This is a genomic window from Kitasatospora sp. NPDC001132 (genome assembly GCF_053598415.1).
On the sequence record NZ_JBSFKF010000028.1, the window covers coordinates 1 to 56,442 of the forward strand.

Consider the following 56,442-nt stretch of genomic DNA (forward strand, 5'->3'; position numbering starts at 1 on the left):
GCCCGCCGGGACGGCCGGCGCCGGGGCGGCCGGCGCCGGGGCGGCCGCCGCCCCGGCCCGCGGCCGCAGCGGCGCGCCCGTGCGGGCCAGCGTGGTGCCGGGGGCGGTGGCGGCGAGGTGCAGCAGCGCGGTGAACCGCTGCCCGACCGCGGCCACCCGGTCGGGCCGGAAGGCGGCGGGCAGGTAGTCCAGCCGCAGCCGCAGCCGGTCGCCGTCCGGCAGCACCGCCATGCTCAGCGGGTGGTGCCGGGCGTCGCGGGCCTCGGCGCGCAGCACCCGCACCCGGTCCGTTCCGGCGCCGCCCGAGGCCGCTCCGGAGCCGATCGGGAAGTTCTCGAACAGCAGCACGGTGTCGAAGGCCTCGCCGACGAGCCCGGCGGCCCGGTGGATCTCGGCCAGCCCGAGGTGCTCGTGCGGCAGGAGCTCGGCGCGCTCGTCCTGCAGGGTGCGCAGCAGGCCGCCGAGCGTGGCGTCGGGGTGCAGCCGGACCCGTACCGGGACGGTGGTGAGGAACATGCCCACCATCGACTCGATCCCGGGGACCTCCGCGGGCCGGCCGGCCGTGATCGCGCCGAACACCACGTCCTGGGAGCCGGTCAGTTCGCCGAGCAGCAGGGCCCAGCAGCCCTGCACCACGGTGTTGACGGTCAGGCCGGCGGTGCGGGAGGTGGCGAGGAGCCGGGCGGTGAGCTCCGGGTCGAGGTCGAGGTGCAGCGACTCCGGGAGGGAGAGCGCCGCCGCGTCCGCGGCCGGGGCGACCAGGGTCGGGCCGGGGAGCTCGGCGAGCGAGCGCCGCCAGGCCTCGCGCGCCGCCTCGCGGTCGCGGGCGGCGAGCCAGGCGTGGTACCGGCGGTGCGGGGCGGGCCCCGGCAGCTCGGCCTTCTCGGTGACGGTGGCGCCCTCGCCGCCCTCGCTGTACTCGCCGCCCTCGCTGTACTCGGCGAGCAGGGCGAGCAGCTCCTCGACCAGGATCGGCATCGACCAGCCGTCGACCAGCAGGTGGTGGCTGGTCCACAGGAACCGGTACCGCTGCGGCCCGGTCCTGAGCAGGGTGAAGCGCAGCAGCGGCGGGGCCGCCAGGTCGAACCGGCGGATGCGCTCCTCGTCGGTCAGGCGCTCCGTCTCGGCCGCCCGCTCCGACTCCGGGATGCGCGTCAGGTCGACTTCCTGCCAAGGGAGTTCGGCGTCCGATGGGATCAGCTGGACGGGGTCCCCGGAGGCGCGGTGGAGGAAGGCGGCCCGCAGCGCCGGGTGGCGCCGCAGCAGCGTCCGGCCCGCGGCCCGCAGCGCCGCGGGATCGAGCTCGCCCTCCAGGTCGGCGGCGATCTGCAGGGTGTAGACGTCCACCCCGTCCTGCTCGGCCTCGTGGTGGAACAGCAGCCCGCGCTGCAGCGGGGTGAGCGGCAGCACGTCCGAGAGCGCCTGCCCCGGGGCGAGCGCTGGGCTCGACCCGGCAAGCGCGGCCTCGTACCGTTCGATCTCCTCCTGGTCGAGGGAGACCAGCGGGAAGTCGGCCGGGGTGGCGCCGCCCGCGTCCGGCGACGCGGCGTACTCGGCCAGGGCGCGCAGCGCCCGGAACCAGGCGTCGGCCAGTTCCTCGACGGACTCCCGGTCGAGGATGCCGTCGGCGTAGGTCCAGTTGGCGACCAGGTGCGGTCCGTCGGCGCGGTCCTCGGTGGCCGGGGTGAGCGCGAGGACGTGCTCCAGCGGCATGGCCGGCTGGGTGCCGGTGCCGACGATGCCGTCCCCGGTGACCGGCGACCAGAGCACGTCCTCCCGGGCGTCGAAGCGGCCCATGTAGTTGAAGCCGATCTGCGGCCGGGGGTACCGGGAGAGCAGCCGCGCGGCCTGCGGGTTGAGGTGGCGCAGCAGGCCGTGGCCGATCCCGTGCTCGGGCACCTCCCGCAGCTGCTCCTTGACCAGCTTGACCGCCCGGCCGAGTGCCTCGTGGGGCCGGGGGCCCGGGTCGAGCCGGACCGGGTGGATGCTGGTGAACCAGCCGACGGTGCGGGACAGGTCCAGGCCGTCCGCGATCTCCTCGCGGCCGTGGCCCTCCAGTTCGATCAGCGTGGCGCTCGTGCCGTCGCCGCGGTGCCGGTGCCGCCACTCGGCGACGGCGACCGCCAGGGCGGTCAGCAGGACGTCGTTGACCTCGGCCCTCAGCGCCGCGGGGACGGTGCTCAGCAGCAGCCCGGTGACCTCGGGCGGGAGCTCGGTGCGCAGGGTGCCGGCGGTGGCCCTGACGTCCCGCGCCGGGTCCAGCCGGCGGGGGCCGAGCAGCGGGTCGGGGCCGGTCAGGATGCGCTGCCACACGGCCAGTTCGGCGCCGCGCAGCTCGGTGCGGGCCCGGTCGGTCAGCAGCCTGCTCCAGGCCCGGAAGGACGTGCCGACCGCCTGGGGCTCGGGCCGGCGTCCCTCGGCGAGGGCGGCGCAGGCGGCGGACAGGTCGGTCAGCAGGATGCGCCAGGACACTCCGTCGACGGCCAGGTGGTGCCCGACCAGGAGCAGGACCTGCTCGTCCGGCTCCGCCGCGGGGCCGGGGATCAGGACGGCGCGGACCATCCGGGCGGCCGCGGGGTCGAGCCGGCTGCGGGCGGCCGCGGCCTGCCGGTCGATCAGCCGGAGCAGCGCCGACCGGTCCGCGGGCGGCCGCTCGTCCGGCAGGGTGAGGACCAGGCCGTCGTCGGCGGGGACCGCGCCGCGCGGGAGCACCTCCGTCTGCCACAGGCCGGGGGCCGGTTCGGTGAGCCGCGTCCTGAGGGCGTCGTGGTGGTCGATCAGGGACCGCAGCGCGGCGGTCAACCGGTCGGCGTCCAGCCCGGCGGGCACCCGGACGGCGATGTGCTGGCTGAAGGCGGCGGCGGGGCCGGTCGTCGAGCCGGTGTCCTCCTGGAGGCGGGCGGCGATGGGGGTGAGGTCGAGGACGCCCACCGGCTCCACCTGCCCGCCGTCCCGCCCGGCGCCGGTGGCCGGTCGGGCGATCCGGGCGAGGACGCGGGCGGTGCGCCCGGTGAAGACGTCGCGGGTGCTGAGCACCAGGCCGGCGCGGCGGGCCGCGCCGACCACCTCGATGGCGCGGATGCTGTCGCCGCCGAGGGCGAAGAAGTCGTCGTCCGCACCGACCCCGGCCAGGCCGAGGACCTGGGCGAACACCGTGCCCAGGGTCTGCTCGGCACCGTTGTGCGGCCCGTGCGGCGGGTCGGCGGGGGTGGCGTTCACGGCGTTCACGGCGTTCATGGCGTTGCCCACGGCCGGGCCGCTCGGTGCCGAAACGTTTCCGCCTGGCGCGGGCAGCGCCTTGCGGTCGACCTTGCCGTTCGCGGTCAGCGGCAGCGCGTCCAGGACGACCCACCAGCCCGGCACCATCCAGGCCGGCAGGACCGCGCCGACCCGGTCCCGCAGCAGGGCCGCGTCGACGCCGCTCGGGGCGGCCACGTAGCCGGCCAGTCCGGAGCCGTGCGCGACCACGACGGCGTCCAGGACGCCCGGTACCGCGCGCACGGCTGCCTCGATCTCGCCCAGCTCGACGCGCCGGCCGCGGACCTTCACCTGGAAGTCGCGCCGTTCGACGAACTCCAGCTGTCCGTCCGGACGCAGCACCACGCGGTCGCCGGTGCGGTACATCCGGGCGCCGCCGCCGGCGAACGGGTCGGCCGGGAAGACGGAGGCCGTGCGGACCGGGTCGCCCACGTAGCCGCGGCCCACCCCGACACCGCCCACCCAGAGCTCCCCGGGCACGCCGACGGGCATCGGGCGCAGCCCGTCCCCGAGCACGTACAGCCGGGTGCCGCGCACCGGGCGCCCGATCGGCACCCGCCCGGCGGCCGCGTCCTGCGGGGTGACGAAGGCGTGCGTCACGTCGTCGGAGCACTCCGTCGGCCCGTAGGCGTTGACCATGCCGATCCCCGGGAAGCGGGCGTACCAGCGGGAGCACAGGTCGGCCGGCAGGGCCTCCCCGGTGACCATCAACCGGCGCAGGCCCGGAAGCCGGGGTGCCTCCCCACGGGCGTCCCACAGGTCGAGCGCGGCGCGCAGCAGGGAGGGAACCACCTCCAGCACGGCGACGTCCTCGTCGACGGCCAGGGCGAACAGGGCGTCGGGGTCGGCGGCCGTCTCCGGGTCGGCGACCACGGTGCACCCGCCGACCAGCAGCGGCGACAGCAGCTGCCAGACGTGCACGTCGAAGGTGAGCGGGGCGTTGGCGACGACCCCCTCGCCGGGGCGCAGCGCCAGGTCGTCGACCTTGGCCCGCAGGTGGTTCAGCATGCCGTCCCGGTGCACCATCGCGCCCTTGGGGCGGCCGGTGGAGCCCGAGGTGAACATCACGTAGGCGAGATCCTGGCCCGATCCGACCGGGGGCACGGCCGGGACCTGCGCCGCCCGGCCGTCCGAGGCCAGTTCCAGCGGCAGGACCGGGACGCCTCCGGCCAGTTCGGCGGCCTCCCTGCCCTGCTCGTCGAAGCCGTCGCCGGTGAGCAGCACCGTGACCCCGGCGTCGCCCAGCAGCGAGGCGGTGCGGGTGGCGGGCGCGGCGACCTCCAGCGGCAGCCAGGCCGCCCCCACCGTCTGAACGGCGAGGATCGCGGCGAGGTAGCCCGCGCCGGGCCGGGTCAGCAGGGCGACCACGGTGTCGAGGCCGCAGCCCGCGGCCCGCAGCCGGGCGGCCACGCCCTCGACGCGGCGCAGCAGTTCGGCGTGGGTCAGCCGGCGGGCGCCGTCGACCACGGCGACGGCGTCGGGCGTACGGGCGGCGGCGGCCCGCACCAGGGCGATCGTGTCCTCCCGGGTGGCCCCGGCGGCGGGGCCGGTGAGCAGCCCGCCCGGCTCCCCGGGCAGGACCACGTCCAGGCGGTCGACGACCGTGTCGGGCGGGCAGCTCGCGAAGGCGCGCAGGAAGGCCCCGAACCGGGCGGCGTGCGCGGCCAGTTCGTCGCCGTCGTACAGCTCGCTGTTGCCGTCCAGGTGCAGTTCCAGGGAGCCGTCGCCGGTGTTGAGGACGGTCAGGATCAGGTCGTTGACGATGCCGGTGGACAGGTTCACCACCTGGCCGCGGCACGCGCCGAACTCCAGCACCGGTTCCTGGTCCAGGACGTTGACGAAGGGCCCGAACGGGCGCCGGTCGTCCGTGCGCAGGCCGAGGTCGCGGCGGATCCGCTCGCCCCGGTAGCGCTGGTGCCGCAGCGCGTTGGCGATCTCGACCCAGGCGGCGCGCAGCAGTTCGTCGCGGGTCGCGCCGTGGCGGACCGGTACGGCCAGCGGGAGGTAGTTGGCGACCATCCCGGGGACGCCGCGGGCGGCCGCACCGACCCGGGCGGTGACCGGCAGGGTGAGCAGCGGCTCCTCCAGGCCGGTCATCCGCTGCACGTAGGCGGCCATCGCCGCGGCCACCAGGACGGCCGGGGTGGCCCCGGCCCCGCTGGCGGCGGTGCGCAGCCGGTCCGCGTCGGCGGCGTCCAGCACCTCGGTGCGGCGCAGGGCGACGAGGCCGGGGGCGGGTTCGCGGGTGGAGAGCGAGGACGGCTCGGGCGAGCCGGTGGTGAGCCGGGTGGTCCAGTAGGCGCGGTCCTTGGCGAGGCGCGGCGACTCCCGGTAGGCGGCCTCCGCGTCCAGCAGCAGCCGGAACGGCGGCGGCGCCGACGGGGCGAGACCCGCCTCGTCGCCGCCGGCCGCGAGGTGGCGGTAGATCGCCGCGAGGCGCGGGTGGACCAGGTTGCGGCTGTACCCGTCGGACAGGATGTGGTGCATGCACAGGTAGAGCCGGTGGTGCTCGGCACCGAGGCGCAGCAGCGCGCTGCGCAGCAGCGGCGGTTCGGCGGCCTTCATCGGCAGGTCGAGGTCGCGGAGCATCCACGCCTCGGAGGCCGCCACCGGATCCGGTTCGGCGCCGAGGTCGACCAGCGTGAGGGAGCCGTCCGCCGGCGGTGCGACGGACTGGCCGACCACCCCGTCGTGCTCGGTGAAGCGCACCCGCAGGCCCTCGGCCTCCACCGACAGCCGTCGCAGGGCGCGTTCCAGCAGCGCCGGGTCGAGGGGGCCGCGCAGGTCGATGTAGTCGCCCATGGCGTAGCCGAGCGGCCCGGTCGTGAACTGCTCGTCGTACCAGATCTCGGACTGCGCCGCGGTGAGCGGCAGGTTGCCGCCAGGGGACACGGTCAACGCGCTGCCCGCCCTTCGTTCCGCTCCTCGCCGCCGGCCAGCGCCGCGTCGCCGAAGGTGCCGCGGACCCAGTTGTCGTCGTAGAGGGTGTCGAGGTAGCGCTCGCCCAGGTCGGGGGCGATGGTGACGGCCGTGGTGCGGCGGTCGGCGCCGTTCTCCCGCAGCCAGGCGAGTGCGCCGCCGACCGCGGTCCCGGTCGATCCGCCGAAGTGGTAGCCGTGCGCGGCCAGTCGGCGGCAGATCCGAACCGTCTCCTCCTCGTCGACGTGGACGACGGAGTCGACGAAGGTCTCGTCCAGGAGCGCCGGCCGGATGCTGGTGCCGAGACCGGGGATGTGCCGCGGACCCGGGACCCCGCCGAAGGTGACGGAGCCGACCGCGTCGACGGCGACCACCCGCACGTCGGGCCGGTGCTCGTGGAAATAGCGGGCACAGCCCATCAGGGTGCCGGTGGTGCCGGCGCCGATCAGCAGGACGTCGAGCCCGGGGAAGCGGTCGGCGATGGCGGGCGCGGTGGTGCGGTAGTGGGCCATCCAGTTGCCCGGCGCCTCGTACTGGTTGAGCCACACCACCTTCTCGTCGGCGGCGCACATCTCCTGGACGTAGCGGATCCGGGCGCCGAGGTAGCCCTCGGTGGGGTGTGCCTCGGTGATGACGTGGACGTCGGCGCCGAACGCCTTCATGGTGCGGCGGGTGGCCGCGTTGCAGCGGGAGTCCGTCACGCACACGAAGCGGTAACCGCGGTCGGCGGCGAGCATGCTGAGGGCGACGCCCATGTTCCCCGAGGAGGACTCGACCAGGGTCGATCCTGGGCCGAGGACACCTGCCGCCTCGGCCTGGGCCACGATCTCGCGGGCGGCCTTCAGCTTGATCGAGCCGGCGAAGTTGAACCCCTCCACCTTGAGGTAGAGCTGTCGGGCGAAGATCGGATGCAGATCGACGAACAGATCGCTGACGTCGAATTCGTGCGGCGCAGATATGACAGGCATGGCAAGCTCCCGGCCGTCGGCGGTACGTCGTGACGTCGACAGCCTCGAGCTTCCATCCAGGCTCTGACCGGGCGCTGACACGGTGCTGACGCGGCGTCGCCTGGCCTCGGGGCGGCCCGGACGTCCGCCGTCCGCGCGCCCGGAGGCGGTGCCCCCACCGGGTGCGTGGCGTGTTCCTCGGAGGATCACACCGGCACGGGTGACGGGAACCGCCTCCGCTCAGGGGGGCGTTCGGTCATCGACGCTCGGACCGCGCCGAGGGGCCGGGGCCGGGGGCTCCGTCCGCCCCGGCATCCGGCTGTCCCAGCGACTCCGCCGCGGCCGAGTCGAGTTGGCGGGCCACCCATTCCCCCAGCGTCACCTGGGAGCGCTCGGCCGCCCGCTGCCACTGGCCCAGGCGGTCGCGGTCCACCACCATCCGGGGCAGCGAAGCCGTCTCGCGCGGTTCGGGAGCGGCCTGGCGACCGCCCTTGATCTCCGAACGCAGCCGGTTCCTCGACCACTGGTGGTACTCGGCGAGGGCCATCCAGAGGTCCTGCTCGTAGTCCGGGAGGGCGGCCACCTCGGCGTGGTGCCCGAAGCTGAGGCCTTCCCGGCGCCGTGGCGGCTCGAACCGCCGGGCCACCCAGACGTAGTTGCGGATGGTCTGGTAGTCCAGCCCCGCCGCCTCCATGGCCCGCCGGTAGCGATCGGGAAAACGGTTACGGCCGAAGAGCACCCAGTCGCCGAGGCACCAGGCGGAGGAGTCGGCCATTCGCGCGAGGCCGACGCCGGCCCGCTCCCAGTCCTCGAACGACACCGCCCCGGGAACCCGCAGTCCCACCTTCGTCATCAGGATCCGGGAGCTCGCGTTCCATTTCTCGATTGCAGTCAATTTCGCTTCCCCGCCCGTCGTAAGCCCGGCTCTCCACCAGGCAGTTTCCGCTATCGCATGTTCCCGTTCACCGATTGGCGGGGCGAATGCCGGCATTCCAAGATCCACGATCTTGGAATGGCCGTGGCTTTTCCCCCGGACCGGCCAATCGCCCTCGATCGGCGCCGGTGAAGTCGACCGCCGCCGTGAATACTCACCAGTAGGCGTGCCTAAAAGCGGCCATACGGCCCCATACGCCCTTTGCTGTCGTGGTGGCGGCCGCCCCGCCCTGTCCCGCCGGCGGGACAGGGCACCCCCGCGCTGCTCCGCGCGCCATGGAAATCGCACAGGTGCCTTGGCGTCCCATCTGATTTCGGCTGTAATGTTCGGGCGTCAGGCCGCCCATTGATTCGGCCCCTCCAGAGGTGCCACTGGGACACGGGGGAATTTCATGTACATCACAATGCTGGGACCGCTGCGCGCCGCAAGCGGAATCGGATCTGCCGCTTTGGATGCCAAGAAGGTCCGCACTGCGCTGGCCGTGCTGGCCCTGCGCGCGGGCCAGGTGGTCAGTTTCGACGAACTCATTGACGAACTGTGGGGGGAGGCCCCGCTCAAGAACACGAGAAACTCACTCCAGGGCATTGTGGCCCGGATGAGAAGATCGCTCGGGCGCATCGAACTGGACCCGACCGACCAGGGCGTCGTCCGCACCGTCGGCAACGGCTACGTGCTGGACATGCCCGCGGACCAGCTCGACGCCGACCGCTTCCTGCGGCAGGCCGCGGAGGGCCGCGGCCTGATCGGACGGTCGCCGCAGAAGGCCGCCGAGCTGCTCCGCGGCGCGCTCGCCATGTGGTACGGACCGGCGCTGGTCGACGTCGGCGACGGGCAGCGCTGCCGTGCCGCCGCACTGCGCCTCGACGAACAGCGCAGGCTCGTCCAGGAGGATCTGATCTCCGCCCAGCTGGAGGCCGGCGAGGCCGGGGCGGTCGTACCGGAGCTGAAGCAGTTGCACGCCGAACACCCCGAGCGGGAGCGGTTCAGCGAGCAGCTGATGCTCGCGCTGTACCGGACCGGCCGGCAGTCCGAGGCGATCGCCACCTTCCACCGCACGCGCAAGCAACTGGACGACGAGATGGGGCTGTTGCCCAGCCGTCAACTGCAGCGGCTCTACCAGGCGATCATCAGTCAGGATGCGTCGCTGTCGCGCTGACCGCACGTGGGGCGGGTGCCGGACCAGGTCCGGTACCCGCCCCACGCGAGGTTTCACACCGATTCCCCCGCGGTCGCCAGGGCGGAGGCGCCGACCGGCTCGCCGTCTCCCGCGACCGGGCCGGCCGGGGCCTCGGGCCGCCGCCCCAGCCGGGCCGGCCACCAGACCCACCGGCCCAGCAGGGCGATCACCGAGGGCAGCACCACGATCCGGATCAGCGTCGCGTCCAGCAGCACGGCGCAGGCCATGCCCACGCCCAGCTGCTTCATCTCGATGAAGGTCAGCGAGGCGAACAGGGCGAACACCGAGATCATCACCAGGGCGGCGCCGGTGACCACGCCCGCGGAGCGGGTGATGCCCTGCTCGACGGCCGCCCGGACGGACAGCCCGGAGGCGGCCGCCTCACGGATCCGGCCGACGACGAACACGTGGTAGTCCATCGACAGCCCGAGCAGGATGACGAACAGGGTGAGCGGCAGCCAGGCCACCACCTTGCCCGTGGACTGGAAGTGCAGCAGCCCGTCGGCCCAGGTGTGCTGGAAGACCAGCTCCAGCACGCCGAACGAGGCCGCCGCGGAGAGCACGTTGAGCACGACCGTCACCACGGCCAGCACGATCGACCGGAACGCCAGCGCCGTGACCACGAAGGTCAGGGCCAGGGCGAAGCCCAGGACCCACGGCATCTTGTCCACCACCTGGGCCCGGTAGTCCACGTCGTAGGCCACGTCGCTGCCGCCGACCGCCCACTTCACGCCGGGCACCTGTCCCACCGTGGCGGGCACCAGGTCGTTCCGCAGCCGGCTGAGGGACTCCCTGGCCTCCGCGGAACCGCTGCTGAGGCGGGTGCCGATGCCGACGGAGGCGTACTGGCCGCCGTGCGAGGTGATGATCTCGGGGGCCGGGGTGGAGGTGAACAGCGGGTCCTGGCCGGTGCGTTGCACCAGGGTCTCGAGCGCGGTGCGGAGCTGTCCGACGCCGGCCTCCGGCACCTGGGCCACCACCAGCTGGGTGTCGGACTGGATCGGGAAGAACTGCGTCAGCCGCGCCTCGGCCTGCATGGCGGGCATGCTCCGGGGCAGGTCGTCCACGCCCGTCGCCTTCAGCTTCAGGTTGAGGGCGGGAGCCGCCAGCGCCAGCAGTGCCACGGCGGACAGCAGCAGGCTGATCAGCGGGTGCCGCAGCGCCGGCCGGAGCAGCGCCGACCACACCCTGCCGCGGTCCCCGCGGCCCTGCAGCCGCCAGATCAGCGGCACCCGCGGCCGCTCCAGCGCCCTGCCGAACAGCACCAGCAGGGCCGGCAGCACGGTGAGCGAGGCGGACATCGCGATGGCCACCACCAGGATGCTGCCGGTCGCCATCGCCGTGAAGGCCAGGTTCCCGCCCAGGTAGAGGGCCGCCATGGAGAGCATCACGACGGTGCCGGAGACCACCACGGAGTGGCCGGAGGTGGCGGCGGCCAGCTCCACGGAGTCGACCTTGCCCAGGCCCCGCGCACGCTCCTCACGGAAGCGCTTGAGGTAGAACAGCGAGTAGTCCACGCCCACGGCCATGCCCATCAGCACGATGAGTTCGCTCACCGCACCGGGGTCCGGGACGAGTTGGGAGGCGGCGCCCCACAGGCCGAGGCCGGCCAGCACCGCGGACAGGCCGAGCACCACGGGGACGCCGGCCGCGACGATGGCGCCGCAGACGAACATCATCACCAGCAGGGTGATCGGCAGGCTCAGCACGGTCGCCTGCTGCACCTGCTCGCCCAGCATCGTGTTGAGGGCGGCCCGGACGGTGTCGGGGCCGACCAGTTCGACCCGCACCGCGGGATTGTCGCGCTGCGCGGCCCGCACCGCGTCGACCAGCGGCTGCACCCGGTCCGGAGCGGTGTCCTGGTCGCCGGTCATGACCACCGGCACCAGCAGCGCCTGCCCGTTCGAGGCCGGCACCTGCTCACCCGTGGAGGCCACGTCGGGCAGGCCCTTGAGCCGGCTCGCCGCGTCCGTGGCGGCACGGTCGGCGGCCTGCCGGTCGAGCTCACCGTGGAGGGCGGTCACCAGCAGGGCCTCGGTGGGAGGCTGCGCCAGACCACCGCTCCTGGCGATCGCGGTGGCCTGCGCGGACTGCCCGATCGAGAGGTCCGTGTTGGTGGCGACCTTCGTTCCGGTGCTGCCGCCGATGGCCAGCGCGACCACCACGAAGACGACCCAGATCACCAGCGCCCACCACGGGTGGGTCGCACTCCACCGCGCCGACCTCGTCAGCACATTTCGCTTTCCCACGTCCCTCTCCTCATTCTCGCGGACTCCCGCGAAGAGATCTGCGTCCAGAAGTGATCCGCACCCAGGCGGTGGAGAAGCAGAACGGGACCAGGTGCTCCACGTGCCGGCCGTTCGGTGTCCCGGCTTCCGCCTTCGTGTCACCACGCTATCGACGGACCGTCATGTGATCGCGGGGGAAAGTTCCCTGACGGTGGTGGACTTTTCTCCCCCACCGTCGCCGGCCGGCGGCTGCCAGCATCGGGACGCGACCCGGAACGGCCCTGGTCCGGACAGGGCCACGGCGCCGGCGTAACCCGGCGCGGGGGTCAGATCCGCGACGCGCCAGGGGCCGGCCAGGGCCCCGCCGCGGCCGTGGACCGTCAGCGGGCCGGGGCCGCGCACCCCCAGACCGAGGCCCTGGCCGAGCCGACCGCCCTCCGCCTTGACGCAGGCCTCCTTGCGCGTCCACAGGCGGGCGAAGACCGCCGCCCGGCCGTCCGGCCCGCGGCCCGCCGGAGCGGCCGCCACCGACCTGAACTCGCCCGGCGGGAAGCAGCGTTCGGCGATCCGGGCGGCGAAGGACGCGTCGGCCAGCCGTTCCACGTCCACTCCGACGGGCCGCTCCGCCAGTGCCACCAACGCGATCCCGTGCGAGTGCGACAGGCTGACGAACAGCCCGTGGCCGTGGGCGAGTTCGGGCTTCCCGTTCGGCCCCCTGGTGAACCGCAGGGCTTCCGGCGGGCGGCCGACCCGCGCGCCCACGACGGTGCGCAGCGCCGCGTGCGCGGTGACGAAGCGGGACCTGCGGAGCGGGTCAGGCAGCCGACGGGCGCGGGCGCGCTCCTCGTCGTCGAGGAGCGCGCCGAGAGCGGACGGGACAGGGCCCGGTGCCGTGCCCAGGGGCACCGTCCACACCTCCACGTCCTCGGGGACGGGCGGCGTCAGCACGCTTCGGCTCGTCCCACCCGGCCGGTGTGCAGGCCCTGGAACAGGTTGAGCCGCTGCATGGTGCCGGTGCCCTCCATGAACTCCACGCCCCGGGCGTCGCGGGCGTACTTGTCCAGCAGCGGATGCTCCAGCCGGGCCGCCGGGCCGAAGAAGGAGAGCGCCGACAGGGTGGCGTCCTCCGCGAGTTCGCAGGCCCGGGCCTTCGCGGCCGAGGCGAGGTGGCCGTCCGCCGGGCGCCGGTCCACGGCGACGGCGGCGCGGTGGGTGAGCAGCCGGGTCGCGTGGATCCGCCGGCCCAGCTCCTCGAACAGCGCCAGCTCCGTGCCCCGCAACTCCCGTCGGTGCTCGGCCACGTAGTCGTGTGCGGCACCCGCGATCCCGAGGGCGATGGCGGCCACACTGGGCCGGAGCCGGTTGAAGACCGCGAGTACGCCCCACATGCCGCGGCGGGTCGGCGGCAGATGACGTCCCAGCACCCGGTCCGCCGGGACGCGCACGCCGTCCAGCGCGATCGCCCCCAGCCGGACGCCGCGCAGGCCGAGGGTCGGCAGCGGTTCGGCCGTCCAACCGGGGTCGGCGGTGTCCACCAGGACGGCGCTCACCCCGAGCCGGTCGGCGCCGGCGACCCGGGCGAAGACCGCCGCGACCGACGCCCGGGTGGCGTTGCCGACGTAGCGCTTGGCGCCGTCGAGCCGGAAGGACCCGTCGCCCAGGGGGGTGAGCGAGGTGCTCATCTCGCCGATGGCCGAGCCGCGTTCGGGCTCGGTGAGGGCGAAGCAGGTCCAGGTCGGCCCCTGGGTGGTGAGCCGGTCGCGGAACCAGTCCTGCTGCTCCGGACTGCCCAGCACGTCCACCAGCACACCGGTCATCGACGGACCGGGTGACGCCAGCATCAGGGCGGCGTCGCCGCGGGCGAGCTCCTCGACCAGCACCGCCCGTTCCAGGGTGTCGCCGGAGTCCGCCGACCGGACCCGGGCGGCCAGGTGGCGCACGGCCGGCAGGTGGAGCAGGTCGTGGACGGCCTCCGGGTCGCGGTCCAGCCCCAGGGCCGCCGCACGCAGGTCCCCGGCCCAGCCGCGCGCGAGGTGGCGCAGCTCCTCCAGGTGCGCGGGGAGCCGGGTCATGATTCCTCCAGGGGCGTGGTGGAGCGGGGCTCCCGGTGCACGTCGGCGAGGAGTTCCGAGAGATGGGCGTCACATCCGGGGCCGGGGACGGTGAAGCCGTGCGCGCCGAGAAGACGCAGCAGCGCCCGGTCGGCCAGGGTGATCAGGTCGTGCAGGCGCCCCATCGCGGCGGCGTCCGGCGGGACGTCGGACTCGGAGAGCACGCACTCCGCCTCCAGCTGCTCCATCAGCACGTCGGCCAGGGCGCCCTGGACCAGCTGCTTCATCAGGAGGGGGGTGCCGTCGGTGGTGCGCTTCCCGAGCCTGGCGACGACCGCGTCCCGGAGGCCCTCCGACGCGCCGAGCCGCGCCCACACCAGTCCGGCCTGCCACTCCACCGAGGCCCTGGCTCCGGCGGCCGTGGGTTCGGCGGCCGTGGGTTCGGCGGCCGCGGCGACGAGGCCCGGACCGTCCCGGCCCCCCGGCAGCGGCACGGCGTCGGCCGGGACGAGGGCGTGGCCGCCGGGGCCCCGGGGCGGGGCGTCCGGGGACAGCGCCGTGTTCAGTCCGCGCACGGCCTCGACGATGCCTTCGCGGCGGGCACGGGCGCGGCACTCCCGCCAGCAGCGGTTGACGTCGACCGGCGCCGTCATCGGACTCCGCCCTCTCCGGCCGGCAGCTCCAGGGTGCAGTGGGCCAGGCGGTCCAGTTCGTGGTCGTAGTCGGCGACCACCGCCCGCCCGCCCGGCGCCTCCCGCAGTGCCGCCCAGACCCCGGTGCACGGCAGCCCCGGCTCCGCGTCGCGGCGCCGGGTGCCGGGGGACGGCGCAAGTCCGGGGCCGGCGGCCAGCCCGGTGCCCGCCGCGAGCAGGGCGGCCCCGGAGAGGTCCGAGCGCAGCCCGGGCAGCGCCTGGTCGGCGCGGCCCTGTCCCGTTCCGGCGACGGGCGCGGCCCCGCCGGCCCAGGCGAGCAGCAGTGCCACCGCCGAGTCGTGCTCGGCGGCGTACTGGCCGGACGCGGGCCCGGGGTACGGCTGCGAGCTCTGGTCGACGACCACCAGCAGCAGCCGGCTCCAGTGCGAGCGGCGGGCGTACTCGACGGCGATCCGCAGCGCCGTGAACGGGGCCAGCACCCCCTGGTCGGAGACCGCGAAGCAGAGCGGCTCCCCGGGCAGCCGGTGCTGCAGCAGCGACGCGGTGAGCGTGGTGTGCTCGAAGTCCGGTGTCGTGTAGGCGAGTACGGCCACCTGCGGCGCCTCGTCCGGTGCGAGCGGACCGAGCGCGTCGAGGGCTCCAGCGGCCAGCTGGGGCATCGGCCGCAGCGGGGAGTCCGTGAACCCCTCGCGCAGCACCCGCGTCCCGTACAGCTCGGCCGTCCGCCGGTGCACCTCCTGGACCGCGGGACGTGGGGCGCCGCGGAGTCCCCCGTGGTCGGTGGGCCGGTACCAGCCCGCCCGCAGCAGGCGTGGCACCGTGCCCGCACCCGCGTCGGCGGTGGCGGGCACGGTTCGGGAAAGCGGCGCGGTGGCGCGGAACACGGCTACGAGCCCGCCTCGTTCACGACGAAGTCCACCAGGGTGCCCACCGTCGCGAAGTCGCCCATGTCCAGGCTCTCCACGTCGAACTGCAGGCCGAGTTCGTCCTCGATGACGATGAGCATCTCCAGGGCGCTGCTGGAGTCCAGGCCGAGGTCGTCGAAGATCCGGGCCTCCTCGCCGATCTCCGCGGTGTCCTGGTTGAGCACCTGTGCCAGGGCCTCGCGCACGGCGGCGAGGCAGGCCGCCCGCTTCTCCGGGGCGGACACGGCTGCGATGTCGTCGGTCATTGGTTCCTCTCCGGGGTCGATCCCGCGGCGTCCGCGGGCAGGTGGAGGTGCTGGCGCGCGAGCATCGACTCGGTGTCGTCGCGTTCCCGGACCAGGTGCGGCCGCCCTCCGAGCATCAGCACCTCGGCCGGATGGCCGTGGCTGAGGAAGTGCACGGGGGAGGCGGTCGGGCCGTACGCGCCGGACCGTTCCACGCCCAGCAGGTCGCCGGGGCGCAGTTCGGGCAGCGACACCTTCTTGCCCAGCAGGTCGTTGGGCGTGCACAGCGGGCCGGTGATGTTCCACGGGCCGCCGTCCGGTTCGTCGAGCTTCTGGAGCGCCGTGATGGGGAAGTTGCGCTTGACGAACGAGCCGATGCCGACCGCCGCCATGTGGTGGTTGGTGCCGCCGTCGGCGACCGCGAAGCGCTCGCCCATGGAGCTCTTGGTGTAGCGGACCCGCACCACGTAGGTTCCGTGCACCGCGACGAGGTAGCGGCCCAGCTCCATGATCAGCCGGGTGCCGGGGTGCCGGTCGGCGAAGTCCGCGACCAGCGGGTTGAGCAGTTCGGCCAGCACCGCCGGGTCGGGGTCCTGCTCGTTGTCGAAGTAGGCCACCCCCAGGCCCCCGCCGATGTCCACCAGCTCCAGCGGGAAGCCCAGCTTGGCGGACAGCAGCTCCGCCAGTTCGAAGATGCGGCGGGCGTTGTCCGCGACGACGGCGGGGTCCAGGATGCGGGTGCCGAGGTAGACCTGCACGCCGTGCACCCGGACCGCACCGCAGCGGTCCAGCACCTCCTGCGCGGAGAGCAGCTGCCCCTCGTCGATGCCGAACTGCCGGGGCTTGCCGCCCATGGTCAGGCCCGAGCCCTTGACGGTGAACTCCGGATTGACCCGCAGCACCACGGGGGCCAGGACACCGCGCTCCCGGGCCAGTTCGTCGATCAGCTCCAGCTCGTCCAGCGACTCGCAGACGATGGCGGCGACGCCCTCGTCCAGGCAGGCGGCGAGCTCCGCCCGGCTCTTGCCCGGGCCGAGGAAGAGGATGTCGTGCGGCGGGACGCCGGCCCGGAGCGCGGTGACCAGCTCGGTCAGCGAGGAGACCTCCGCGCGGGCGCCGGCGGAGTGCAGCAGCCCGCAGACGGAGATGTTCGGGTTGGCCTTGAGCGAGTAGAAGATCTCCAGCGCCGGATGGAGCAGCGACTTGAGCTCCTGGAACCGGTCCGCGATCCCGTCGCCGTCGTAGAGGTACAGCGGGGTGCCGAACTCCTCGGCCAGGGCGGTGATCCCCACGCCCTGCACAGTGAACTCCCGGCTCATGCCGGACTCCCTTCCACGGTGTGCAGCAGCCCCGCCAGTCGGCGGGACACTTCCTCGTCGAGGGCCGCGGCCGCGTCGTCGTCGCCGGCGACCACCACGCCGTACAGGCGCCCCTCGAACGGCCCCTCGCCGCCCGCCGCGGCGGCGGCGTTGACCGTGGCGAAGTTGTTGACGAACAGCCCGGTGCCGCCGCGCTCCGTCAGCAGCAGCCCGTCGAGCGCTTCCCGCAGCTCGGCGAACGACACCGGTCGGGCGATGCGCAGCGGGTACTGGCGGGCGACGGCGATGCCGTCCGGTGCCATCAGTCCCTCGGTCAGCACGGCCTGGTAGGTCGACATGTTGTGGCGCGCGTTGATCTCGACCACGGGGTAGAGGGCGCCGTCCGGGTCGACCATGGCGTCGATGCCGACGACACCGAACCAGCCGTCGGCGGCCAGCTTCCCGCCCAGCCGCGCCGCCGCCTCCCGCACCTCGCCGTCCTGCGCGGCGGTGAGCCCGGCCGGCATCCGGTGGCCCTTGTGCACGCCGCGCTCGGTCAGCGCCTCCTTGACGAAGTCGAACCGCACCGAGCCGTCGCGGCTCACGGTGAACTGGTAGTTGAGGTCGGCGGTCTTGGCGACCCACTCCTCCAGCACCAGGGCGAGCCGGTCGCCGCCGGCCCGCGCGGCCTGCCCCGCGGCCATCCGCTGCAGCCGCTCCAGCCGCCGCGGGTCGTCGAGCACCACGATGCCCTTGCCGGACACCCCGTAGGCGTCCTTGACCGCGATCCGGCGGCCCTCGGCCAGCCGTCCGCCGGCCCACTCCACCGCCTCCGCCAGTTCCGCCGTCGTCTCGCAGGTGCGGCCGGGGGCCTGGCGGAGCCCCAGCTCGTCGGCCAGCTTCCGGCTGTACACCTTGCTGTTCACGCGCTTGCACAGGGCGGCGGGCGGCGCGGCGAGCCGCAGTGAGGTGCGCGCGGCGAGCCGCTCCTCGGCCTCGGACACGCCGTGTGCGACGACCTGGACGCCGAGCGGTGCCAGCCGCTGCCGCAGCGCGTCCAGCAGGGCGTCGTCGGCCAGTACGTCCTCGGTGACCGCGCGCAGCGGGTCCTGCCGGGCCGGGACGTGCACGGTGGGCGTGCCGATGCCGAGCCCGCGCAACTGGTCGAGGTAGTCCGGATCGGGTGCCGCCTTCAGCACGACGTGGTCCTGCTCGCCGCCCAGCAGCAGGGCGAACTCGTCCATCCGGTTCACCACCGCGCTCCCGGCGTGGGAGGCGACCCGGGGCAGTGCGGGCTCGCCCTCGGCCCAGTTGTTCTCGACCTCGAAGTTGCCGAGGAACAGCAGTGGGGTGTCCGCGGAGCCGGTGACCGCCCGCCCGAGTCGGGAGCGGAAGCCGCTGTCGGTCTCGTCCAAGGCTCGACCTTGCCTTTCTTGCGTGGGTGGACGGCTGTCAGGAGGACTGTCGGTGCTGGAGGGATCGGTGCTGGGGGCATCGGTGCCGGAGGGGGCGGTGCCGGAGGGGGCGGTGTCGGAGAGGGCGGCGCCGGAGCGTTCTCAGTGTTCGAGGACCATGGCCGCGAAGGTCGCTCCCAGGCCCACGCTGGTCATCACGTAGCGGTCGCCGGCGGCCAACCGGCCGTCCTGGGTGGCCTGTTGCAGGTTGACGAAGGGGTCCGCGCAGAAGCAGTGCCCGGTTCGGGCGACCAGGTCGAGGTACACCCTGGTCATCGGGACGCCGAGCATCCGGCACACCGCCACCCACGAGAGCCGGTTGACGTTGTGCGGCAGCACCAGGGCCACCTCGTCCAGCGTGCACCCGGCCTGGTCGAGGGCGGCGCGCACCACCTCGCACAGCGCCGGTGCGTACAGCGCCTGGAACTCCTTCGCGGCCTCCGGGTCCTCCATCAGGAACTGGTCGTGGAAGCGGCTGTGGGTGTGGGCCGCGTAGCCGAGCAGCCGGTCACCGGTTCCGCTCGCACTCAGCAGCACCGCGGCGGTGGCCTCGCCCATCACCGTGACGCCCGGGATGGACTGCGACTGCCTGGACCCGACCTTCTCGCCGGCCAGGACCAGGGCGAGGGCGTCCGGGTCGCCGTCCGCCGCCAGCAGTGTCCCGGCCATGTCGAGGGCGAGCAGGCCGGATGCGCAGGCGTGCTGCGAGACCACGAAACCGGTGGCGTGCCGCAGGCCCAGCTCCTCCAGCAGCGGGGCCGTCGAGGTGTGCGGGTAGGGCATCGGGGACGGCATCGTCCGCGCCTGCAGCACGTAGCGGACGTCGGACTCCCGCCCGCGCAGCTCCGCGAGCGCCGCCACGGCCCGTCGCAGCAGTCGCGTCTCACCCTCGCCGGGCTCGCGGCAGACCTCCGCAAGGCCGTAGTACCGCTCGTACTGGCGCAGTTGGCCGTCGGACATGCCGACGTCCCGCTGCAGCCGGGCGAGCGGCACCGTGGTGGGGCGGTGGCTGGCAACCGCCGATATCGCCGTCATGGGAACACGTTCCACCGGCCTGCTGACACCGCGCTGACCCCTCGCTGATCCCGCGCTGACCGCCCGCCGCGGACGCTTGCCCCGCCCGGGACGGCCCATGAGGATGTGCGCCGTGACAGCCTTCCCGAATGTCGAAGCGTTCGCCGCCGCCGCCGGCCGGCACCTGGGCCGGAGCGACTGGATCCCGATCACCCAGGACCTGGTCGACCGGTACGCCTCCGTCGTCGGCGACGAGCAGTGGATCCACACCGACCCCGAGCGCGCCGCCGAGGGCCCCTTCGGGGTGACGGTCGCCCACGGCTACCTGACGCTCAGCCTGCTGACCGCCATGACGGACAGCGTCCTGTCCATCGGCGGGACGCGGCACGTCCTCAACGTGGGTCTGGACTCCGTGCGCTTCCACCGGCCGGTGCGGGTCGGACGGCGGATCAGGGCGGACGCCACCCTGCTGACCGCGAGACGGCTTCCGTCCGGCTGCCTGTTCGGGCTCCGCATGGAGGTCGAGGTGGAGGGTGAGTCCGGTGTGGCCTGTGTGGCCGAAACCCGTTCGCTGGCCGTTCCCTGGCCATAAAGTGGATATTCCTCCCCTGTGGCGGGCGGTCGCCGTTCCAATAATGGAGGGCGGCGCATCAATCAGGGATGCGGAACCCCAGGGGGCACCGGATGAACACCAGGCAGCAGGGCGCATCGATGGCCGCACACACGCCGGCACCCCCGTCGCCGGGCGGTTCGGTCACCGGCCTGCGGCGCTCCCTCGTGCTGTTCGGCCTCTCGATGCGGGCGCTGGTGCTCGGCCTGTGGCTGACCGGCCTGTACGTCTTCCTGCCCGTCGGCCTGGGCGTGTCGCTGCTACCGGGCACCCAACGCGCCGTCCGCCGACTGGTCGACCGGCAGCGGGAGTTGGCGGCGCAGTGGTCCGGGGTCTCGGTGCCCGCGCGCTATCCGCCGCTCCCGGACGCCCGGCAGGGCCAGGCGCTCCACGCCCTCCTCGTCGCGCGGGACAACCAGGTGTGGCGGGACTGGCGGTTCGTCGTCATCGACCCGCTGCTCGGCGGCGTGATCGCGTTCGTTCCGGCGGCACTGCTGCTCAGCAGCCTGTGGGGGCTGACGACCGCGGTGTTCGGCACCCGGCTGTCGCACGACCTGGGCAGCATCTGGTACCTGTTCATCCCGGTCGACGGCCCCTTCACCGCGGTGCTCGCCGGACTGCTGGCCGTCGTGGTCGCGCTGTTCGCGCTGTGGGACGCGCCGCGCACCGCGTCGCGCCACGCCCGGTACCTGTTCCGCGTGCTGGCGCCGGGGGCGGACGAGGCGATGGCCGAGCGCATCGAGCACCTGACCACCACGCGCTCCGACGCGATGGACACCCAGATGGCCGAGATCCGCCGCATCGAGCGCGATCTGCACGACGGCGCCCAGGCCCGCCTGGTCGCGATGGGCATGACCCTCAACGCGGCCGAACGACTGCTCAAGACCAACCCGGACGCGGTGGCGGCCCTGCTCGCCGAGGCCCGCGAGTCCTCGACCAAGGCGCTGGACGAACTGCGGGACCTGGTCCGGGGCATCCACCCGCCGGTGCTGGCCGACCGCGGCCTGGGCGACGCGATCCGCTCCCTCGCCCTGCTCTGCCCGCTGTCCACGGAGGTCAGCATCGACCTGGACGGCCGGCCGGAGCCTCCCGTCGAGTCCGCCGCCTACTTCGCCGTCTCGGAGATCCTCACCAACGCCGCCAAGCACTCCGGTGCCGAGCGCGCCTGGATCGACGTCCGGCACGAGGGCGGCATGCTCCGCATCGACATCACCGATGACGGGCGCGGCGGTGCCGATCCGGCCGGGGGGACCGGACTGCGTGGGATCGAACGTCGGCTGGCGGCCTTCGACGGCATCCTGGCCGTCAGCAGCCCGCCGGAAGGACCCACCCTGATCACCATGGAGCTGCCGTGCGAATTGTCCTGGCCGAAGACCACTTCCTCCTGAGGAACGGGTTGGTGCAACTGCTCACCGCCTACGGTCACGAGGTGGTCGAGGCGGTCGACAACGGCCCCATGCTGTTGCGCGCGCTCACCGAGAAGCGTCCGGACGTCGCGGTGGTGGACGTCCGGCTGCCGCCGGGCCTCAGCGACGAGGGCCTGCGCGCGGCGGTGGAGGCCCGCACCCGGATCCCCGACCTGCCGGTGCTGCTGCTGTCGCAGTACGTCGAACCGCTCTATGCCCACGAGCTGCTGGCCACCGGCTCCTCGGGCGTCGGGTACCTGCTCAAGAGCCGGGTCACCAACGGCGACCAGTTCATCGACGCCGTCGAGCGGGTGGCCGCGGGCGGCACGGCGATGGACCCGGAGGTCATCCAGCAACTGCTCACCCGCAAGGTGCGCGACGAGCGCCTGACCGCGCTCTCCGCGCGCGAGCGGGAGGTGCTGGAGTGCCTGGCGCAGGGCCGCTCGAACGCCGGGACGGCGGAGGAGCTCTACATCTCCGAGAAGGCGGTGGCCAAGCACATCGGCAACATCTTCACCAAGCTCGGCCTGCCGCCCTCGGAGACCGACAACCGCCGGGTCCTGGCCGTCCTCGCCTACCTCGACCACTGAGCCGCGATCCACCGGACCGGTTTCCCGGGTGATCCTCTTCGACTCGTCGGGACCCGGGAGTCGACCGCCGGGGGGAGCCTCGGGGAGAGGGGGCGTCCTGGCCGGCTGGCTCGATCCCGCTGCTGGTCGTCCTCAGCGTGGCGAACGGCGCCCTGTCCGCGCTCTCGCTGCCCGCCTCGGCGGCGCTGACCCCGCAGACCGTGCCCGCGGACGTGCTGCGCCCGGCCAACGCGCTGATGCGGATGGCCACCAACCTCCGCGCTGCTGTGGGGCGCCGCGCTGGTGGTGCCGGCCACCGGGGCGGCGCTGCTCAGCCGCGACCTGCGGCGGCTCACCGTCGCCTCGGCGGCGGAGGGGCGGCCGGCCGAGCAGCCCGCCGGGGCCGCGTAGCGGGCTGGTTCCCGCACGGTCGGCGGTTCCCCGTACGGGCGGGCGGTCGGGCGAGGCCCGGGTCGGACGGCATCCGGCCCGGGCCGTCCGCTGTTTCCCTGGACTGTCCGCTGTTCCCCCGGGCCGTCCGCCGTTCTCAGCGCGCCAAACTCCGCCTTTCAGCACAACGGACCGCCTTCGCCCCCACCGGATATCTGCCGAACGGCAGATGGCAGGAGGCCGCGGATCGGCCAGGCTTGCGAGCGTGCTCACCTGCCCAGGGAGCGCGCCCCGAAGCCGAACCCGGCCGCAAGGAGGTCCCGGTGGATCGACGCCCGTCCGCACCAGTCCTGCTCGCCCTCGCGGTGGCCGCCCTCGTCCCGCTCGCCGGGTGCGCCGACGCCATGGACGCCACGCCCGAGGACAGGACCTTCGCGTTCGCCGGCACCAGCCTGAACGTCGAGGCACACGGCGCGCCGGCCGACCTCGTCGCGGCCGATCGCCAGGACGTCAAGGTCACCCGCTGGTTCGACACGAGCGGCAAGGTCGGCACCGCCAAGGAGTCCTGGACGCTGCTGGACGGTGTCCTCGAACTCCGGGCGGGCTGTTCCGGGCTCGCGAACTGCGACACCAAGTACCGGGTCGAGGTCCCCAAGGGCGTCGCGGTCCTGCGGGACGGGCGCGAGACGGACCTCAAGGGCTGAAGCCGACGAGCCCTTCCGCGGGGAAGGCCGGGAAGACGGAGACCATGCTCGAACTGATCGACATCACCAAGGACTACAAGGGCGGCAAGCGGGCCGTCGACGGCATCACCATGCACCTCGGCCCCGGGATGCTGGGCCTGCTGGGGCCGAACGGCGCCGGGAAGTCCTCGCTCATGCGCATCGTGGCGACGGTCACCCGGCCCACGGCCGGCCGGGTCCGCTACCTGGGCGCCGACGCGGTGGCCGAACCGGACCGGCTGCGCCGGGAACTCGGCTACCTCCCACAGGACTTCGGCGTCTACCCGAACCTGACGTCGCGGGAGTTCCTGTCCTACCTGGCGGCCGCCAAGGGGATCGGCGCCCGCTCCGCCCGGGCCCGGGTCGACGAGCTGCTCCAACTGGTCAACCTGACCGAGGCGGTCAAGCGTCCGCTCGGCGCGTACTCCGGCGGCATGCTCCGCCGGGTCGGCATCGCGCAGGCCCTGCTGGCCGACCCGAGGGTGATCGTGGTCGACGAGCCCACCGCCGGCCTGGATCCGGAGGAGCGGGTGCGCTTCCGCAACCTGCTCAGCGAGCTCGCGGCGGACCGGGTGGTGATGCTGTCCACCCACATCGTCTCCGACGTCGAGTCCGTCGCCTCCGACATCGCCGTGGTCGCGCGGGGCCGGCTGCTGCGCCGCGGCGCGCCCGACGAACTGCTCCGCGAGATCGACGGTCACGTCTGGGAGGCCGTGGTCGCCCCCGCGGACCTCCTGGAGGTACAGGCCCGCCACGTGGTCAGCCGGATGGTGCGGACGGGGAACGGCGTACGGCTGCGGCTGCTCGCCGCCGAGCAGCCGCGGCCCGACGCGGTCCGGGTGCCGCCCGACCTGGAGGACGCCTACCTGGGCGTCGTCCACGGGGCGGGGGAGCGGGGCGGCGCCGGGTGGCCGGCCGGTCGGCGGGCGGTGCGGCGATGAGCGCGGCGGTGAACGCGCCCAGGAGGGCGGCGCCCGGGTCGTTGCTCGCCGCACTGGCGGTCGGCGACTTCCGCGACCGGGTGCGCCGGCCGGTGTACGCCGTGACGCTGCTCGCCGCGGTCGGGCTCGGCTACCTGGCCGTACCGGACGCCGGCGGCCACTGGACGATCATGGACGTGGGTGGCAACCGGGGCGTCTACAACAGCGCCTACGTCGGCGTCGTCACCGCCCTGGCCGGTGCGCTCTGGCTCACCTTCGGCGGCTTCTACGTGGTGCGCAGCGGCATCGCCCGGGACGGGACGACCGGGGTCGGCCAGATCCTCGCCGCGACACCGCTGCGCACCCACCACTACCTCCTGGCCAAGTTCCTGAGCAACCTCCTGGTGCTCGCCTCCATGGTCGGCGTGCTGGCCGTCACCGCGCTGCTGATGCAGCTCGCCCGCGGCGAGGACCGCACGGTCGACCCGATCCGCCTGCTCGAGCCGTTCCTGCTGCTCTCGCTGCCCCTGATGGCGCTCACCGCGGCGGCGGCGCTGCTGTTCGAGACGGTGCCGCTGCTGCGGGGCGGCTTCGGGAACGTCGTCTGGTTCGTGCTGGCCATGGTGCTCGCGATCGGCGGGCAGTCGGCCTCCGCACCGCTGGACGGCCTCGGGGTGCACCAGGTCGCGCGGTCGATGGGCGCGGCGCTGGAGGCCCGGCACGGGACGGCCGACCCGGGCGGGTTCAGCCTCGGCCTGACCAAGGTCGACACCCCGCTGGGCACCTTCCGCTGGGACGGCTTCGACCCGTCCGCCGGATTCGTCCTCGCCCGGCTGGCGCTGCTCCTGGCGGCGGTCGCGCTGGCGCTGCTGCCGGCCCTGTGGTTCGGCAGGTTCGACCCCGCGCGCGGGTCGGCCGGTACGGCCGCGGTGCGGACGGGCGCCGGGGCGGCCGAGGCGGCGGGCGGGCCGTCCGCGCTCGACGGGCCGGAGCCCGCGGGGGTGCGCTGGGCGGCCGCGCCGGGCGCCCTGCCGCGGACCGAACCGCGGCGGGCGGGGGCGTTCGGCCGGCTGCTCGCGGGCGAGCTCCGCATCCTGGTGCAGGGCGTCTCCCGCCGGTGGTGGCTGGTCGCGGCCGGGCTGACGTTGGCCGGGTTCGCGCTGCCGCTGAACGCCGTCACCGGCCTGCTCCTGCCGCTGGCGTGGCTGTGGCCGGTCCTGCTCTGGTCCCGGCTCGGCAGCCAGCAGGTCGAGAGTGGTCTGGAGGTGCTGCTCGGCGCCTACCCGTCGGCCCGGCGCCGGCTCCTCGCCGAATGGGCGTCCGGGCTGGTGCTCACCGCGGTGACGGGCGCGGCCCCGCTGCTCCGCATGCTGGTGACGGGCGACGCCGCGGGGGCGGCCTGCTGGCTTGGCGGCGCGCTGTTCGTCCCCTCGCTGGCCATGGCGCTCGGCGTGGTGAGCCGGAGCCACCGGCTCTTCCAGGCGGTTTACCTGCCGCTCTGGTGGATGCTCGTCAACAACGTCTCCGCCGTCGACTTCATGGGCGCCATACGCGTGAACGGCAGTCCGGCGGGGCCCGGGCCGCTGCTGGTCGGGGCGCTGTCCGCGGCGATGCTCGCGGTGGTGTTCCTGGTCGGTTCCATCCGACGGAACGTCAAGGGCTGAAGGCCCGGCCGAAGCCGGGAGCCCGGCCCGTCGGCGGACGGACCGGGCTTCACGCGCGCTTCGGGCGGCCACCCGGCCACCCGGCCGCGCGACCCGCCTGTTCGGCAGCTCGCTACTCGTCGTCGCCGAGGTCGCCCGCGAGGTCGCCGTCCGGGGTGCCGCTGATCGCGTAGCCCTGCCGGCGCGCCTCGTAGCAGGCCACCGTCGCGGCCGCCGAGACGTTCAGCGAGCCGACCCGGCCCAGCTGCGGCACGAACACCACCTGGTCGCACAGCGCCAGCGCCTCGGGCGTGATCCCGCGGTCCTCGTGCCCGAGCACGAAGGCCACCGCCGGGGTCAGCTCGGCGGCGAACATCGGCACCGCCTCGTCCGCCAGCTCCAGGCCGACGACCTTGTAACCGTCCGCCTTGGCCGCCGCCACGGCCTCGGCGACGGTCGGGAAGTGCTCCACCTTCAGGTACTTGTCGGTGCCCATCGCCGCCTTCTGCGCGCCGGACGAGCGCACCGACGGGGTGTCCCCGACCAGGTACAGCTTCTCGGCGCCCATCGCCGCGCCGGTGCGGACCACCGAGCCGACGTTGAACGGCGACTGGAGGTTCTCCAGGATCATCGCGAGCCGGAACTCGTTGCTGCGCCGCCACGAGCGGTGCAGACGCTTCAGTTCGGTCCCGCGCAGCTGCTTCACGTCGTCGTACCTCGTCCACTCTCGGAGCCCTCGCCCACCTCGGGGCGGGGCCGCGCTTCCAGGATCCGCACCCCGTTGACCGATGTGACCCGGGTGGTCGGGTAGCCCTGCTCGTTCAGCCACTTCTGGAGCGAGTCCGAACCCAGGTGCTTCTGCACCACCAGGAACGCCGAGCCGTCCGGGGTCAGCCGGTCGAGCCAGTGCGTGAGCAGGCGGCGCAGCGCGGCCTTGCCGATCCGGATCGGCGGGTTGGAGTAGATGGTGGCGAAGCGGACGTCCTCCGGGACGTCGTCGGGCAGGGAGGCCTGGACGTTGCCGAGCCCCAGCGCCTCGGCGTTCAGCCGGACCAGCTCCAGGGCGCGCTCGTTGACGTCCACCGCCCAGACCGGGAGGCGCTTGCGGCGGCTCGCCCAGGTCAGGGCGATCGGACCGTAGCCGCAGCCGATGTCCAGGATCGGGCCGCGCACCCGCGGCTGCGGGGCGTGCTCCAGCAGGATCCGGGTGCACGGGTCGAGCCGGCTGCGGGAGAACACCCCGGTGTCGGTGGTCAGTTCCAGGGTGAGGTCCGGGAGGGAGACCGTGATCGGCCGGCGGTCGCTGGCGACCTCGGGTGCACCGGTGAAGTAGTGCGAGCCGGACATGATTTCCCCGTCGTTCGTATGGGCCTCGGGGCCACCGGGTGGGTGTGGGTTAGCCCTTTGTACGGCACCGATCGTACCCCCGTGGTCCAGACGGCGTTCCGGCCGCCGCCCCGCTCGCCGCCCCGCTCGCAGCTCCGGCCGCCGCCCCGGACGGAGCTGCGGCCGGGCGGCGCGGTCAGGCGGTGCGGTCAGGCGGTGCCGGGGGTCTTGCGGGTGGCCACGTTGATGCGGTTCCAGGCGTTGATCGTGAAGCAGACCGAGATCAGCTGCGCCAGCTCGGCCTCCCCGAAGTGCGCGGCGGCCCGGGCGTACACCGCGTCCGAGACGCCGCCGTCGATCCGGGTGATCTCCTCGGCCAGCGCCAGGGCGGCCCGCTCGCGCTCGGTGTACACCCCGGTCGGGGCCTCCGGCCAGACCGGCAGCAGGTAGATCCGCTCGTCGGTCTCGCCGGCCTTGCGGGCGTCCTTGGCGTGCATGTCCAGGCAGTACGCGCAGCCGTTCAGCTGGGAGGTGCGCATCTGGACGAGCTCGACCAGGGCGGGGTCCAGGCCCTCGCGGGCGGCGGCGTCCAGGGCGATCATCGCGCGGAACACCTTGGGGGCGGTGCGGGCGTACTCGAGGCGGGCGGGGGCCTCGGTGATCTCGGCGGCCCGGGTGGTCCCGGTGTTCTCGTTCGTCGTCATGGCTACGACCCTAGGCGCGGAATGAACCACCTCTCTGGGTCATTCAGGGGGTGGTTTCGCGGGTCAATCGGCTCGGTCGGCCGGGGAATCCCGTAAGCCCCGGCAACACGCCGGAGCAGTGTCGGCACGTCGCGTCCGGGCGCCGGGCGGCGGATACTGCCAGTACCGCCAGCCGGGCCCGTGAAGGCCTCCGAACAGCGAGGACGGATGCCATGCCGCAGGAACAGCACGAGGAATACCTGATCGAGGAGACCGCCGAGACCGTCGAGCCCGACGAGGAGGCACCCGAGGGCGACACGTACGACGAGGTGGCCGAGCGCCGGGCCGTCGGCGCGGACCCGGCGACCAACGTCGCCGACGTCGTGGAACAGAGCCGGCCGGTGCGGCACGACGAGGAGGAGTACCGGGAGTAGCGGGCGAGTGCCCCCGGCGGCTACAGGGCCCGGCGGCGTTGCAGCCAGACGAAGGCCGCCCACCCCGGCAGCACCGGCAGGATCAGCGTCAGCAGACGGTACAGCGCCACCGCGGCCAGCTCGCCGCCCCGCTCCATCGACGCGGTCTGCTGGAGCAGCCCGAGCAGCATCCCGTCCACCGCGCCGGCCCCTCCCGGGGTCGGCGCCGCGCTGCCCACCGCGTTGCCCACCAGGAACACCACCGCGACCGCGGCGAACGACGGCTCCCGGCCGATCGCCCGGACACTGCAGTACAGGCAGGCGATCAGGCAGAGCGACACCAGCAACTGGCCGGTCACCCCCACCGCCAGCCGGGCCGGGCTGCGCAGCAGGTCCAGCAGCCGCGGCAGCACCTCCGCCGTCAGCGGCCGCAGCCGCGTCGCCAGCCACCGCCGCGCCACCGGGATCGCCGACACCACCGCGAGCAGCGCGACCGCGCCCGCCAGCCCGCCGACCACCGCGGGCAGCGCGTCCAGTTCGGAGCTGCCCGGCGCGAAGTCCACCAGGTAGACGAAGGCGCCGAGCTGCAACAGGTGCAGCGCCAGCCCGATCAGGTTCCCCACGCCGACGCTGGACAGCGCTTGGGCGGTCGGGATCCCGGCCCGCTGCAACAACCGGGTGTTCAGCGCGATCCCGCCGACACCGCCCGGCGACACCAGCTTCACGAACGACCCGGCCACCTGCGCCAGCACCGCGTTGCGGAAGTCCAGCCGCTCCGGAACGAAACCGACGAAGCCCATGGCAGCCGCGACGTGGCTGGTCGCAGCAGCCAGCACCGCCAGCAGCAGCCACCAGGGATCGGCGTCCGCCAGGGCGGAGACCGGGTTGTCCTCCGCGGCGAACAACTGCGGGAGCAACAGCCACCCGGCCATCACCCCGCCCACCACGACCAGCAGCGTCCGCGGCCGCAACCGCTCCAGCCGCACCGGCCGGCCCACCACCTGCGGGCGGGTGCGCAGGACCTCCGCGCGGATCTCGTCGAGCAGGCCGGCGGGCGCGGCGGCGGGGGACTCCGGGCTGGCCTCCGGGCGGGCGGCGGCAGCGCGGGTGTTGGACCCGTCGCCCGCCGGGGCGGCGACGGCACCCCCGGCCGCGCGGGCGTCGCGGTCCGCTGCGTCGGCGTCGTCGCGTTTGCGTGGGGCGGCGACGGCGCCCCCGGCCGCGCCGCCGGTCGTGCCTGCGTCCTTCACCGCGCCCGCGCCCGCGCCCGCGCCCCCGGCCGCCCCGCTGGCAGCGTGCTTCGCGTGCTGCTTGAGGGCGCGGCGGGTGGTGTGGGTGAGGGCGATGGGCTGGAGGAGCGGCAGGGCGGCGCCGACGGGGTCGGGGCCGAGGACGGCGGTGGCCGTGCGGACGGAGCGGGCGGCGCCGGCGCGCAGGGCGAGGGTGGTGAGGAGTTGGGCGAGGTCGCAGCAGAGGACGAGTTCGGTGGCGGCGATGTCGCCGTCGGCGAAGTCGACCAGGTGTACCGCGCCGGAGTCGTCGATCAGCAGGGAGGAGGGGACGAGGGCGCGGTGGGCGATCTCGCGGCGCTGGAGCAGGGCGAGCTGCCGCCAGGCGTCGGTGAGCAGCTCGTCGGTGATCTCCTCGTCGGTGAGTTCGTCCAGGGTGCGTCCGGCCAGCCGCTCGTACGCGATGAGGGCGGTGTCCTGGCCGAGACCGGCGGTGGCCGCGATGCGGCGGGTGCGGACGCCGGCCGCGAGGGCCGCGTAGGTGACGAGTGCCTCGTGCTCCAGCCCGGTGCGCGGGGAGCGCAGGACGCGCGGGTCCGGGGCGGTGCGCAGGCGCAGTCGGCGCCAGGCGCGCTGGACGGCGGCGGCGGTGACGGCCTGCCGGTCGAGGATCTGGACGTCGAGCTCGGGGAGGCCGTCGGCCTGCCGGACCCGGTAGCGGTCGGGCCCGGCCGGCTTGGCCTCGACCGGGCGCAGGCCGCTGTCGCGTAGGGCGCGCAGGACCTCGCCGGGTAGTGGGCAGGGGTCGGGGGTGCCGACGGCGTACAGGGTGCCGTGGGCGCCGGTCCAGCCGATCAGCAGCCCGAGCAGGAGCGCGGTGGGGGTGGCGTACCCGCCGGTCAGCCCGGCGAGGCCGGAGAGGGCGAGGACGGTCCAGGACAGGCGGCGTTCCCGGCTGCCGGAGGCGGTCATGAAGGCGAGGACGGGCGCGAGGTAGCCGTAGACGGGTTCGGTGTGCCCCAGCCCGCCGCCGGGCGGTGGCTGGGTGAGCGCGGTGAGCAGCGAGACCGGGGCGAGGCCGTCGGCCCACAGGTCGAGGCCGAGGGTGGCGCCGTAGGCGAGGACGGCGGCGAGCAGCCCGTCGGAGACCTGTTGGAGGGCGCGCCGCCGGTCGGGGCCCAGCAGGCGGCGGACGGCGAGGCCGACGGGGAGCAGCAGGACGGCGGCGGTGGTGAGTCCGCCGGCCAGGCCCGACAGCGGGCGCGGCACCAGTGCGGCCGCCCCGGCGACGTCGGCGGCGATGCCGCTGGTGGTGGCGCGGGCGTAGTCGGCGAGCAGCAGGGTGAGGGCGATGGCGAACAGGCCGCCGAGCAGCCGGATCAGGGCGACGGGCTGGCGGACCCGGCCGGTGGCGGGCAGCGGGCGGGTCCGGAACCGGCCGCCGCCGCTCTGCCCGGGTATCCGGGTGGTGGCCCGTGCGGCGCTGCCGCCGGCCGGGGCCCCGGTGTCGCGGCCGCCGCTTCCGACGTCGGCGCCGCTGTCGTCGCCGTCCCGCGTTCCCGCGCCGCGCTGCCGCGCCGTCGCACCGCCGGGGTCGCCGCCGGTGTCGCCGTTCGTTCTCCCCGTCACGATCGCCACGGATGGCATGCTCCCATGCCGTCCGGGGGCGCGGAGCGGGGATTCGGCACTGTCCCCGGGACGGGCGCCGCGCCTGCCGGGCCAGCGGCGTCGGCGGTGCGGGAGGGGTGGATCATCGGGGGCAGGGGGATCGGCGGGATCGCCCCCGGGACGCCCTGCCGGGACCGTCGCAGGACCGCGCCGGGAGGACCCGGCCCCGGGCGCGCCCCGGTGGGCGAACTGCCGCCGGGTGGCGCGGATTTCGGCCGGTGCCGTCGTCACCGGCCGTCGCCACCGTCCGTCGCGACCAGCTGGCGCCCCGGGCCCGCGCCGCGCCCCTCGCCCGGAGTGGGCGCCCCGCGCCGGGGCGGCATAGCCTTCAGTCATGAGCGCCTGCGAAGACCTCGCTCTGGCCCCTCGGAACATCGAGCCCCGGCCGCCCGCGGACGGCTGCGCCGACTGCCTGGCGCAGGGCCGTCGGGACTGGGTGCACCTGCGGATCTGCCTGGACTGCGGGCATGTCGGCTGTTGCGACTTCTCGCCGCAGCGGCACGCCACCGCGCACTTCCACAACACCTCCCACCCGGTGATCCGCTCGTACGAGCCGGGGGAGGACTGGCGCTGGTGCTTCGTCCACGAGCTCATGGGCTGAGGCGGCCGAGGCGGCCGAGGCGCGCTCTCCCTCCCCGCACGGCTTCTCCGCGGTGGCGCGGCCCCGCAACCCGGATAAAATCCGGACATAACGCCCGTGCGGCCGCTCCGGCCGGCGTCCGTCCGGCCGGTGGCCGACGAAGGGAGGTCGACGATGACCAAGCGAATGCCCGGCAGCACCGCCAAGTTCCGCCAGGGAACGCAGGAACTGCTGGAGCGCCGGGGCATGGCGAGCCCGCCCGCCCGGCTGGCACCGGAGCCGAGCGCCGGCACGATGACCCGGACCGCCGCCGGTTTCGGCGCCGGCGGGGCCTTCCGGCACGGCGGAAGGGACGCGCCGGGCACGGCGGTGCACGCGGCCCCGGCGATGCACGCCGAGCTCAAGGGGCACCGGCACCGCGGCGCGGAGAAGCACTCCGCCCACTGAGTCGCGGCACACCGCGGGGCGGGCGGCCGGATCGTGGCCGCCCGCCCCTGGCGTGCGGTCAGGGGGCCTGTCGGGTCGGGCCGCGAGGAGGACCGCCGCCGCCACCCTCGCCCCCGCTGGGCCGTGTGGTGCCGGAGGGGCGCCTGTCAGTGCTGTGCGCTACGTTCCTCCCGTTCACCAGGGCACACGGCACGGCAGGACGACGGGGGCGGGGCGCACCATGACCGACGTGATCACGGAGGAGCCGGTCGAGCTCCAGCTGGAGCGGTACCGCACCGAGCTGACCGGCTACTGCTACCGCATGCTCGGCTCGGTCTTCGAGGCCGAGGACGCCGTGCAGGAGACGATGGTCCGCGCCTGGCGCGGGCACCGGGGCTTCGAGGGGCGGTCCGCGCTGCGCTCCTGGCTGTACCGAATAGCCACCAACGTCTGCCTGGACGCGTGGAACGGCCGCAACAGCCGGGCCCGGCCGATGGACCTGGCCGGTCCGGTCACGGTGGCCACCGCGTACGACACCCAATTGCCCGAGGTGACGTGGATCGGCCCGGCGCCGGACGGCCGGGTGCTGTCCGAGACGGGGGATCCGGCGGACGTGGCCGCCCAGCGCGAGTCGGTGAAGCTGGCCTTCGTCGCCGCGCTCCAGCGCCTCGCGCCCCGGCAGCGGGCGGTGCTGATCCTGCGCGAGGTGCTCGGCTGGAAGGCCGCGGAGGTGGCCGAACTGCTGGGCGTCACGGTGGCCTCGGTCAACAGCGCGCTCCAGCGTGCCCGGGCGGCGCTCGCCGCCGACGACTCGGCGGCCCGGCCGGCCCCGGAGCTGGCCGAGGAGCACCGCGCGCTGCTGGACCGCTACGTCCGCGCCTTCGAGGCGTACGACATGGACGGCCTCGCCGCGCTGCTGCACGAGGACGTCACGCTCAACATGCCGCCGTTCGCGATGTGGCTGCGCGGTCGGGACGAGCTCCGGGAGTGGATGCTGGGCCCCGGGCACGGCTGCCGCGGTTCCCGGCTGCTCCCGGTGACGGCCAACGGCGGGCCGGCCTTCGGCCAGTACCGGCCGAGCCCGGAGGGCGGGCACGAGCCGTGGGCGCTGATCGTGCCGGAGGTGTCAGGGGGCAGGATCACCGGCTTCACCAACTTCCTGGACACCGACGTGCTCTTCCCGCTCTTCGGCCTCCCGCCCCGGCTCGACGCCGAGCCCGCCGTGCCGGCCGTGCCGGCCGTGCCGGCCGAGCCCGCCGTGCTGGCCGAGCCCGCCGCCGGGTAGCTCCGGCAGCTCCGGTGACAGGTCGGTGAGGTCGGCCGGGCCCGGCAGCAGCGCCGAGAGCCCGCTGAACGCCAGCAGTTCGCGCAGCGGGCCGCCGACGTTCCGCAGCACCACGGCCACCCCGTGTCGGGCGGCGGCCAGCCGTAGCCGGGCGAGCGCGTCGACGACGGCCAGGTCGGGGGCGGTGAGTGCGCCCAGGTCGCAGGTCAGGAGGGCGCTACGGTGCGGTGCGGTCGTCATGGTGTCCATGGCGGATAGGACCGTTGAGGCGGCCGGGAGTCATCGGTCGGGTGGCAGAGTGGGGGCGACCGAACCCACCCTGCCCCTGGAGGAGCACCGTGACGACCGAGCCCTTGAAGTCCCGCGAGGAGTGGCTGGCGTCCCTGCCCCGGATCTACGCGGCGGCGGGCTGCCTGCTGCGGGACGAGTCCGGCCGGATCCTGATCGTGAAGGCCGGGTACCGCGAGCACTGGCAGTTCCCGGGCGGCACGATCGACCTCGGGGAGGGCCCGGTCGAGTGCGCCGTACGGGAGTTGGAGGAGGAGACCGGCATCGTCCGGGAGGCGGGCGAGCTGCTGGCCATCTCCTGGACCCATGCCTCGGCCGAACTCGACCACCCTGCCCAGCACTTCCTGTTCGACTTCGGCACCGTCCCGGACGGCACCCCCGTGACCGTCCCGGCCGGTGAGCTGGACGACTACCGCTGGGTGTCGACCGAGGAGGCCCTGGGCCTGCTCGGGCCGGCCCGTTCGGCCCGGCTGCGGGCGGCGCTGGAGGCGGCGGAGGCCGGCCGGGTCCGGATCGTCACCACCAACGTCTCCGGGTTCTGATCGGACGCGGCAGCGGACGGGGGCGCGGAAGCGAACACCGAAGTCGAAGCCGGAGCCGAAGTCGAAGCGCAAGTGCCCTGCCCCGGGCGGTCGTCGCGCCGGCGGGGCAGGGCATCGGTGGCGACTCACTCCTTCGACTCGGACTCCGGGTTCCGGGCGGCGACGATGGCGGCGATCGCCTCCGAGACGAAGGCCTCCGTCTCGGACTTGTCGACCTTCAGCCCGGCCAGCACGCCCTGGCCGTTCTCCAGTTCCAGCAGCGCGAGCAGGAGGTGCTCGGTGCCGACGTAGTTGTGCCCGAGCTTGAGCGCCTCGCGGAAGGTCAGCTCCATCATCTTCTTGCCCTGGGCGTCGTAGGGGATCAGGGCGGGCACCGTCTGCTCGACCGCGGTCGGCAGAGCGGCGGTGGCCGCCGTGCGGACGGCTTCCGGGGTGACGCCCTGGGCGGCGAGCGCCTTGATCGCGATGCCCTCGGGCTCGGCGAGCAGGCCGAGCAGCACGTGCACCGGGGTGATCTCGGCGTTGTTCGCCTTCCGGGCCTCCTCCTGCGAGGCCACCACGACCTTGCGGGCCCGGGGGGTGAACCGGCTGAAGCCCTGGCTCGGGTCGAGGTCGTTTGGGGTGCCCGGGTCCTTGGGGACGAAGCGCTTCTGGGCGGCCTGCTTGCTGACGCCCATGCTGCGGCCGATGTCGGTCCAGGAGGCGCCGGAGCGGCGGGCCTGGTCGACGAAGTGGCCGATGAGGTGGTCGGCGAGTTCGCCGAGGTGGTCGGCGGCGATGACCGCGTCGGAGAGCTGGTCGAGCGCGTCGGTGTGGACCTGCTTGATCGCGGCGATCAGGTCGTCGAGGCGCAGCGGAGTGGTGTTGGGAGCAACGGGATTCTCCATGCGTCAACCGTAGGTTGTCGATCCGAGGATCGTCAACCATCGGTTGACGATGGTTTCGGAGGTCTTCTTGCGGGTCCCGACGCGCCGAAGGGGCTCCGGCGGCCCGCGTTACGCGGTGGGCAGCAGTCGTTCCCGGACGGCGGCGATCCGCTCGGGCGTGACGCCGGCCGCGAGCAGGTAGCCGACCGGGTCGAACCCGTCGAGCGCGGCGGCCAGGGCGGCCTCGGCGGTGGTCCCGGCCTCGGCGAGCACCGCGTCGATCCGGCGGTACGGGTCGGGCAGGCCCAGCATCCCGTACAGCGGGCGGATGTTGGGGTCGCTCATCAGGTAGTCCTCGGTGATCGCGGACCGTTCGACCCCGGCCAGGGAGAGCAGCAGGAGGGTGGCCAGGCCGGTGCGGTCACGGCCGGCGCCGCAGTGCACGACCACGCCACCGGGGCGGGCGCCGGCGATCACGGAGACCAGCGCGGCGGCGGCTTGCGGGCAGTGGTCCAGGTACGGGCGGAGCGCGAGCGGGGTGCCGTCCAGTCGTCCGTGGGTATCCCACCAGGCGGGGCCGGCCAGTTCGTCCAGCGGGACGCGGACCAGCTCGACGTCCTCGGGGAGCGGGAGGAGCGGCTTGTACTCCTCGGCGTCGCGCAGGTCGACCACGGTGCGGACGCCGTGGTCGAGGAGGGCGTCCCAGCCCTCGGCGGTGAGGCGGTCCAGGTTGTCCGCCCTGACCATCGCGCCGCGGGCGGTGAGCCGGCCGGCGGCGGTGGGCAGCCCGCCCAGGTCGCGGACGTTCAGGCAGCCGTCCCAGACGAGGGTGCGTTCCTCGGTGCTGCTCGGCGCGTACGTCGTCCGGTTCATGGGGTCCCCGTTTTCCTCGGTCGGGGGTCCCGTTACCCCCTCGTTATGAACGACTCCCGGGAGATCCGGATGGTTCCTCGCTGTTCGAGTCCTCGGAACCGGCTGTTCAGCGAAGCCGGAGGGGAGGGGAACCGCGGGGAGGGGAGCGACGGGGAGGAGAGGGTGCGGCGCGCTCAGGCGGCGGTCGGGGCCTCGGCCTCGGCGCGGACCAGCCGCTCCATCGGCTCGACCGCGATCTGGCCGAGCATCGAACCGGCCACGATCGCGCCGATCAGGAGGACGGTGGACAGCCAGGCCATGGTCGACACCGGCAGGGTGAAGGCGCCGACCACCCGGGCCGCGCACTCGGTCAGCAGCGCGGTGCCCCAGATGCCCGAGAACAGGCGCTCGTGGCGGCGGAACGCCCGCGACCCGGCCGCCCGGCCCTCGACCAGCCGCTGCCAGGCGGCGGCGCGCTCCGTCCGGCCCTTGGTGAGGAAGGGCATCAGCATCGGGGTCATCACCGGCCGGCCGATCAGCGCGGAGACCAGGATCGCCAGCGCCACGGTGCCGCTCAGGCCGCCGTCCTTGGCGATCATCAGCCGGGCGTCGCCGGTGACGAAGGTCAGCGCCAGGCCCGCCAGGTTGACGGTCAGCATCAGGGCGGCCCACAGGTTCAGCCTGCGCTCGCCCAGCAGGCCGAGGACGGTCCGGGCGGCCGGGAAGGCGCTGCTCCAGGCCAGCGCGGCGAACTCGCTCAGGCCGAGGGCCGAGTGCAGCAGGTAGTAGCCGGCCAGCGGCGCGGCCACGTCGAGGGCGAGCGGGCGGAGCCCGGAGACCAGCGGGTTGGGCGTCTTGGCGTGGGCGGCGGTGACGGCCAGGGCGGGAGCGGCGGCGGTGCTGGTGACGGCGGCGGCACTGACGGTCTGGCTCACGGTGGGTTCCTCCCCGGCTGGTGGCCGCGGGCCACTGCCCGCGTCGTGCCACCAGTCTTTCCGCCGGACCCTCCGTCAGAGCAGTGCCGTCCGTTGCGTCATCCGCGTGACAGTTGTCATGGTGCGCGCCGTGACACCGCCTCCGACCTGCTGCTTTCCTCGCCCCGTCGGGGAGGCGGACTGCCCCCGGGGGCTACTCCCCGACGGGGAAGGCCCACAGCTCGCGGCCCAGGGTGTCCAGGCAGCGGACGGTGCCGAAGCGCTCGTCCCCGGCGGACAGGAAGCCCCGGGCGGCCCCGGCCAGGACGGTCCGGGCGACGCCGTCGCCGCCCGGTGAGGCCCAGGGCGCGCAGGGCGGGTGCGAGGTGCTCGCGCAGGCCCTTCGCGTGGAGCCCGTGGTGCTCGTGGAGCTCCTGGGCGGTCGTCATCGTGGTCTTTCCCTGCGTGCTGCCGGTGGCGGTCCCTGCCGGGGCGCCGCGCCCCGTCGGTGGTGCTCTCCGCGGGGACGGGCCCCTGCCCCGGGGGGAGGCCCGCCGGTGGGAGTTCCCCGTCGGTGCTGGTCCCCGGAGGGCCGGCCCAAACCCGGGAGGGGCGTGCGACCGGGGCCGGTACGGGTCGTGCGTGCGCCCTCGAACGGGGGCGGGGTCGCGGTGGCGGGCCGGGAATGCCGGCGGACCCGGTGTCCGGGTGCGGCGGCGGCCGGGTTGCTTCGCCTACCGACAACGTAGGGCGGACGGGCCCGCCCGGGCCGTGGGCGAACGGCGGCAGTTCTCGGGACCTTGGCCCCGGCCGCGCCGGTCGTTCGGCCGGAGCCGAAGTGTTCGCCCGAATGGCGCATCATGTGGCGGGTGCAGAGTGCAGAGCGCCCCGGAGCGGGCACCGGCGGCCCCGTCGGCCGGTCCGGACCAGTACCACCCGACGGCCCGCCACCGGGCCCGGCCTCCGCCCGCCCCGACCTGACCGAGGCGGTCCGGGCCGCGCAGGGCGGCGACGAGGAGGCGTTCCGGCTGCTGTTCCGGACGGTGCAGCCGGGCCTGCTGCGCTACCTGCGGGTGCTGGTCGGAGGCCGGCCGGAGGACGCGCAGGACGCCGAGGACATCGCGTCCGAGACCTGGCTGCAGATCGCCCGGGACCTGCGCGGCTTCTCCGGGGACGGGGACGCCTTCCGCGGCTGGGCCGCCACCGTCGCCCGCCACCGCGCCCTCGACCACCTGCGCGCCCGGCGTCGCCGTCCGGTCGCCGACCTGCCCGTCGAGCAGTTGGCCGAGCTGGCGGCGGGGGACGACACCGCGCGGGCCGCGCTGACCGCGGTCGGCACCGCCGACGCGCTGGCCCTGATCTCCCGGCTGCCGCGCGACCAGGCCGAGGCCGTGCTGCTGAGGGTGGTCATGGAGCTGGACGCGGAGAGCGCCGCCCGGGTGCTCGGCAAGCGGGCCGGCAGCGTCCGGATGGCTGCCCACCGGGGCTTGCGGCGGCTGGCCAAGCTGGTCGAGCCGCTCGCGTCCGGGGGCGGCATCCCGGCCGCCCGGGCCGGCGGACGGGCGGCCCGCGCCGAGGCCGGTGGGGGGCCCGAAACCGCCGGAACCACTGCCGGGACCGCCCCCGGAACAGCCGCCGGAGTGAGCGCGGGCGAGGCCGCCGGGCGACCCACGGGGAAACCCGCGAAAAAAAGTTCTCCGCAGGGTGTGACAGAACGCCGGGCCGCGACGCTGAAGGACATGAGATGAGCACCAACCGATCCCGTCGGATCGACCGTGATGCCGCCGAGCAGCTGCTCGGCGGTGCCGTGGGCGGCCCGTCGGCCGGGCAGGACGCCTCGCTCACCGGACCGGACGGCGGTCCCGGGCAGCTCGCCCGGGTGCTCGCCGCGGCCGCCGCTCCCGCGACGGCCGAGGAACTGGCCGGGGAGGAGGCCGCCCTGGCCGCGTTCCGGAAGGCGAGTCTCGCGCCCGACCCGACAGTGACCCCCGTCCGGAGACGATCGATGGCAACCGCCGCGCTGGCCAGGGCCTTCAGCACGAAGGCCACTGCCGTCGTGCTCGGCGCCACCGCGCTGTGCGGGGTCGCCGTCGCCGCCGGCACCGGCAACCTGCCGTCCCCGCTGGGCGGCGGCCCGTCCGCACCGGAGCACGGGCTCGCGGGCGGGGACGCGGCCGGCGGCCCCGTGCCGGCCTCGTCGACCGTCGGCCCGTCCGCGGGCGTGGCCCCGTTCGGTGCCGTGACGTCCGGCGCCGCCCGTCCGTCCGGCGGACCGCAGGCGGTCGTCCCGTCCGATCCCACGACGCCCGGCACCCCCTCGGCCGAGGGGCGCGGCCTGCGAACCGCCGCCCCGCCCGCGCTGCTCGGCCTCTGCACCGGCTTCACCGACCGAACGGCCAAGGGCGAGCACCCGAGCAAGCTGGTCGGCGACCCGCTGTACGGCCCGCTGGTCACGGCGGCCGGCGGCGCGGACCGGGTGACGGACTACTGCAAGGCCGCGACCGGCGACGAGGACGGCGACCACCAGGGCGCCACCACCTCGACGCGGGGGCCCGGCCGCCCCGGCACCGTTCCCGGTGCGGGCGCGGGCAAGGGCCACAGCGACGGCGGCCGGACCGGTGGCAGCGGCAACGGCACCGGCACCGGAAGCGGCGGTACCGGAGGCGGCAACGCCGACGGCGGCGGCAACGGCCAGGACACCGGCGGCGCCGGCAGCAGGCCGGGCAAGTCCGGCGTCACTCTCCCGCCCGCCCCCGGCGCGCAGGACGTCCGCCCGAGCAAGCCCGACCGGTCCGAGAACCAGCAGTCGGCCGAGAGGTAACCCCGAGAACTCCGGGTGGGCGGCGAGCGACTCCCCCCGGGCTCGCCGCCCACCCGGAACAGCACCACCCGCACCACCCGCAGTACCCGCACCATCCCGCACCACCCGCGGGAAGCAGCACCACCCGAAGACCCCGGGTGGCCGGTCGGCTCCCCCGTGCCCACCGGTCCGCCCGGCCGGCCCCGGCCGGACCGGTAGGCGCACCCCCGGACGCGCCGCCGGACCGGCCGGCCCGGAAACGTGCGGCCCGCCCGCCCGCAGTCAGGGCGGGCCGCACCCCCGTGCCGGCGGCCGGGGGACCGCTGCCCGGTCCCCCGACCGCCACCCTCCGCCCCTGGTCGGGCCGTTCGGCCCGTACGGCGGTGCGGCTATCGTGCACAGGTGCACGAGGCGGCCCGGGACCCCGGGCAGGGCACGTGAGGGGAGCTCCAGGTGATCGGACGGGCGCTGAACGGGCGTTATGAACTCGTCGAGTTGCTCGGCGTCGGCGGCATGGCCACCGTGTGGCGCGGCGTCGACCGGGTGCTGGGCCGTCAGGTGGCCGTCAAGGTGCTCAACGGCGGCCTCGCCGACGACCCCCGCTTCGCCGAGCGGTTCAGCCGCGAGGCCCAGCACGCGGCCATGCTGGCGCACCCGAGGATCGTCATGGTCTTCGACTCCGGCGTGGACCAGGGCACCCCGTTCATCGTCATGGAGCTGGTCAGCGGCCGTTCGCTGGCCGCCCTGCTGGCGGAGCGGCAGGCGCTGCCGGTGGAGCGCGCCGTCGGCATCGCGGCGGCGGTCTGCGAGGCGCTGTCGGTCGCGCACGCGGCCGGGCTGGTGCACCGGGACATCAAGCCCGGGAACATCATGATCACCGACGACGGCGGGGTGAAGGTCGTCGACTTCGGCATCGCCAGGGCCGGTTCCTCCAACAACCTCACCCAGACCGCGAGCGTGCTCGGTACGGCCGCCTACCTCTCGCCCGAACAGGCCACCGCCTCGGAGCTGGACGGGCGGACGGACCTGTACGCGGTCGGCTGCGTGCTCACCGAGATGCTCACCGGCGCGACCCCGTTCACCGCCGACACCCCGGTGGCGATCGCCTTCAAGCACGTCAGCGAGCAGCCCCTGCCGCCGTCCGTCCGCCGCCCCGGCCTGCCGCCCGCGCTGGATGCGGCGGTGCTGCGGCTGCTGGCCAAGAACCCGGCCGACCGCCCGGCCGACGCGGCCGCCGCACGGGCCGAACTCCTCACCACCGTGCCCGGGTTGATGGTCGGCGATCCGACCGCCGAACTGCTCGCGAACACCGCCGGGGCCGAGACCCGGTTCCTTCCGCCCGTTGCCGCCGCCCCCTCGCCGAACCGGCAGCACACCACCGTGCTGCCGCCCCAGCCGCCGGCCGCAACCTCGGTGATGGCGCCGGTCCCCACCCCCACCCCCGCCCCGGCGCCGGCTCCCGTCCCCGCCCCCGCCCGCGGCCGGCGCAAGCCGCTGGTGCTCGGGGCACTGGGCGTGGCGGGCCTCGCCGGGGTCACGGCGCTGGCCCTCACCGCCTTCGACGGACCGGCCGACGGCGCGGCCGCCGCCAAACCGGCCGCGGCCACCGCTCCGGCGGTGACGCCCACCACCCAGGCCACGACCCCCGCCCCGAAGGCCTCCGCGCCGACCTCGGCGGCGCCCACCACCACCGCGCCCTCCGCGCCCTCCGCGCCCCCCGCGCCCACCTCGGCCGTCCCGCGCAACCAGCCCGCCGCGCTGCAGATCCAGTCCTTCCGTCAGGCCGTCGCCCAGGCCCAGGTCAGCAAGGAACGGGACAAGCAGGCGGAGCTGCTGAGGATCCTCGACACCACCGCCGCGCGCCTCAACGAGGGCAACCCGGACGACGCCGCCCAGGAGCTCAGGAACGCCCAGAAGGTGGTCCGGGACATGGGAAAGAAGCACGCCGTCGACGTCCCGACGTACGCCAACTGGAACACCCGCCTCTCGGCCCTGTTCGCCACCCTCCACACCGCCGCCGACCTCCAGGACGACTGACGGTCCACCAGAACGGGCCCGTGCTGACGATCGGATCCCTCGCCCTCGGCGTCTGCGGCGTGTCCCGCGCCGGCGCCTTCCGGACGGCCGCCCTCGACCACGTCCCGCGCGGCGGCCCGGTCGGGGGCGACCGGACGGTCCTCGCCCCGGCCGGCAACCGCTCCTGCGTGATCGACACCAGCCGCTCCTGAGTCCACCGCCTTGTCCACAACCTGTGGGCAAGGCGGTGGGTCCGACCCGGGTCCACGGCCCGTGCAGGCCGCTGGTACGGGCCCGCCCGCGCCGGCCGGCGGGTTCACTCCTGCTTCCGGATCCTCCGCTCGACGTTCCCCCGGATCGCCTGGGACGCCGTCCCGGCCGCGGCCGCGAGGAACACGAAGTTGTACCCGATCTGGATCGTCACCACGAGCCGGGCCGTCTGCCCCGCCGGGGTGATGTCGCCGTACCCCACGGTGGCCATCGTCACGACCGTGAAGTACAGCGCGTCCAGCCGGGTCTCCAGCCCGGCGAACTCCGCTTTGCGCGAGCCCAGTACGAAGTACGTCCCCGCGAAGATGGTCAGCGCGAGGAAGATCAGGAAGATCAGCCAGACCACCGGCCGCTTGGCGGTGCCCCGCATCACGCCGATGATCTTGGCCAGCATCAGCCAGCTCATCCCGACGAGCGCCCCCACGAAGGCCAGCCAGCTCAGCCGCGGCCGGCGCTCGCCCAGCCACTCCAGCGGCAGGACGAAGTACCCGACCATCAGCAGCGTCGACGCGCACAGCAGCCAGAACCAGGCCCTCAGGTCGGTAGGCGGCGGCGGGTTCTCGGACATCCCGTCCAGCCTCGCCGCACCCGCTCCCGCCCGCCCTCCCGCCTGCTCCGACCGGGCGAGCCCCGCCGGACCCGGGCTCCCCTTCAGGCCACCGGCCGAGGAGGCCCGGCAGGCCCGGCCCGCTCGGCCCGTCCGGCCCCCGGTTCGTCCAGCAGCTCCAGCACCGCCAGGACGGCGAGCAGCCCGAGCGCCAGACAGAGCGTCACCAGCACCGTCGGGTAGCTCCACAGCACGAAGGCCAGTGCCGTGAGCGCGACCGCCAGCCAGCCCAGCGGGGCCTTCCAGCGGTGGACGAACCGGCCGACCGGCCCGAGCCGCAGGCCGGCCCGTCCGGCCACCCGCCGTACCCCGCCCAGCCCGGCGCGCCAGCCGCCCCGGACGGTGCGCGCCCAGCGCCCCGGGCCCGTGACCCAGGCGCCGAGCGCGACCAGCAGACCGAGGGTGACCACCACCCGGACGGCCGAGCGCAGGTACCGCACCAGGGTGTCGTACACCGCCTGGGCGGCCGCCTGGTCGACGTCGGCCGGCAGCCGGTCCAGGTAGACGGCCCGGAACACGCTCAGCCCGACGCCCAGCAGCAGCGCCCCGCCCGCCATGCCGAGGGACGCCACCACCACGGCCCGGCGGCGCCGCGCGGCGAGCAGCACCCCGCCGAGCGCGCAGGCGCCGGCCAGCACCGGCACCCAGAACCCGGCCAGGTTCAGGACCCGCAGGGTGGCGCGGATCTCCGGCAGGGCGTCGGACTGCACCAGCGGGTAGGAGGTGTGGATCTCCGGGATCCGGGAGGCCAGCGGGATCCCCTGGTCGACCAGCTTGGACTTCACCCGGGCGATCACCGGGGCGAGGTCGAGCACCACGGTGTCGCCGTGCACCTCGACGGCGCCGCCGCCCTGCCCGGTCACCATCTGCACGACGGCGGCGTGCGCGTCCCGGTTGGCGTCCGTCCAGAGGGTGACGAAGGCGTCGCTGTCCACCAGCCGCTCGACCTGGGTGTGGACGAAGCCGCTGAGTCCGCCCTCCAGGGCCTGGCCGACGCCGCCCAGCAGCGCGCCGAGCTTGGGCTTGTCAGCCGGGGCGAGGCCGTCGAGCAGCGAGTCGAGCGGGAGCTTCTTCATGATCTCCGCGGTCGCCCGGTCGGTGACGGCCGCCTTGATCCGGGGGTCCTCGGCCAGCGGGGCCATGGTCGCGAGGTAGCGGTCGGTGTCGCTGATCTCGGACCTCGCCCAGAGCGCGAGGGCGCCGAGCGGGGTGAGCACACAGGCCAGCACGATCAGCAGGGCGGCGAGGAAGGAGCGCACCAGGTGCCGGGGCGGGCGCGCTGCCGAGCCGGCCGCCAACTGCTCGGCGAGCCGCGCCTCCTGGGCCTCGACGGCGCTCAGCCGGGCCCGCAGCTCGGCCAGTCCGTCACCGGACCCGTCACCGGACCCGTCACCGGACCCGTCACCGGGACCGTCACCGGACCCGTCGCCGGGACCGGAACCGGCACCGGGCTCGCCCTCACGCTTACCGTCGCGCTCGCCGCCGGGCTCGTCGGTGGGCATGCCGGGACTCCGTTCCTCCGGTGGTGCACCCAGGAGACAACGGATCAGATCGGACGGCCAGTCGGGAGGGGCCGGGTGCCCGGACGGCCCCGGAACGCGGAAAGCCCCTGGTGGGTCACCAGGGGCTTTCCGGAGTCACGGAGGGAGGATCAGGCGGCCGTCTCGGGCCGCTTGGTCTCGGTGGCCTTGGTCACGTTGGTCGGCGTGACGGCCGGGCGGTCGGCGCTCTGCTGGGGAGCGGCGGTGCTCTGCGCGGTACCGGCGGCGTCCACCGGGGTGTCGTCCTCGCGCATGGCCTTGGTCTCGGCCTTCAGGATGCGCATGGACTTGCCCAGGCCACGGGCCATCTCGGGCAGCTTCTTCGATCCGAACAGCAGGACTACGACCGCCAGCACCACGAGAATGTGCCAGGGCTCAAGACCGTTCCGCAGCATCCCTGGCCACCGGTCCCTTCTTGTCTAGAGTCATGGCGGGCGCTAGCGCCCGTGCTGGCCAGTATGCCTGGCCCTGACGGAGAACGGATACACCGGCCGGGAAACGCTGGCCAAAAACCAGGTGCCGTTCAGGCGGATCGCGAGGACCGCGGTGCCCGGCTGGCCGAATACGGGTGCCGAAGCTCACATGCGCCGCTCGTGTCGGTGCGTTCGGCGCGTTCAGTAGACGAACGGCACCAGACGCTTCGACACCCGACGGTACTCCTCGTACTCGCTGCCGAAGGCGTCCAGCAGCAGCCGTTCCTCGGCGGAGATCCGCCAGCCGTACCCGGCCAGCAGCAGCGCCGCGGCCACCAGGGCGGCCACCCAGCTGCCGGTGCCGACCGCGTAGCCGGCCCAGACCAGCAGGCTGCCGGTGTAACCGGGGTGCCGGATCAGCCGGTACGGGCCGCCGCGGACCAGCTGCTGGGTCTCCACGGTGCGCAGGGTGCGGGTGTAGTACCGGCCCAGGGTGCGCATGCCCCAGGCCCGCAGCGCCAGCCCGGCGGCCACCATGGCGACCCCGAACCAGCGTGCCCAGGCGGGCAGTTCGCCGATCCCGGCGCGGTCGAACAGCACCACGACCAGGACCGAGGCCGGGTAGCAGCCGAGCAGCAGCCGGGTCGACCCGCGGTCGCGGCGGTCGGCGTGCCAGGTGCCGGCGGAGGCGTCCTCACGCCGGCGCAGCAGCAGCTCGTAGGCGATCCAGCAGAGCAGGCCGAAGAGGGAGAGGAGGGAGGGCAGGGACATCAGGGCTCCCGGCGGTCGGATCCGAGGTGTGCCTCCACGGTCCTCCGACCGGGCCGCCGGCACACCCACCCGGGGGTGGACCCGCCGCGATCCACCTCCGGGTGGAGTTCCGGCGGGCCGTGACTCGCGTGGATCGGCCGGGTGGGTCAAACGGTGGTGGGCTCGGGGGCGGGCGCGGTGGTGGTGGCGGCCGGGAGGTGGCGCATCAGGCGGTAGGTCAGGGTCGCGGCGCCCAGGGCGAAGACCAGGCCGACCACGGCCGCGACGTGCAGGCCATCGGTGAAGGCGGTGCGGGCGGTCTCCAGCAGATCGGCGCCGACCCGGCCGGGCAGGTGGCCGGCGACGGTGACCGCGCCGCCGAGGGTGTCCTGGGCGGCCCGGGCGGCCTCGCCGTCGACGCCGGCCGGGAGGGCACCGTCCAGCCGGTGGCGGTAGACCGCGGCGCCGGCCGCGCCGAGCAGGGCGATGCCGAGCGAGCTGCCGAGCTCGACGGCGGTCTCGGAGGTGGCGGAGGCGGCGCCGGCCCGTTCGACCGGGGCGGCGGAGACGACCATCTCGGCGGTCATCGTCATGGTGCCGACCGTCCCGGCGGCCAGCACGCCCGCCGCGGTGAGGATGAGCGCCAGCGGGGAGTGCGCCCCGACCCGGGTCATCATCGCGAAGCCCGCCGAACCGACCAGGAACCCGCCGCCCATCAGCACCGCCGGGCGGACCTTCCCGGCCAGCGCCGAGCTGACCCCGACCGCCGCGCCGACGCCCAGGCTCGGCACCAGCGACCAGAGCGAGGCGGTCAGCGGGCTCATCCCCTTGACCAGCTGGAGGTACTGCGAGGTGAAGAGCGAGAAGCCCATCATCGCGAACATCGCGATGCTGTTGACGCTGATCGCGCCGCTGAAGGTGCGGATCCGGAACAGGCTCAGGTCGAGCAGCGGGTCGGCGGCGGTGCGCTGGCGCCGGACGAAGGCGGCGGCCAGCAGCAGCCCGACGGGGATGGCGAGCCCCGGCAGCGGGCTCCAGCCGTCGACGGCGACCGTCTTGACGCCGTAGACCAGCGGCAGGATCGCGGCCAGTGAGAGCGCGGCGCCGAGCAGGTCGAAGCGGCCGGTGCGACCGGGGGAGCGGTACTCGGGGAGCAGGACGGGCGCGGCCAGCAGCACCAGGGCCATCACCGGGACGGCGAGCAGGAAGGCCGAGCCCCACCAGAAGTGCTCCAGCAGCAGGCCGCCGGCGACCGGGCCGAGGGTGGCCCCCGCGGTGAGGACGCCGCCCCAGGCGCCGAGGGCGATCTGCCGCTGCCTGGGGTCGTGGAACATGTTGCGGATCAGCGCGAGCGTCGAGGGCATCACGGTGGCCCCGGCCGCGCCGAGCACCGCGCGGGCCGCGATCAGCTGGCCGGCGTCGTGCGACCAGGCGGCCAGCAGCGAGGCGCCCGCGAAGCCGGCGGCGCCGATCATCAGCAGCCGGCGGCGGCCGATCCGGTCGCCCAGGGCGCCCATCGTGATGAGCAGCCCGGCCAGCAGGAACGAGTACATGTCCATGATCCACAGCTGCTGGGTGCCGCTCGGCGCCAGCGTGGTGGAGATGTACGGGACGGCGAAGAAGAGCACACCCATGTCCATGGTGAGGACGAGGGTCGGGAGCAGGAGGACGGCCAGGCCGATCCATTCGCGGCGGCCTGCGCGGCCGGTGGTTGCGGTCATGGGGTAGACGGTACGAATGTGTCAGACGCCTGTCTAGTACAAATGTGCAAGACATCCGTCCAGGACTTCCGTAGGATCAGGGCATGGGAAACCGCGAAGACCTGATGGCCGGCGCCAAGCGCTGTCTGTACGAGAAGGGCTACGGGCGCACCACCGCCCGTGACGTCGCGACCGCCTCCGGCGTCAGCCTGGCCGCGATCGGCTACCACTTCGGCTCGAAGGAGGCGCTGCTCAACGCGGCGATGATCGAGGCGATCGGGGAGATGGGGGCGGCCATGGGAGCGGTCGTGATCGCCGCCAACCGGGTGTCGGACGACCCGGAGGTGCGCTTCGCCGCCGTCTGGGACGGCCTGCGGGGCGTCTTCGTCGAGCACCGCGGGCTCTGGGCGGCCCAGTTCGAGGCGCTCGCCCAGGCCGGGCACGCCCCCGACCTGGCGCAGGCCCTCGCGGCGGCGCAGAAGGAGGGACGGCTCGGGCTGGCCGCCGTGTTCCAGGGGGTGTCCGAGGTGCCGGACACCGAGGAGGAGGTCGCCCGCGGGGCCTTCTACCAGACCCTGCTGGCCGGCTACTGCGCCCAGTGGCTGGCCGCGCCCGAACTCGTGCCCGGCGGGCAGGACTTCCTGCGCGGACTGCGGCTGGTCAGCGACAGCGTGTTCAACCCCGTGGAGCCCCCGCCCGCTACGCGGTGACGGCGGTCAGCAGCACCACCGAGTCGACGTGCGCCAGCAGCCCGTGCCGCTCCTGCGGGACGGGCTCCAGGTGGCCGGCCGGCAGTTCCAGCCGCCGGCCGGCGATGGTCAGCGAGACCCGGCCGCGCAGCACCTGGACACTGCCCGCGGGGGGCGGGTTGTGCTCGTCCAGTGCGGTGCCCGCGGTCAGCGCGATCACGGTCTGCCGCAGCATCCCGTCGTGCAGGACCAGGTGGGCGCTGCGCCCGTGCGGACTCTCGGCCGCCCGGGCGGCGTGCTCCACGGCGAGCTGTTCGAGATCGGGCATCGCGCCTCCTCCTCGCTCCGGGTCCGGGCGCACTCCGTGTGCCCAGGGTCGCGGACGCCCGGGCGGCCCGCACCCGGAGGCGCCGCGCCCTGATCCGACGGAATCCAGGAGGCCGGCCCCGGCCGTCCCGCCCGAGCAGTCCGAGGTGCGGCCCCCGCCGACTGCCCGCATCGTGGAGGCATGGCGACCAACCAGAGAATGTTCAGCGGTTTCCAGGTCAACCGTCCGGTGCTGGCCGGCGGCGTGGCGCTCACCGCGATCGGCACGGTGCTCAGTGCGGCCGGGGCGACGATGGTCTGCGTGGCCCTGCTCGCCGCGGGGCGCACGTGGGTGCGCGGCCTGGAGACGCGACCGGCCGCGATGGCCCAACGGGCCCTGCGCGAGGCGCGGGTGGCGTCCACGGCGGGCTGGGAGGCCTGGCGCGCCGAGCACGGCTCGCCCAACTGATCCGGGACGGCCGCCGGTGAGGGTGCCGGTACGGGTACGGCGGGCCGCCCGAGGGCGACCCGCCGCAGCGTTCGAACGGCCTGAACGGCCCTACAGGCCGAGCGACTTGGCGATGATGCTGCGCATGACCTCGCTGGTGCCGCCGTAGATCCGGAACACCCGGTTGTCGGTGTAGAGCCGGGCGATCGGGTACTCCAGGATGTAGCCGTAACCGCCGTGCAGCTGAAGGCACTTGTCGATCACGGTGGAGGCCGACTCGGTGCAGAACAGCTTCGCCGCGGCCGCGTCCGCGACGGTCAACTCGCCGTTCTGGTACAGCTCCAGCGCCCGGTCCACCATCGACTGCTGCGCCACCACCTGGGCCTCGCAGTCGGCCAGGGTGAACTTGGTGTTCTGGAACTCGGCGACCGCCTTGCCGAACACCTTGCGGTCCTTGACGTACTGCACCGCGAACCGCACCGCCGCCGCGGCCGCCGCGTACGCGCCGACGGCGATCGCGAGGCGCTCCTGCACCAGGTTGTGGGTCAGGTAGGAGAACGCCCGGCCCTCCTCGCCGAGCAGGTTCTCCACCGGCACCCGGACGTCGTCGAACGCCAACTCGGCGGTGTCCGAGGTGCGCAGGCCGATCTTCTGGAGCTTGCGGCCGACGGTGTAGCCCGCGGAGGCGGTGTCCACGCAGAGGATGGACAGCCCGGCCCGGCGGTTCTCCGGGTCGTGCGGGGCGGTGCGGCAGACCACCAGGACGAGGTCGGCCAGCACGCCGCCGGTGATGAAGGTCTTGGCGCCGTTCAGGACGTAGTGGGTGCCGTCCTCGGAGAGCCGCGCGGTGGTGGAGATGCCCGCGAGGTCGGAGCCGGCGCCCGGCTCGGTCATCGCGATCGCGGTCATGATGTCGCCGGAGACGAAGCCGGGCAGCCAGCGCCGCTTCTGCTCCTCGTTCGCGTACTCCAGCAGGTAGGGCAGCACCAGGCCGGTGTGAACGCCGGAGGAACCGAAGCTGACGCCCGCCCGGGCGGTCTCCTCGGCGATCACCGCCTGGTACTTGAACCCGCTCTCGCCCGCGCCGCCGTACTCCTCCGGCACCTCGATGCCGTAGACGCCGAGCGCGCCGAGCTGCCGGTAGAAGTCGCGCGGCGGGTGGCCCTCGGCCTCCCAGCTCTCGTAGACCGGGACGACCTCGTTGGCGATGAAGTCCCGGATGGTCTCCCGGAAGGCCTCGTGGTCCTCGTTGAACACGGTGCGGCGCACGGCGGCGCTCCCTTCGACGGCACCGGCCGGAGCTGCCGACCGGAGCGGAACATGCCTGGTGATGGCCCCACAAGTTAATCGGGGCTAGCTTCGGCTGTCCAGAGTCGGCCGGGGGTGAAAAGCCCGTGGGGAAAGGCCTGGAGGGGCGTGAAGTGAATCCTTGCTAGCCTTCCGTCGACGCTCGCAGGAGAGGGGGCCCGCCATGATGGTCCGACGGCCGCCCGGGCGGCGCGCCCAGATCCTGGCCGTGGCCGCCGACCGCTTCCACCGCAGCGGCTACCACCAGGTCTCGATGACCGAGGTCGCCGCCGGCGTCGGGATCACCGCGCCGGCGCTCTACCGGCACTTCCGCGGCAAGCCCGAACTGCTCGACCGGGCCGTCCTCCTGGGCCTGGACGCGCTCGCCGAAGGCCTGCGCGCGGCCCGTACCACCGCCGACCTCGGCACCGCGCTGGCCGCCGTGGCGGTCGGCCACCGTCCGCTCGGCACCCTGGTGCAGCGCGACGCCCGGCTGCTGCCGCCGGCCCGGCGGGCGGCGCTGCGCCGTGAACTGCGCGCCGACGTCGCGCTGATGGCCGCGGTGCTGCGCGCGGAACGGCCCGAACTGGTCGCTGAGGACGCCGAATTGCTCTGCTGGTCGGCGCTCTCGGCCTGCGCCGGGCTGTCCTACCAGTCGGCGGCGCCGCAGCCCCGGCGGGCCGAGGCGCTGCTGCGCGAGATGGTCGCGGCCGTCCTCGCGGTCCGCCTGGACGGTGCGGTTCCCCCGGACGGTGCGGCCACAGGGTCCGTCGGCGTACCGGTGCCGCGGCCGGTGGCGCGGCCGGCGCCGGAGCCCAGAGCGCGGGCGCGCCGGGAGGAGCTGCTCGCGGCGGCCGTGCGGCTGTTCCACCAGCGCGGCTTCGACAACGTCAGCACCGACCAACTCGGCGCCGCCGTCGGCATATCCGGCCCGAGCGTCTACCGGCACTTCGACAGCAAGGCCGAGCTGCTCGCCGCCTCGCTGGTGCGCAGCCGCGAACGGCTCTGGCACGAGGTGGACGGCGCGATCCGGGCCGCCGCCGGGCCCGGGGCGGCGCTGGAGGCCGGGCTGGGCGCGTACGTCGGCTTCGCGCTGCGCAACGGCGACTACCTGGGCGCGATGCTCAGCGAGACGGAGCGGCTGGCCCCGCCCGACCGCCGGGCCGCGGTGGACTTCCGTCGGGACTTCCTGCGCACCTGGGTCGGACTGCTGCGGCAGGTGCGCCCCGGGTACGACGCGGCGACCGCCCGGATCCGGGTGCACGCGCTGTTCGCGCTGGTCAACGACGGGGTGCGGAACCGTCCGCACTGTGCCCGGCCGGACCTCGGGGACTGCCTGCTGCGGCTCGGTCGGGCGGTGCTTGGTGTTCCCGGGGAAGGGGCGCCCTGAGCGGCGAGCGGCGAAGCGGCGCAGGGGCGTGGCGGAGGAGGACGTGGGGGTAGTGGTCCCGCGCGTCGGCGCCGCGGTCGGACCGGGTGGTGCCCGCGTTCCCGTCGTCGCCCTGCCGGGCGTCGGCCGTCCCGCCGTTGCTCTGCCGGGCGCCGACGTTCCCGCCGTCGGGGCCGTCACCGCGAGGCCGTTGGGCTGGTGGCCTGCAGGAGAAAGAAATGGTCGACGGATAGTCGCACTGGCACACTGAGGACCCATGTCTGATGGTGCCCCGCCCGAGCCCACCCCCGACGAGGAGCTGCGGACGACCGAGGTCGATCTCGGCGGCCTGGTGAACGTCCTCGCCACCCACCTCTACTCCACCCCGCTGGTCGCCCTGCGCGAACTCGTCCAGAACGCCCACGACTCGCACACCCGCCGGCTCCTGGAGGACCCGGACGGTGACCACCGCCCACTGATCCGGGTGCGTGCCGACGCCGCCCGGCGCACCGTCGCCATCGAGGACACCGGCGCCGGCCTCACCGAACCCGAGATCCACTCCTACCTGGCCACCGTCGGCACCGGCTACACCCGGATGCTGCGCGAACTGACCGGGAACCAGGAGCTGATCGGCGCCTTCGGCCTGGGCTTCCTCTCCGCCTTCTCGATCGCCGACGAGGTCACCGTCACCACCACCTCGCACCGCGAACCGCGGCTCGGCCACCGCTACCGCAGCCGCGGCGGCGAGCAGTACCAGGTCGATCCGGTGCCCGCCCGGCCCCACCCGGGCACGGTGGTCGAGCTGGCGCTCAAGCCCGAGCACGGCCACCTCGCCGACGAGGACGTCCTGCGCGACGTGCTCGGCCGCTACTGCGTGCTGCTGTCGATCCCGGTGTACGTCGGCGCGGACGAGCGGCCGGTCAACTCCGTCGAGGTGCCCTGGCGGCAGCAGGCCCTCCCGTCGCCCACTGCCACCCCCCGCCGGGACGCTTCGCGCCGCCCCTCCGACGGCGAGCAGTACGCCGCCCGGATGCGCTTCGCCGCCGCGTTCGGCCGCCGCTTCGAGCCGCTCACCGCCTTCCCGGTCCAGCCGGTCGAGGGAGTGACCGACGCGGTCGGCCTGCTCTGGGTCCAGGACGGCGGCAGCTACGGCACCAGCGACAACCGCGACCTCGCCGTCTACCTGCGCGGCATGCTGCTCGCCGAGGACGCCCGCGACCTGCTGCCCCGCTGGGCCGGGTTCATCGGCGGCGTGGTCGAGTCCAACCGGCTCACCCCCACCGCCAGCCGTGAGGACCTCCAGCGCGACGAGCACTACCACGCGCTCCGGAAGGTCCTCACCGACGCCATCGTGGACGGCCTCTACGAGACCGCCCGGTTGCGGCCCGCCGCGTGGCGCCGCATCCTCACCCGGCACGGCACCGACCTGCTCGGCGCCGCGCTCTGCGACGAGCGGCTGTTCACCCTGCTCGCCGACGACGTCCCGGTGCCCACCTCCCAGGGCGACCTCACGGCCGGCGCGCTGCGCGCGGCGGGCGGCGGCGCGGTGCACCTCGCGATCGGCAGCGGCGGCGGCTTCGAGGAGATGCTGTACCGGGCGATGCGGGTGCCGATCGCGCGCGGCGACCGCTACGCCGTGCGGCCGTTCCTGCACCGCTACGCCGAACTGCGCGGCTGCCGGGTGGTCGAGCTGGGCAGCGAGAAGGGCGACCGCGAGCTGTTCCGCGACCCGGAGCACCCGCTGCCGCAGCACGAGGCGGCCTGGCTGGCGGGCGCCCTCGCCGACCCGGGCGAGCAGCTCGTCCCGGCCCGCTTCGACCCGCCCGGCCTGCCGCTGGTGCTGGTGCCGGACCGCGAGGCCGAGCTGAAGGCCAGGATCGAGGACGACCAGGCGGACGCCCGGATCCCGTCCGCCGCCCTGCGGCTGGCCCGCGCCTTCACCGCCCGCACCGACGGCGGGGTCCGGGCCCGGCTGTACCTCAACCTGGACAGTCCGGCGGTCCACGACCTGCTCGCCGCCTACCGCGCCGGGCACACCGGCAGCGCGACGGCGGCCGGGCTGCTCCGCTCGATCAAGGTGATCATGGCCGCGGCCTCGTCCGGCCCGTCCGAGGGCGACCTCACCACCGCGCTGAACGGCATCGGCACGGCGGTGTCCGCCCTGACCGCCGCCGTCCCGGCCGGTCTGCCGGAGGTCCCGGACAGCCCCGGCGTCCTCTCGGAGGAGCCGTGACGGACGGACTGTCAGTGGGGTGCGGTAGACAACTCATCAGCACGACGCAGGGGGAACGGGCATGACCACCGACATCTGGGCCTGGGTGCGCGACACCCACCGGCAGCTCGCCGAGGCCGGCCATCACCGGCTGGCCGACGCCATCGTCGAGCTGCCCGAGCACGCCACCGAGGGGCGCAACGAGCAGCTGGACGCGCTCTACCCGGAGGCGGTGGCCGCCGCCCGGGCGCTCGGCCTGCCCTGGGTCGAGGTCTACCTGCGGCACTGGCGGATGCAGAACCTGCTGAACAAGCGCCAGCAGGGCGAGGCGGTGCTGCCCGAGGCGGTCGACCTGCTGGACTTCGCGCACCGGGAGGAGACGGCGGGCTGCCCGCAGTCCGTCTGCGTGGTGCAGGACTTCGCGATCTGCCACGCCCGGGTCGACGGACCGGGGTACGTGGCCGAGCGCCTCGCCGTGGTCGGCGAGACGCTCGGCCGGATCGAGCCCGACCGGGCCTGCTACGACTGCCTCTCCCGCGAGTACTCCGACGCCCTGGAGGACGACGGCCGGGCGGGCGAGGCGCTGGACCACCTGGACTCCGCGGCCAACCGGATGCGGGCGGCCGGCCAGTCGGTCTCGCTCCGCTTCCACCAGGCCCGGGCCGGCACCCTGCACCTGCTGGGCCGGCACGAGGAGGTGCTGGAGCTGCTGGACACCGCCGAGCGGGCCGAGCAGGCGCAGGGGCGCCGGCTGGACGAGCGCGACCAGCGCTGGGGCGCCCTGCTGCGGGCCCGCGCCTTCGCCTCGCTCGGCCGCACCGAGGAGGCGCTCGCCCTGCTGCCCGAGCGGGCCGAGGCCGAGCGCCACGCCGACCTGCGCCCCGCCTGGACGCAGACGGTCGAGCTGCTGGTCGCGGCCGGAGCACGGGAGAACGACGCCGAGCTGGGCGCCGTCCTGGCCGGCTGGGTCGGCTACCTGGACGGCGTCGGCGCGCACCGCCCGTGCGTGGACCTGCTGCTGGCGGCGGGTCGGCTCGCGCTCGCCCGGGGCGCCCGCACGGTGGCGCTGACGCTCGCCGCGACGGGAGAGCGTAAGCTCACCCGGTTGCGTCGTACCGACGGCGTGTCGGAGCAGGTCGCGGCCCTGCGCGCGGCCGCCGAGGCACTGCCGGAGCCCGAGCTGCCCGTCCCGCCGGGCGAGCTGACGGCGCACCTGGCCGAGACCGGGGTGCCCTACGAGACCGGCGCCGACCTGCTCTCCGTCGCCCTGGACCGGTACCGGGGTGAGCAGGCCGGCGCCACCGGGCTGGCGGTGCTCCTGGCCACCGTGCTGGGCGGCCTCGGCCACGCCCGGGCCGCGGCCGAGCTGCTGTGGCGGTACGTGGAGCAGGACGCGGCGGACCGCGAGCTGACCGGCGCGCTCGGCGAGATGCTGATCGAGGCCAGGGACGCCGAGGGCATCCGCCGGCTCGCCGACCGGGTGTCCGCCACCGCCCCCGCCGACGGGCACTGGATCCGCGCCCGCTGGGCCGCCACCGAGGGCCGCTGGGCCGAGGCGCTGGAGCGGTGCCGGACGATCCTGGCACTGGACGACGAGGTGATCAACACCCGCCGCCTCGCCGCCCACGCCGCCACCGAGCTGGGGGACCACGCCACCGCGCAGCGGATGTACCTGGAGCTGTTGGAGCGCGCGGCGCCGGCCGACGGCGCCGCCGAGGGGGAGGGCCACCGGCAGGTCCAGGAGCCGGACCTGTGGCACCTGATCACCGCGGCCACCGCCAACCGCGACTGGGCCGTGGTCCGCTCCACCGGCGCGCTGCTCGACATCGAGTTCGACGAGCCCGAGGGCCCGGTGGACGAGGAGTGGCAGCTCGTCACCATCCGCGCCACCCGGACCAACGGCGCCACGTCGGACCTGCCCGCGCTCCGGACGGGCCCGGCCACCGCCCGCATCCTGCCGGTGCTCGGCGACGACCTCACGCTCAACCACGGCGACGTGGTGGTCTTCGCCCCGGCCCTGCTGGAGCGCCCGCCGGCCGAGGACGCGCCCGAGGAGGAGCGGCGGCACTGGCGCCCGGTGTTCGAGCTGCTCACCCTGCTCGACCCGGCCGGGTACACCACGTACTGGATCGACGGCGCCTGGCCCGGGGACGAGCGGTGGTCGGCCCTGCGCGAGGAACTGCACGACGCCGGCTACGCGGTCTGGGTCTACAGCGGGGACCAGTACCGGATCACCGACCCGGCGGACGGCGGCGACACCCTGCCCGGCGTCTACGCGGCCCTCGGCGTGCCGCCGACCGCCTCGGCCGCCGAGGCCGACGCCCTGCTGCTGCGGCTGACCGACGGCCTGGCGCACCCGCTCGCCTGGCCGGCGCTGGCCAAGGCGGCCGGCGCGGACCTCGCCCGGCACGAGGAGACGGTCGAGCGCTACGGGCTCTGACCCCCCCGACCACGCGGCCCCGGTGGGCCGGCCCTCCCGGGCCCCCGCCGGGGCCGCGTGCTTTCCGTCCGCGTCCCGTCCGCGTTCCCGGCTGCGTCCCGTCCGTGGTCCCGGCCAGGGAACCATCCGGCCCCCCGCCGAGTCTTTGTCAATGCTTTACTGTTTCATTGCCAAGACTCGACCCTCCCGGAGTGCCGCACCGTGACCAGCCTCGCCCTCGGCCCGTCCTGGCTCGATCCGACCACCCTGATCTCCACCTTCGGCCTGATCGGCATCCTGGCCGTCGTCTTCGCCGAGTCCGGTCTGCTGATCGGCTTCTTCCTGCCGGGTGACTCGCTGCTGTTCACCACCGGCCTGCTGGTGGCCGGCGGCACCTACCTGCACCAGCCGCTCTGGTCGGTCTGCGCGCTGGTCGTGGTTGCCGCGGTGGCCGGGGACCAGGTCGGCTACCTCTTCGGCCGCAAGGTCGGCCCGAGCCTCTTCCGCCGCCCCGACTCCCGGGTCTTCAAGCAGGAGAACGTCGAGAAGGCCGCCGCGTTCTTCGACCGGCACGGGCCCAAGGCGATCGTGCTGGCCCGCTTCGTGCCGATCGTGCGCACCTTCACCCCGATCGTCGCGGGGGTGAGCAGGATGAACTACCGAAGCTTCGTGGTGTTCAACGTGCTCGGCGGGGTGCTGTGGGGCGGCGGCGTCACCGTGCTCGGCTACTTCCTCGGCCGGATCCCGTTCGTCCGGGACAACATCGAGGCCATCCTGGTCGGCATCGTGCTGGTCTCGGTGATCCCGGTGGCGATCGAGCTGCTGCGGGCGCGCCGCTCCGGCGCGGCGCGGGCCGCCCGCCACCGCGCCGGGTAGGCGTCCGCCGCTCCGGCCACGGGACGCCGCGTACATGTGCGTCAAGCTGTTCGATCAGGCAAGGTGTAACCCGAGATCGAGCGGCGGCAGACGGCCGCCAGGGGTGGCGAGGAGCGGAAGTGCCTAAGCGGGGCCGACCGGGAGCGGGCAAGCGGGCGAGGGGAGGCCGGGCGGTCCGACAGGCGCGGCAGACACCCCCGACGCCGGTGCACCCCGCCGACGCCCCGCCGACGGAGGGCCTGCTCGGCCACGCCGCCCCGCCGGTCGAGCCCACCACCGTCGTCCCGCTCGCCCCGCCCGTCCCTGAGACCAAGGGGCTGCTGG

The 56,442-nt window shown here is 74.6% G+C and carries 49 protein-coding genes and 1 pseudogene (1 of these 50 only partly in view); 23 read left to right on the forward strand and 27 right to left on the reverse strand.

Annotation, left to right across the window (positions count from 1 at the left end; translation table 11 throughout):
* From ACWDBE_RS29230 to ACWDBE_RS29240, 3 genes are all read right to left on the reverse strand, one after another.
* The coding region (locus ACWDBE_RS29230) for an amino acid adenylation domain-containing protein (RefSeq protein ID WP_449809558.1) at positions 1–6,150 on the reverse strand (6,150 nt) is incomplete at its 3' end.
* A gap of 2 nt (positions 6,151–6,152) precedes the next feature.
* Positions 6,153–7,145, reverse strand: coding sequence for a 2,3-diaminopropionate biosynthesis protein SbnA (gene sbnA / locus ACWDBE_RS29235; RefSeq protein ID WP_449788387.1), 993 nt, complete (start codon positions 7,143–7,145; stop codon positions 6,153–6,155).
* A gap of 235 nt (positions 7,146–7,380) precedes the next feature.
* Positions 7,381–7,977: an LmbU family transcriptional regulator gene (locus ACWDBE_RS29240; RefSeq protein ID WP_449788386.1), complete on the reverse strand. Its 597-nt coding sequence runs from the start codon at positions 7,975–7,977 to the stop codon at positions 7,381–7,383.
* A gap of 472 nt (positions 7,978–8,449) precedes the next feature.
* On the opposite strand from ACWDBE_RS29240, the gene ACWDBE_RS29245 reads away from it, so the two are divergent.
* The gene (locus ACWDBE_RS29245) at positions 8,450–9,214 is read left to right on the forward strand and encodes an AfsR/SARP family transcriptional regulator (protein ID WP_449788385.1); all 765 of its coding nucleotides are present in this window, start codon (positions 8,450–8,452) and stop codon (positions 9,212–9,214) included.
* 53 nt (positions 9,215–9,267) lie between these two features.
* Here ACWDBE_RS29245 and ACWDBE_RS29250 read toward each other — a convergent pair whose 3' ends face one another.
* The 9 genes from ACWDBE_RS29250 to ACWDBE_RS29290 all read right to left on the reverse strand — a co-directional run bounded on the left by ACWDBE_RS29250 (position 9,268) and on the right by ACWDBE_RS29290 (position 19,104).
* Complete coding sequence (locus ACWDBE_RS29250) at positions 9,268–11,484, reverse strand: MMPL family transporter (RefSeq protein WP_449809519.1); 2,217 nt, start codon at positions 11,482–11,484, stop codon at positions 9,268–9,270.
* 159 nt (positions 11,485–11,643) lie between these two features.
* Complete coding sequence (locus ACWDBE_RS29255) at positions 11,644–12,411, reverse strand: 4'-phosphopantetheinyl transferase family protein (protein ID WP_449809520.1); 768 nt, start codon at positions 12,409–12,411, stop codon at positions 11,644–11,646.
* Positions 12,405–13,535: an acyl-CoA dehydrogenase family protein gene (locus ACWDBE_RS29260; RefSeq protein WP_449788382.1), complete on the reverse strand. Its 1,131-nt coding sequence runs from the start codon at positions 13,533–13,535 to the stop codon at positions 12,405–12,407. Before ACWDBE_RS29260 ends, ACWDBE_RS29255 begins: the two co-directional genes overlap by 7 nt.
* Complete coding sequence (locus ACWDBE_RS29265) at positions 13,532–14,167, reverse strand: hypothetical protein (RefSeq protein WP_449809521.1); 636 nt, start codon at positions 14,165–14,167, stop codon at positions 13,532–13,534. Before ACWDBE_RS29265 ends, ACWDBE_RS29260 begins: the two co-directional genes overlap by 4 nt.
* Positions 14,164–15,018: a hypothetical protein gene (locus ACWDBE_RS29270; RefSeq protein WP_449788380.1), complete on the reverse strand. Its 855-nt coding sequence runs from the start codon at positions 15,016–15,018 to the stop codon at positions 14,164–14,166. Before ACWDBE_RS29270 ends, ACWDBE_RS29265 begins: the two co-directional genes overlap by 4 nt.
* Positions 15,019–15,053: 35 nt before the next feature.
* Positions 15,054–15,338 carry an acyl carrier protein gene (locus ACWDBE_RS29275; RefSeq protein WP_449788379.1) on the reverse strand — a complete coding sequence of 95 codons (285 nt, stop codon included), beginning with the start codon at positions 15,336–15,338 and terminating at the stop codon, positions 15,054–15,056.
* The gene (locus ACWDBE_RS29280) at positions 15,335–16,636 is read right to left on the reverse strand and encodes a type III PLP-dependent enzyme (protein WP_449788378.1); all 1,302 of its coding nucleotides are present in this window, start codon (positions 16,634–16,636) and stop codon (positions 15,335–15,337) included. The genes ACWDBE_RS29275 and ACWDBE_RS29280 overlap by 4 nt, the downstream gene beginning before the upstream one ends.
* Positions 16,633–18,030: a preATP grasp domain-containing protein gene (locus tag ACWDBE_RS29285; RefSeq protein ID WP_449809522.1), complete on the reverse strand. Its 1,398-nt coding sequence runs from the start codon at positions 18,028–18,030 to the stop codon at positions 16,633–16,635. The genes ACWDBE_RS29280 and ACWDBE_RS29285 overlap by 4 nt, the downstream gene beginning before the upstream one ends.
* 141 nt (positions 18,031–18,171) lie before the next feature.
* A complete protein-coding gene (locus tag ACWDBE_RS29290) occupies positions 18,172–19,104 on the reverse strand; it encodes a 3-oxoacyl-[acyl-carrier-protein] synthase III C-terminal domain-containing protein (protein ID WP_449809523.1) in 933 nt (310 codons plus the stop codon).
* Positions 19,105–19,216: 112 nt separating this feature from the next.
* Here ACWDBE_RS29290 and ACWDBE_RS29295 point away from each other — a divergent pair, with 112 nt between their 5' ends.
* The 6 genes from ACWDBE_RS29295 (at position 19,217) to ACWDBE_RS29320 (ending at position 25,364) form a co-directional block, all read left to right on the forward strand.
* Complete coding sequence (locus tag ACWDBE_RS29295) at positions 19,217–19,675, forward strand: MaoC family dehydratase (RefSeq protein WP_449788375.1); 459 nt, start codon at positions 19,217–19,219, stop codon at positions 19,673–19,675.
* A gap of 92 nt (positions 19,676–19,767) precedes the next feature.
* On the forward strand, positions 19,768–21,081 hold the full coding sequence (locus ACWDBE_RS29300; RefSeq protein ID WP_449788374.1) for a sensor histidine kinase: 1,314 nt from the start codon (positions 19,768–19,770) through the stop codon (positions 21,079–21,081).
* Positions 21,045–21,689, forward strand: coding sequence for a LuxR C-terminal-related transcriptional regulator (locus ACWDBE_RS29305; protein ID WP_392868065.1), 645 nt, complete (start codon positions 21,045–21,047; stop codon positions 21,687–21,689). The genes ACWDBE_RS29300 and ACWDBE_RS29305 overlap by 37 nt, the downstream gene beginning before the upstream one ends.
* A gap of 692 nt (positions 21,690–22,381) precedes the next feature.
* A complete protein-coding gene (locus ACWDBE_RS29310) occupies positions 22,382–22,762 on the forward strand; it encodes a hypothetical protein (RefSeq protein WP_449809524.1) in 381 nt (126 codons plus the stop codon).
* Between the two features lie 44 nt (positions 22,763–22,806).
* Positions 22,807–23,721, forward strand: coding sequence for an ABC transporter ATP-binding protein (locus ACWDBE_RS29315; protein WP_449809525.1), 915 nt, complete (start codon positions 22,807–22,809; stop codon positions 23,719–23,721).
* Positions 23,718–25,364 carry a hypothetical protein gene (locus tag ACWDBE_RS29320; RefSeq protein ID WP_449809526.1) on the forward strand — a complete coding sequence of 549 codons (1,647 nt, stop codon included), beginning with the start codon at positions 23,718–23,720 and terminating at the stop codon, positions 25,362–25,364. The genes ACWDBE_RS29315 and ACWDBE_RS29320 overlap by 4 nt, the downstream gene beginning before the upstream one ends.
* A gap of 112 nt (positions 25,365–25,476) precedes the next feature.
* Here the strand turns inward: ACWDBE_RS29320 and ACWDBE_RS29325 are convergent, their stop codons facing one another.
* From ACWDBE_RS29325 to ACWDBE_RS29335, 3 genes are all read right to left on the reverse strand, one after another.
* Positions 25,477–26,049 carry a TrmH family RNA methyltransferase gene (locus ACWDBE_RS29325; protein ID WP_392868042.1) on the reverse strand — a complete coding sequence of 191 codons (573 nt, stop codon included), beginning with the start codon at positions 26,047–26,049 and terminating at the stop codon, positions 25,477–25,479.
* Positions 26,046–26,690, reverse strand: a complete 645-nt coding sequence (locus ACWDBE_RS29330) for a class I SAM-dependent methyltransferase (protein ID WP_392868040.1) — start codon at positions 26,688–26,690, stop codon at positions 26,046–26,048. The genes ACWDBE_RS29325 and ACWDBE_RS29330 overlap by 4 nt, the downstream gene beginning before the upstream one ends.
* Before the next feature lie 188 nt (positions 26,691–26,878).
* A complete protein-coding gene (locus ACWDBE_RS29335) occupies positions 26,879–27,373 on the reverse strand; it encodes a carboxymuconolactone decarboxylase family protein (RefSeq protein WP_449809527.1) in 495 nt (164 codons plus the stop codon).
* A gap of 212 nt (positions 27,374–27,585) precedes the next feature.
* On the opposite strand from ACWDBE_RS29335, the gene ACWDBE_RS29340 reads away from it, so the two are divergent.
* Positions 27,586–27,786, forward strand: coding sequence for a hypothetical protein (locus ACWDBE_RS29340; protein WP_449788369.1), 201 nt, complete (start codon positions 27,586–27,588; stop codon positions 27,784–27,786).
* Positions 27,787–27,806: 20 nt separating this feature from the next.
* Here ACWDBE_RS29340 and ACWDBE_RS29345 read toward each other — a convergent pair whose 3' ends face one another.
* Complete coding sequence (locus ACWDBE_RS29345) at positions 27,807–30,632, reverse strand: lysylphosphatidylglycerol synthase domain-containing protein (protein WP_449809528.1); 2,826 nt, start codon at positions 30,630–30,632, stop codon at positions 27,807–27,809.
* A gap of 364 nt (positions 30,633–30,996) precedes the next feature.
* Here ACWDBE_RS29345 and ACWDBE_RS29350 point away from each other — a divergent pair, with 364 nt between their 5' ends.
* From ACWDBE_RS29350 to ACWDBE_RS29360, 3 genes are all read left to right on the forward strand, one after another.
* Positions 30,997–31,263: a UBP-type zinc finger domain-containing protein gene (locus tag ACWDBE_RS29350; RefSeq protein ID WP_392868030.1), complete on the forward strand. Its 267-nt coding sequence runs from the start codon at positions 30,997–30,999 to the stop codon at positions 31,261–31,263.
* Between the two features lie 153 nt (positions 31,264–31,416).
* Positions 31,417–31,689 carry a hypothetical protein gene (locus ACWDBE_RS29355; RefSeq protein ID WP_449809529.1) on the forward strand — a complete coding sequence of 91 codons (273 nt, stop codon included), beginning with the start codon at positions 31,417–31,419 and terminating at the stop codon, positions 31,687–31,689.
* Between the two features lie 220 nt (positions 31,690–31,909).
* Positions 31,910–32,953: a sigma-70 family RNA polymerase sigma factor gene (locus tag ACWDBE_RS29360; protein ID WP_449809530.1), complete on the forward strand. Its 1,044-nt coding sequence runs from the start codon at positions 31,910–31,912 to the stop codon at positions 32,951–32,953.
* A 69-nt stretch (positions 32,954–33,022) separates the two neighbouring features.
* Here the strand turns inward: ACWDBE_RS29360 and ACWDBE_RS29365 are convergent.
* A pseudogene (locus ACWDBE_RS29365) lies at positions 33,023–33,202 on the reverse strand (STAS domain-containing protein); the annotation flags it as partial.
* Between the two features lie 89 nt (positions 33,203–33,291).
* Between ACWDBE_RS29365 and ACWDBE_RS29370 the strand changes: the two are divergent.
* A complete protein-coding gene (locus ACWDBE_RS29370; RefSeq protein ID WP_449809531.1) occupies positions 33,292–33,783 on the forward strand; it encodes an NUDIX domain-containing protein in 492 nt (163 codons plus the stop codon).
* A gap of 125 nt (positions 33,784–33,908) precedes the next feature.
* Here ACWDBE_RS29370 and ACWDBE_RS29375 read toward each other — a convergent pair whose 3' ends face one another.
* The 3 genes from ACWDBE_RS29375 to ACWDBE_RS29385 form a co-directional block, all read right to left on the reverse strand.
* A complete protein-coding gene (locus ACWDBE_RS29375) occupies positions 33,909–34,670 on the reverse strand; it encodes a Clp protease N-terminal domain-containing protein (protein ID WP_449809532.1) in 762 nt (253 codons plus the stop codon).
* A gap of 108 nt (positions 34,671–34,778) precedes the next feature.
* Positions 34,779–35,522, reverse strand: coding sequence for a tyrosine-protein phosphatase (locus tag ACWDBE_RS29380; RefSeq protein WP_449788363.1), 744 nt, complete (start codon positions 35,520–35,522; stop codon positions 34,779–34,781).
* A gap of 173 nt (positions 35,523–35,695) precedes the next feature.
* Positions 35,696–36,436 carry a VC0807 family protein gene (locus ACWDBE_RS29385; RefSeq protein ID WP_449809533.1) on the reverse strand — a complete coding sequence of 247 codons (741 nt, stop codon included), beginning with the start codon at positions 36,434–36,436 and terminating at the stop codon, positions 35,696–35,698.
* Positions 36,437–37,275: 839 nt separating this feature from the next.
* Between ACWDBE_RS29385 and ACWDBE_RS29390 the strand changes: the two genes are divergently transcribed.
* The 4 genes from ACWDBE_RS29390 (at position 37,276) to ACWDBE_RS29405 (ending at position 41,443) form a co-directional block, all read left to right on the forward strand.
* Entirely contained in the window at positions 37,276–38,163 is an 888-nt protein-coding gene (locus ACWDBE_RS29390; RefSeq protein WP_449809534.1) for an RNA polymerase sigma factor, read from the forward strand.
* Complete coding sequence (locus ACWDBE_RS29395; RefSeq protein WP_449788360.1) at positions 38,160–39,236, forward strand: hypothetical protein; 1,077 nt, start codon at positions 38,160–38,162, stop codon at positions 39,234–39,236. The genes ACWDBE_RS29390 and ACWDBE_RS29395 overlap by 4 nt, the downstream gene beginning before the upstream one ends.
* Positions 39,237–39,668: 432 nt before the next feature.
* Positions 39,669–41,252: a protein kinase domain-containing protein gene (locus tag ACWDBE_RS29400; RefSeq protein WP_449809535.1), complete on the forward strand. Its 1,584-nt coding sequence runs from the start codon at positions 39,669–39,671 to the stop codon at positions 41,250–41,252.
* A gap of 20 nt (positions 41,253–41,272) precedes the next feature.
* Entirely contained in the window at positions 41,273–41,443 is a 171-nt protein-coding gene (locus tag ACWDBE_RS29405; protein ID WP_449809536.1) for a hypothetical protein, read from the forward strand.
* 104 nt (positions 41,444–41,547) lie between these two features.
* On the opposite strand, the gene ACWDBE_RS29410 is transcribed toward ACWDBE_RS29405, so the two are convergent.
* The 5 genes from ACWDBE_RS29410 to ACWDBE_RS29430 all read right to left on the reverse strand — a co-directional run bounded on the left by ACWDBE_RS29410 (position 41,548) and on the right by ACWDBE_RS29430 (position 46,533).
* On the reverse strand, positions 41,548–42,069 hold the full coding sequence (locus ACWDBE_RS29410; protein WP_449788357.1) for an ion channel: 522 nt from the start codon (positions 42,067–42,069) through the stop codon (positions 41,548–41,550).
* 83 nt (positions 42,070–42,152) lie between these two features.
* Entirely contained in the window at positions 42,153–43,610 is a 1,458-nt protein-coding gene (locus ACWDBE_RS29415; RefSeq protein WP_449809537.1) for a hypothetical protein, read from the reverse strand.
* 149 nt (positions 43,611–43,759) lie between these two features.
* A complete protein-coding gene (gene tatA, locus ACWDBE_RS29420; protein ID WP_449788355.1) occupies positions 43,760–44,044 on the reverse strand; it encodes a Sec-independent protein translocase subunit TatA in 285 nt (94 codons plus the stop codon).
* A 219-nt stretch (positions 44,045–44,263) separates the two neighbouring features.
* A complete protein-coding gene (locus ACWDBE_RS29425; RefSeq protein WP_449809538.1) occupies positions 44,264–44,833 on the reverse strand; it encodes a methyltransferase family protein in 570 nt (189 codons plus the stop codon).
* Positions 44,834–44,979: 146 nt separating this feature from the next.
* The gene (locus ACWDBE_RS29430; protein WP_449809539.1) at positions 44,980–46,533 is read right to left on the reverse strand and encodes an MFS transporter; all 1,554 of its coding nucleotides are present in this window, start codon (positions 46,531–46,533) and stop codon (positions 44,980–44,982) included.
* An 83-nt stretch (positions 46,534–46,616) separates the two neighbouring features.
* On the opposite strand from ACWDBE_RS29430, the gene ACWDBE_RS29435 reads away from it, so the two are divergent.
* Positions 46,617–47,222 (forward strand): TetR/AcrR family transcriptional regulator, encoded by a 606-nt coding sequence (locus tag ACWDBE_RS29435; protein ID WP_449809540.1) that lies wholly within the window; start codon positions 46,617–46,619, stop codon positions 47,220–47,222.
* Here ACWDBE_RS29435 and ACWDBE_RS29440 read toward each other — a convergent pair.
* Positions 47,212–47,529, reverse strand: a complete 318-nt coding sequence (locus tag ACWDBE_RS29440) for a cupin (protein ID WP_449809541.1) — start codon at positions 47,527–47,529, stop codon at positions 47,212–47,214. The two genes, ACWDBE_RS29435 and ACWDBE_RS29440, sit on opposite strands and share 11 nt — an antisense overlap.
* A 180-nt stretch (positions 47,530–47,709) precedes the next feature.
* Here ACWDBE_RS29440 and ACWDBE_RS29445 point away from each other — a divergent pair, with 180 nt between their 5' ends.
* Positions 47,710–47,976 carry a hypothetical protein gene (locus ACWDBE_RS29445; protein WP_449788351.1) on the forward strand — a complete coding sequence of 89 codons (267 nt, stop codon included), beginning with the start codon at positions 47,710–47,712 and terminating at the stop codon, positions 47,974–47,976.
* Positions 47,977–48,066: 90 nt separating this feature from the next.
* On the opposite strand, the gene ACWDBE_RS29450 is transcribed toward ACWDBE_RS29445, so the two are convergent.
* The gene (locus tag ACWDBE_RS29450; protein WP_449788350.1) at positions 48,067–49,224 is read right to left on the reverse strand and encodes an acyl-CoA dehydrogenase family protein; all 1,158 of its coding nucleotides are present in this window, start codon (positions 49,222–49,224) and stop codon (positions 48,067–48,069) included.
* A 202-nt stretch (positions 49,225–49,426) separates the two neighbouring features.
* Here ACWDBE_RS29450 and ACWDBE_RS29455 point away from each other — a divergent pair, with 202 nt between their 5' ends.
* The 5 genes from ACWDBE_RS29455 to ACWDBE_RS29475 form a co-directional block, all read left to right on the forward strand.
* Positions 49,427–50,632, forward strand: a complete 1,206-nt coding sequence (locus tag ACWDBE_RS29455) for a TetR/AcrR family transcriptional regulator (protein WP_449788349.1) — start codon at positions 49,427–49,429, stop codon at positions 50,630–50,632.
* A gap of 256 nt (positions 50,633–50,888) precedes the next feature.
* Complete coding sequence (locus ACWDBE_RS29460; protein ID WP_449788348.1) at positions 50,889–52,844, forward strand: ATP-binding protein; 1,956 nt, start codon at positions 50,889–50,891, stop codon at positions 52,842–52,844.
* A 61-nt stretch (positions 52,845–52,905) separates the two neighbouring features.
* Positions 52,906–55,263: a hypothetical protein gene (locus ACWDBE_RS29465; RefSeq protein ID WP_449788347.1), complete on the forward strand. Its 2,358-nt coding sequence runs from the start codon at positions 52,906–52,908 to the stop codon at positions 55,261–55,263.
* A 201-nt stretch (positions 55,264–55,464) separates the two neighbouring features.
* Positions 55,465–56,118: a DedA family protein gene (locus tag ACWDBE_RS29470; RefSeq protein WP_449809542.1), complete on the forward strand. Its 654-nt coding sequence runs from the start codon at positions 55,465–55,467 to the stop codon at positions 56,116–56,118.
* A 206-nt stretch (positions 56,119–56,324) separates the two neighbouring features.
* A protein-coding gene (locus ACWDBE_RS29475) for a threonine/serine exporter family protein (RefSeq protein ID WP_449788345.1) crosses the window boundary here: on the forward strand, positions 56,325–56,442 show its 5' portion. Its footprint extends 1,637 nt past the window's final position; 118 of the gene's 1,755 nt are visible here — the first part of the coding sequence; the start codon lies at positions 56,325–56,327; the stop codon falls past the right edge of the window.

Coding starts and splice junctions, on each gene's coding strand:
- ACWDBE_RS29445 (WP_449788351.1), top strand. CDS start 47,710: ATGGCGACCAACCAGAGAATGTTCAGCGGTTTCCAGGTCAACCGTCCG.
- ACWDBE_RS29460 (WP_449788348.1), top strand. CDS start 50,889: ATGTCTGATGGTGCCCCGCCCGAGCCCACCCCCGACGAGGAGCTGCGG.
- ACWDBE_RS29410 (WP_449788357.1), bottom strand. CDS start 42,069: ATGTCCGAGAACCCGCCGCCGCCTACCGACCTGAGGGCCTGGTTCTGG.
- ACWDBE_RS29425 (WP_449809538.1), bottom strand. CDS start 44,833: ATGTCCCTGCCCTCCCTCCTCTCCCTCTTCGGCCTGCTCTGCTGGATC.
- ACWDBE_RS29340 (WP_449788369.1), top strand. CDS start 27,586: ATGCCGCAGGAACAGCACGAGGAATACCTGATCGAGGAGACCGCCGAG.
- ACWDBE_RS29415 (WP_449809537.1), bottom strand. CDS start 43,610: ATGCCCACCGACGAGCCCGGCGGCGAGCGCGACGGTAAGCGTGAGGGC.
- ACWDBE_RS29320 (WP_449809526.1), top strand. CDS start 23,718: ATGAGCGCGGCGGTGAACGCGCCCAGGAGGGCGGCGCCCGGGTCGTTG.
- ACWDBE_RS29260 (WP_449788382.1), bottom strand. CDS start 13,535: ATGACCCGGCTCCCCGCGCACCTGGAGGAGCTGCGCCACCTCGCGCGC.
- sbnA (WP_449788387.1), bottom strand. CDS start 7,145: ATGCCTGTCATATCTGCGCCGCACGAATTCGACGTCAGCGATCTGTTC.
- ACWDBE_RS29240 (WP_449788386.1), bottom strand. CDS start 7,977: ATGACGAAGGTGGGACTGCGGGTTCCCGGGGCGGTGTCGTTCGAGGAC.
- ACWDBE_RS29430 (WP_449809539.1), bottom strand. CDS start 46,533: ATGACCGCAACCACCGGCCGCGCAGGCCGCCGCGAATGGATCGGCCTG.
- ACWDBE_RS29435 (WP_449809540.1), top strand. CDS start 46,617: ATGGGAAACCGCGAAGACCTGATGGCCGGCGCCAAGCGCTGTCTGTAC.
- ACWDBE_RS29315 (WP_449809525.1), top strand. CDS start 22,807: ATGCTCGAACTGATCGACATCACCAAGGACTACAAGGGCGGCAAGCGG.
- ACWDBE_RS29265 (WP_449809521.1), bottom strand. CDS start 14,167: ATGACGGCGCCGGTCGACGTCAACCGCTGCTGGCGGGAGTGCCGCGCC.
- tatA (WP_449788355.1), bottom strand. CDS start 44,044: ATGCTGCGGAACGGTCTTGAGCCCTGGCACATTCTCGTGGTGCTGGCG.
- ACWDBE_RS29465 (WP_449788347.1), top strand. CDS start 52,906: ATGACCACCGACATCTGGGCCTGGGTGCGCGACACCCACCGGCAGCTC.
- ACWDBE_RS29455 (WP_449788349.1), top strand. CDS start 49,427: ATGATGGTCCGACGGCCGCCCGGGCGGCGCGCCCAGATCCTGGCCGTG.
- ACWDBE_RS29380 (WP_449788363.1), bottom strand. CDS start 35,522: ATGAACCGGACGACGTACGCGCCGAGCAGCACCGAGGAACGCACCCTC.
- ACWDBE_RS29280 (WP_449788378.1), bottom strand. CDS start 16,636: ATGAGCCGGGAGTTCACTGTGCAGGGCGTGGGGATCACCGCCCTGGCC.
- ACWDBE_RS29350 (WP_392868030.1), top strand. CDS start 30,997: ATGAGCGCCTGCGAAGACCTCGCTCTGGCCCCTCGGAACATCGAGCCC.
- ACWDBE_RS29300 (WP_449788374.1), top strand. CDS start 19,768: ATGAACACCAGGCAGCAGGGCGCATCGATGGCCGCACACACGCCGGCA.
- ACWDBE_RS29275 (WP_449788379.1), bottom strand. CDS start 15,338: ATGACCGACGACATCGCAGCCGTGTCCGCCCCGGAGAAGCGGGCGGCC.
- ACWDBE_RS29290 (WP_449809523.1), bottom strand. CDS start 19,104: ATGACGGCGATATCGGCGGTTGCCAGCCACCGCCCCACCACGGTGCCG.
- ACWDBE_RS29375 (WP_449809532.1), bottom strand. CDS start 34,670: ATGGAGAATCCCGTTGCTCCCAACACCACTCCGCTGCGCCTCGACGAC.
- ACWDBE_RS29390 (WP_449809534.1), top strand. CDS start 37,276: ATGTGGCGGGTGCAGAGTGCAGAGCGCCCCGGAGCGGGCACCGGCGGC.
- ACWDBE_RS29440 (WP_449809541.1), bottom strand. CDS start 47,529: ATGCCCGATCTCGAACAGCTCGCCGTGGAGCACGCCGCCCGGGCGGCC.
- ACWDBE_RS29360 (WP_449809530.1), top strand. CDS start 31,910: ATGACCGACGTGATCACGGAGGAGCCGGTCGAGCTCCAGCTGGAGCGG.
- ACWDBE_RS29335 (WP_449809527.1), bottom strand. CDS start 27,373: ATGACGACGAACGAGAACACCGGGACCACCCGGGCCGCCGAGATCACC.
- ACWDBE_RS29330 (WP_392868040.1), bottom strand. CDS start 26,690: ATGTCCGGCTCGCACTACTTCACCGGTGCACCCGAGGTCGCCAGCGAC.
- ACWDBE_RS29245 (WP_449788385.1), top strand. CDS start 8,450: ATGTACATCACAATGCTGGGACCGCTGCGCGCCGCAAGCGGAATCGGA.
- ACWDBE_RS29355 (WP_449809529.1), top strand. CDS start 31,417: ATGACCAAGCGAATGCCCGGCAGCACCGCCAAGTTCCGCCAGGGAACG.
- ACWDBE_RS29395 (WP_449788360.1), top strand. CDS start 38,160: ATGAGCACCAACCGATCCCGTCGGATCGACCGTGATGCCGCCGAGCAG.